The organism is Streptomyces sp. 12E (genome assembly GCF_055633275.1).
Genome location: NZ_JBVNCJ010000001.1, coordinates 6565941 through 6620308, shown reverse-complemented (window position 1 = coordinate 6620308; position 54368 = coordinate 6565941). Strand labels below are relative to the sequence as shown.

Genomic DNA, 54368 nt, shown 5'->3' with positions numbered 1-54368 from the left:
TCGCACCAGCGGCCACGACCCGGGGGCCGGGGCCCGGGTCCGGGTCGACCCGGGCCGTCCGGCCGCCCGCGCCGGCGCGGGACCCGCGACGACGGCGATCCGCGCCACGGGCCCGGACTCCCCTTCTTCGAGGGGAGGTTCGGCCCGTCCGGGCTTCAGCACACGTGACGCACACGCTCCCCCGCCCTCTTGATGCGACCCGCCACCCCGACCATATTGGTACGGACCATTGTCCTTGTTCCCGTGTGCCGCCCCGGGAGGCAGAGTCGTGCGTGGCGTTCCCCCAGCCGTGTCCCCGCGCCGCCTTCTCGCGCTCGGCGGGGCTCTCCTGCTGCTCGCCTCCTGCCGATGGGGAGAACCGGACGACGGCGCCGGTGACGAACGGCCGCCCGGAGCACCGACCGGTGTGACGGCCGAGGCGGGCAGCGCCACCAGCGTGCACGTCATGTGGAACACGGTCGCCGGCACCGAGGTGAGCCGCTATGAGGTGTACCGGGGCACCACAAGGGTGAAGGAAGTACCCGGTGCCGAACACATGGTGGACGTCACCGGACTCCGGCCCGCGACCACCCATGTGTTCACGGTGCGGGTCCGGGACACGGACGGACGGCTCGGGCCGCGCAGCCGGGAGGTCAGGGCGACGACGCCCGGGGCGACCACGGCCGACGACACCGCCCCCACCCGTCCGGCGGAACTTCACGGACGGGCTGCCGGGAGCCGCGCCGCCCAGTTGTCGTGGTCCGCCGCGAAGGACGACCGGGGTGTGGTGTCGTACGACGTCCACCAGGGCGGAACGAAGATCCACAGTGTGGGCGGGAACCAGACGGCCACCGTGGTGACGGGGCTGCGGCCGGGCACCCGCTACTCCTTCACGGTCCGGGCCCGGGACGCGGCCGGCAACCTCTCCCCCGCCGGCGCCGCCGTCCGCCTCACCACCGCGGGCGGCGCGGACGGCCCGGCCGGCGCTCCCACCGGTTTCCGGGCCACGAGTGAGTGGTCCGACGGCGCGCACCACATCGTCCTCCACTGGGTGCCGCCGCGCGTCGACGGGGTGGTCACCGAGTACGAGGTGCACCTGGACGGCCGTGTCGCCACCTCGCTCGTCCAGGGCGGTGACGCACCGCGCGACCGGGCGACGTACCGCTTCTACGCCGGCCGGGAGGCCGGGGTCGCCCACCGGGTGCGGATCCGGGCGATGCTGCCGGACGGGACCTGGGGCGGCTTCTCGGCGGAGCGCACGGTGACGACGGGCGCCGGACGCTGACCCGACGCCCGGGGTCGGCCGCCCGGAGGAAGCCGTCACCTGCCCGGATGCCGCCGGAGTGCGCGCCGGTCCGGCGGCCCGTTGGCTTGCCTCGTGGCAGCACGGGCGCTCCCCGACCCAGGCGGAACAAGGGATGTACCGCCGGCCGTGCCGCCGGAAGGCAGCCGACATGCGCAACTCGAAGCCACTGCTCCGTTCCGGTCCGACCGCGGCCGCCGCCGCCGTGCTCGCGCTGACCCTGGCCGGGCCGGCCGCCGCGGCCGGGATCTCCGTCAGCACCACCGGGTCGACGGTCTCGGTGAGCACCGGTGCGTGCACCCAGGTCAACGGCCACTGGGGCACCGCCTCGCTGCTCACCAGCAGCCAGACGAGCTTCTCGCAGGGCCGTCAGGTGGCGCTCGCGGGAAGCGCTTCGGGACAGTCCGCCGCCTGGTCCAACGTCGGTCCGGGCACCTACACGGTGATCGTGATCTGCTCGAACGGCAGCACTGCGGGCACGCAGTCCGTCGTCGTCTCCACGGCTCCCGCCCCGTCGGCCTCCCCGTCCCTCGGGGTGATGGGCGGCATCGGCGGCAGCTCGACGGACTACGGCACGCTCACGCTGGTGGCGGGCAGCGCACTGGTCGGCACGGGGATCGCCGCCACGGCCTGGTACCTGCGCCGCCGCAACGCCCCGCGCCACTTCTAGGGGTGCCGTCCGGATCGGGCCGGCGCCGGGCGGTGCCGGACCCCGCGCCCCCGGCCCGATCCGGACGACGCCCCCCTGGACCCGGCGCCGGCCGCGGGCACGCCCGAAGCGCCCCGGGCGGGCGGCCGGCGCCGACCCCTCGCGGTGTCACGCCTTCCGTACGGTGGGGTCCTCAGGTCCGCCGGCATCCGGCAGCCGGGCGAACTCCGCCAGCGCGTGGTCGAGCCACCGGGTCCAGAAGGTCTCCAGGTCGATGCCGGCGCGCAGCACCAGATGCCGCAGCCGGTCCTCCGGTCCGTCCCTGCCCGGCGGGAAGTCGCGCCGCTCGATCTCCCGGTACTCCGCCAGCTGACGCTCGTGCAGCTCCCGGTGGCGCCGCAGATCGGCCGCCAGGCCCGCGGTGCCGACCACGGCCGCCGCCCTCAGCCGCAGCAGCATCGCGTCGCGGTGCGGCTTGGGGTCCTGGGACGCGGAGGTCCAGCGGGCCAGTTCCGCGCGCCCCGCCGGCAGGACCTCGTACGCCTTCTTCTGCCCCCGGGCCGGCTGCTCGGAGGGGAGGACCCGGATCAGGCCCTCGGCCTCCAGCTTCCCCAGCTCGCGATAGATCTGCTGGTGCGTCGCGGACCAGAAGTAGCCGATCGACCGGTCGAACCGGCGGGTCAGCTCCAGCCCCGAGGACGGCTTCTCGAGCAGGGCGGTGAGGATCGCGTGCGGGAGTGACATGAGCTCATCCTAGGGACGGGCCGCGCCCGGCCTACAGCGCCGCCGCCAGCTCGGTGCCCTGCTTGATGGCGCGCTTGGCGTCCAGCTCGGCGGCCACGTCGGCGCCGCCGATCAGGTGGACGGGCCGTCCGGCGGCGACCAGTTCCTCGTACAGGTCGCGACGCGGCTCCTGGCCGGTGCACAGGACGACCGTGTCGACCTCCAGGACGGTGCTCTCGCCGTCGACGGTGACGTGCAGTCCGGCGTCGTCGATCCGGTCGTAGCGCACGCCCGGGACCATGGTGACGCCGCGGTGCTTGAGTTCGGTGCGGTGGATCCAGCCGGTGGTCCTGCCGAGGCCGGCGCCGACCTTGGAGGTCTTGCGCTGCAGCAGGTGGACGGTGCGCGGCGGGGCGGGGCGCTGGGGTGCGGCGAGGCCGCCGGGGGCGCGGTAGTCGAGGTCGACGCCCCACTGGCGGAAGTACGCCTCGGGGTTCTCGTGCGCCTTGTCGCCGCCGTCGGTGAGGAACTCGGCGACGTCGAAGCCGATGCCGCCCGCGCCGAGGATCGCGACCCGGTCTCCGACGGGGGCGCCGTCGCGGAGCACGTCGAGGTAGCCGAGGACGCTCCTGTGGTCGACGCCGGGGATGTCGGGGACGCGCGGGATGACACCGGTGGCGACGACGACCTCGTCGTGGCCGGCCACGTCGTCGGCGGTGGCGCGCGTGTCGAGGCGTACGTCGACGGCCAGTTCGGCGAGTCGGGTGCGGAAGTAGCGCAGGGTCTCGTCGAACTCCTGCTTGCCGGGGACCTTGCGGGCCACGTTGAGCTGGCCGCCGATCTCGCTCGCGGCGTCGAACAGGGTGACGTGGTGGCCGCGTTCGGCGGCGCTCACCGCGCAGGCGAGGCCGGCCGGGCCGGCGCCGACGACCGCGACGCGCTTGCGGCGGCGGGTCGGGGACAGCACGAGCTCGGTCTCGTGGCAGGCGCGCGGGTTGACCAGGCAGGAGGTGATCTGCCCGCTGAAGGTGTGGTCGAGACAGGCCTGGTTGCAGCCGATGCAGGTGTTGATCGCCTCGGGGCGGCCGTCGGCGGCCTTGGCGACGAAGTCGGGGTCGGCGAGCATCGGGCGGGCCATCGACACCATGTCCGCGCAGCCCTCCGCGAGCAACTGCTCGGCGAGTTCGGGGGTGTTGATGCGGTTGGTGGTGACCAGCGGGACCGTCACCTCGCCCATGAGGCGCCTGGTCACCCAGGTGTACGCGCCGCGGGGGACGGAGGTGGCGATGGTGGGGATGCGGGCCTCGTGCCAGCCGATGCCGGTGTTGATGATCGTCGCCCCGGCGGCCTCGACGGCCTTGGCGAGGGTGATCACCTCGTCCAGGGTGGAGCCGCCGGGCACCAGGTCGAGCATGGAGAGCCGGTAGACGACGATGAAGTCCTCGCCGACCGCCTCACGCACCCGGCGGACGATCTCGACGGGGAAGCGCATGCGGTTCTCGTAGGAGCCGCCCCAGCGGTCGGTGCGGTGGTTGGTCCGCGTGACGATGAACTCGTTGATCAGGTAGCCCTCGGAGCCCATGATCTCGACACCGTCGTAGCCGGCCCGCCGGGCGAGGCGGGCGGCGCGGGCGTAGTCGTCGACGGTGCGCTCGACCTCGGCGTCGGTCAGCTCGCGGGGCGGGAAGGGGCTGATCGGCGCCTGGACGGGGCTGGGGGCGACCAGGTCCCGGTGGTAGGCGTACCGGCCGAAGTGCAGGATCTGCATCGCGATGCGCCCGCCCTCGCGGTGCACCGCGTCGGTGACGGTCCGGTGCTGCTCGGCCTCGGCCTCGGTGGTGAGCTTCGCTCCGCCCTCGTAGGGCCGCCCCTCGTCGTTGGGGGCGATGCCGCCGGTGACGATGAGGCCGACCCCGCCGCGGGCGCGGGCGGCGTAGAACTCGGCCATGCGGGAGAAGCCGCCCTCGGCCTCCTCCAGGCCCACGTGCATGGAGCCCATGAGGACCCGGTTGGGCAGGGTGGTGAAGCCCAGGTCGAGGGGGGTCAGCAGGTGGGGGTAACGGCTCATCGGGCCCTCCGTGCGCGGTGTGGTGCCTGTAGTTGTAAGGCACGCGCACCGCCTTATGCAACTAGTTGCATAAGAGACGGAGGGCACACGGGGCCGGGGGCGTCACCGGCTTTCGATGCGTACGTGCAGCTCCTTCTCCTGGTCGCCGGGGACCGTGCTCAGGTCGTGCACCGTGAACAGGGAGCCCAGGGTCGTGCGGAACCGGTCGATCGCCCAGTAGCCGCCGTGCGCGTCGGCGTCGACCGACGAGGCCAGCCGGGCATCGGGCCGGGCGCCCTCGTGCGCGTCGGCGACGTCGAAGGTGCCGAGCCACACCGTCGGGCGGGTCTCGGAGAACTCCTCCGGTACGTCGTCGGAGCACCGGTCGGACGTGAAGCACGCGCACAGCGTGTCGAACACGATCCGGGCGTCGTCCTTGCTGCATCCGCTGATCTCGACCGAGACGGACTCCGGGTGCGGTCGCTCGCTGCCCATCGTGATCGCTCCTCTCGTGGCCCACGCCGTCCCCGCCCTCCACCCAGCAAAGCACCGCCCGTCGAAGAGCACTACTCGCGCGCCCTGCCGCGGTGACGGTTTCGCGGGGCGCTCGGCCCGAGAGTGGGAGAAGCTGGCACCGGACGGCAGGAGCGGCGGAAAATGGGCCTCGCGCGGTAGAACAAGGGGTGTCGGCGCGGTGCGGACGTGCCGTGGGAATCGGTGAAGGCGGGGCGTGCGATGAGTGCAGCGGGGTCACCCCCGGCCGACGGCGACGGGCCGGTGCGCCCCAGCGGGCTGCTCGACGTGCTGCGGGTGGCCTCGGTGGTGCTGGACACCGAGGGGCGGATCGTGCTGTGGAGCCCTCAGGCCGAGGAGTTGTTCGGGTACGGAGCCCAGGAGGCGCTGGGCCAGTACGCCGCCCGGATCATGGTGCACGAGCAGCACCTGGACCTCGTGGTGAAGCTGTTCGCCGACGTCATGCGCACCGGACGGAGCTGGGCCGGGGCCTTCCCCATCCGGCGCAAGGACGGCGCCACCCGGTTGGTGGAGTTCCGCAACATGCGGCTGCTGGACGACCGGGGGGACGTCTACGCCCTCGGTCTCGCGGTGGACCAGTCGACGGCGCGCCGGCTGGAGCAGGACGTGGCCCTGTCCACCCGGATCGTCGCCCAGTCCCCCCTGGGACTGGCCGTGCTGGACACCGGTCTGCGCTACGTCTCGGTGAATCCGGCGCTGGAGCGGATGAACGGCGTCCCGGCCGAGGAGCACCTGGGCCGCAGGGTCCGGGACGTGCTGCCGCTGGTCGGCACCGAGGCGCTCGAGGCCGCCGCGCGCGAGGTCCTCGACACCGGCCGGCCCGTCGTCGACCGGTCCATGACCGGCCGCACCCCGGCCGATCCGGACGAGGACCACATCTGGTCGTTCTCGCTGTACCGCCTGGAGAACGCGCTCGGCACGGTACTGGGCGTGGCCGTGTCGGTGGTGGACGTCACCGAGCAGTACCGGGCGAACGCCGAGGCCGAGACCGCGCGGCGGCGACTCGCCGTGATCGCCGACGCCACCACCCGGATCGGCACCACCCTGGACCTGGACCGTACGACCGGCGAGCTCGCCGACGTGGCCGTGCCGGAGCTGGCCGACGCGGCGGCGGTGGATCTGCTGGACGCGGTGGTGCGCGGCCGCCGCAGCACCCTCGGCCCCACCGAGCCGGCGGTGATCCGGGCGCTGGCGGTGCGCGGGGTGGACGCGGCCGAGGTACTGGCGGCGGCCGATCCGCCGGGCCGGGTGACCCGGTACGCGCCGGACCGAATGATCACCGAGTGCGTGCGCACCGGGCTGCCGGTGATGGTGCCGCGGGTGAAGGACGAGGACCTGGCGCGGATCGCCCGTTCCCCGGAGGCGGCCGCGCTGCTGGCCCGGGCGGGTGTCCACTCGTACCTGGCCGTGCCGCTGATCGCGCGCGGGGAGGTGCTGGGCGCCCTCGACCTCATGCGCATGCGCAATCCCGCGCCGTTCGACGAGGACGATCTGCTGCTCGCACGAGAGCTGGCCTCCCGCGCGGCCGTGCAGATCGACAACGCCCGCTGGTACCAGAACGCCCGCGACACCGCCCTCACCCTGCAGCGCAGCCTGCTGCCGAGCCATCCACCCGTCACGGGCGGCCTCGAGGTCGCCTCCCGCTACCAGCCGGCGGGCGCCACCAGCGAGGTCGGCGGCGACTGGTTCGACGTGATCCCGCTGGAGGACGGCAGGACGGCCCTCGTCGTGGGGGACGTGATGGGCAGCGGCATCCCCGCGGCGGCCGCCATGGGCCGGCTGCGCACGGCGACCCACACCCTCGCCTCCCTCGGCCTCGATCCGGCCGTCCTCCTGGAGCACCTGGACCGGATCACCGGCGGCCTGGACCAGGCGATCGCCACCTGTGTCTACGCCGTCCACGATCCCCACGAGCGGCGGTGCGCAATCGCCAACGCCGGGCACCTGCCGCCGGCGAGGGTACGGGCCGGTCACGCCCCCGAACTGCTCGACCTGCCCACCGGCGTGCCGCTGGGGGTGGGCGGGGTCGCCTTCTCCACGACCACCGTCGAACTGGAGCCGGACGACCTGCTGGTGCTCTACACCGACGGTCTCGTCGAGACGCGCCGGGATCCGCTGGACGAGCGCCTGGACCGGCTGCTGGCCCTGCTGGACCGTCCCGGCGACTCCCTGGAGGAGCTCTGCGACCTGCTCCTGCGCACCCTGCACGAGCCCGACAACTTCGACGACGTGGCCCTGCTCATCGCCCGTGCGACGGCGCCGGCCCGCTGAGCGGCCCTACGACGGCAGCGTCCCGATCACGACATGGGCGTACCACTCGTCGGAGGCGGCCAGGCGCGTCCGCAGGCCGGCGGCGGTGAAGGCGTCGACGGCGGCGGGGGCCTGCCGGCTGCTGGTCTCCACCAGCAGGCAGCCGCCCGGCGCGAGCCATCCGGACGCCCCGGCGGCGACCCTGCGCAGCACGTCGAGGCCGTCCGCGCCGCCGTCGAGCGCGACGAGGGGCTCGTGGTCGCGGGCCTCCGGGGGCAGCAGACCGATCTCGTCGCTGGGCACGTACGGCACATTGGCCGCGAGGACGTCGACGCGGCCCCGCAGCGCGCCGGGGAGCGCCTCGAACAGGTCGCCGGTGTGGACCCGTCCGCCGAGTGCGGCGACGTTGCGGCGGGCGCAGCGCACGGCGGCCGGGTCGATGTCGGCGGCGTGCAGTTCGACCGCGCCGAGCGCGGTGGCCAGGGCCGCGCCGACGGCGCCGGAGCCGCAGCACAGGTCCACGACGACGGACGCGTCCGGCGCCTGGGCGATCGCCTGTTCGACGAGGAACTCGGTGCGGCGGCGGGGCACGAAGACACCGGGTTCCACGCTGATGCGCCGGCCGTGGAACTCGGCCCAGCCGACGACGAGTTCGAGGGGCAGTCCGGCCGCCCGGCGCTCGACCATCGGGGCGATGTCCTGGGGGGTGGGCGCGGCGGCGAGAATCAACTCGGCCTCGTCCTCGGCGAAGACGCAACCGGCGGTGCGGAGGGCGGTCACGACGGCATCCCGGGACGGGGGCGGCGGGACGGCGGAGGAAGAGGGGGACGGGGACGGCGTGTGCGACAAGAGCCTGGGCCTTTCGGGAACCGAAGGGCGCTCTCGCGGCCACCTACTGCCGGTGGTCCGCGTCGCTTCGAGGTGAGAGCACCCGACCTGACACAGCGGTAATGGGTCTCACCTCCTGGATGTCCTACGGCTGGAGGGGTTCGCAGCCGGGAGGCCACATTACCCGACGATCACCGCCGCCGTACGGCGCTTTCGGGATCCGGGACCGCGCGGGAAAGCGCGCGGGCGAACGCGGCGGGGGCCGGGGACCGGCCGGCCCGGGACGACGGTCCTCACCCGCCGTGCCCGCGTGCCGGCCGGGCGTACCCACCCCGAGCCGGCGCCGGCGACGCGCACACCGCCCGGGCGGCCGGCGACGAACGGAGGCCGTCAGGCCGTCGCCCCGGTCGCCCACCGCGCGCCGGACGGGACGGCGGTAAGCCGCCGGGCGACCGGAGCACCGCAACGCGTGGTCCGGCTCCCGCGCGGACCGGCCCACGGGGGCCGTGACCGGCCCGGGACCGCGTCGGCTGCGGACACCACGTACGGTTGAGCACGGAAAAGCTCGAGCACCAGTCGCAACGGAATCGCCGATCACGTGAACATCACCCGAGGCTTCACCGGCCGCCCTCGCGTGCACGACCCCGGCCTGCCGCCGGGGCAGTACGACGCGGGCGACGAATGGCCAGTCCTGTCCGCCGAGGTCACGCCCGACCTCACGCCCGCCGACTGGACCTTCCGGATCGACGGGCTGGTGGCGGAGCCCCGCACCTGGGACTGGGAGCAGGCGCACGCGCTGCCGCCCTCGGCGTACGAGGGGGCCATCCACTGTGTGACGAGCTGGTCGAAGTTCGGGGTGCGGTTCGGCGGCGTCTCGCTGGACGCGTTCCTCCACATGGTCCGGCCCCGTGAATCAGCCACACACGTGGTCGCCTATGCGCACACCGGCTACACCACCAGCCTGCCGCTCGCGGACGTGACCGGCGGCCGGGCCTGGATCGCCTGGGAGTACGACGGGCGTCCGCTGCCTCCCGAGCACGGCGGTCCGGCGCGGCTGATCGTGCCGCACCTGTACTTCTGGAAGAGCGCCAAGTGGATCGCGGGACTGCGGCTCCTCGACCACGACGAGCCGGGTTTCTGGGAGGGCAACGGCTACCACGCGCGCGGCAATCCCTGGGAGGAGCAGCGGTACTCCGGTGACTGAGCGAACGACACCTGTGGCACGGACGTCACCGGACGCACCGGAGCGCTTCACCCCGCCGACGCGGTTCGCGGTGCCCGGACGGATCGGCGTGAGCGAACGGACCGCGTCCGTGTGGCGGACGGCGACCCTGACGGAGATCCGCCGCGAGACCCCGCGGGCGACGACCTTCCGGTTCGCGGTGCCCGGCTGGCCGGGCCATGTGCCCGGCCAGCATCTGCTGCTGCGGCTGACCGCCGAGGACGGTTACGTGGCCCAGCGCCACTACTCGATCGCGTCGGCGCCGGACGACTCCGGGCACATCGAGCTGACCCTGGACCGTGTCGAGGGCGGCGAGGTCTCGGGCTGGTTCCACACGGTGGCCCGCCCCGGCGACCGGGTCGAGCTGCGCGGCCCGCTCAGCGGTTTCTTCGCCTGGCCGGGCGACCGGCCCGCGCTGCTGGTGGGCGCCGGCTCCGGCGTGGTCCCGCTGATGTCGATGGTGCGGCACCACCGGGCCCGGGGCATGAGACTGCCGCTGCGCCTGCTGGTGTCGGCGCGCGGGCCCGAGGACCTGATCTACGCACGCGAGTACGGCGCGGAGACCACTCCGGTGTTCACGCGCAGCGCCCCGAAGGGGGTGCCCGTGGGACGTATGGCGGCCGCACATGTGGCGCCGCTCCTGGCGGAGCAGCCTCCTGGTGGGTGGGAGGCCTATGTGTGCGGTTCCAACTCCTTCGCGGAGCACGCCTCCAGGCTGCTGGTGGCGGCCGGTCAGCCCGTGGAGCGGATCCGCATCGAGCGCTTCGGCTGACCGGGGCGCCCCCGCTCGCCCGGTCCTGAACGCCGCCGGGCCGACGACGACCCGCCGCCCGGGCCCCGTCGTCGAGCGGTTTCGGGACCTGTCCGCCGACCGGCGCGAGCACGGCGTCCCGGACGAGGACGCCGCCCAGCCCTCCCCGCCGCCGAGCCCGACGGTCTCCGGGCCGCTACGGCTTCCTCGCCCCTGTCCCCGCGGACGGGGCCCCGCGCACCGCGCGCCCCGGAGACCGTCGGGCTCGGCGGCGGGGAAGGACGGAGGGCCGACCGCGGACGCTGAGGCGGCGGTCCCGGCCCGCCCGCGCCGCGGGTGAACCCCTCGCGGGGCGCGGGCCCGGCGGGCTCAGCCGGTCAGGGCGGCGAGGGTGGCGTCCAGATCGGCGGCCCCGGGCCGGTTGTGGGGGAGCTTGGCGAGAACCCTGGCCATGCCGCAGGTGTCGGTCAGGGCGGAGAGGACCAGGCCGCCGGCGACGCCTGCGGACAGCAGGCGCGCCGCGCTCCGGCGCCGTCCGGCCAGCAGCCCGGCCAGGACGAGGGATCCGGCGGTGAGGCGGACCTGACGGTCCATCGCCCAGGGGGTGCGGACGCCGGCCGGACGGTGGGTGTCGTGGCCGAGCCGGGTCCACTCGGTGGTGCCGCCGGTGAGGGTGGCGGCGTGAACGCCCTGCTCGGCCAGGCGTCGGCAGGCGGTGGCGGAGCGGGCGCCGGAGGCGCACACGACGAGCAGCTCGCCGCGGCCGGCGACGGTCCTCAGGGCGGGCAGGGCCGCGTCCAGGTGGTCGAGAGGGATGTTGTGGGCGCCGGGCAGGTGACCGGAGGCGTATTCGCCGGGGGTGCGGACGTCGATGACGGTCAGCTCGTCGAGGCGGGCGTCGGCCTGTTCGGCGGTGAGGGCCGTGAGGGTGGTGCTGGATACCACGGGGGACTTTCCTCTGCTCTGTTGGGGTCGTCCCTTCGGTAGGATACCGGGCGGGGTATACCGACGAGGGAGCGTGGGGTTGTGGAGCTGACGATGGCGGCCGAGGAACTGAAGACGGTGGTCAACCGGCTGCGCCGGGCACAGGGCCAGATCGCGGGGATCATCAAAATGATCGAGGAGGGACGGGACTGCGAGGACGTGGTCACGCAGCTGGCCGCGGCGTCCCGGGCCCTGGACAAGGCGGGTTTCGCGATCATCGCCACCGGGTTGCAGCACTGCCTGACCGACGCGGACATGGCCGCTTCCGGAGACCGGGAGCAGATGCGCGCCCGGCTGGAGAAGCTGTTCCTGTCGCTGGCCTGAGCGCCGCCCCCGGCCCGAGGAGCCGTCCCACGTCACCGCGTCGGCGAGCACGAGGGCGGCCACGGCCGGCAGGACGACGGCGAAGACGCGTTGCAGGCGGGGCCGGAGACCTCCGCGGCGAGGCGTTCGCCGTCCCAGGCGCCCAGCACGGCGGCGGCGACGAAGGGGCCGCCGCACCGCTCCCGTCCTCCTCCAGGACGTAGGAGGTGTGGGGCGGGGTGTGCCCGGGGGTGGCGAGCGCGCACAGCACCAGGCCCTCGTCCACCGTCACGGTGTCGCCGTCGGCGACCGGGGTGCGGGCGAAGGACAGGTGGGCCGCGGCCGGCACCAGGCAGGAGGCGCCGGCCACCCGGGCGAGCTCCAGGCCGCCGGTGACGTATGCCAGGGTGTCGACGAAGAACACGACTGCGACTCCTCTTGAACGGTGCACCCCCCGGGGTATGGAACACCCACCTTGACAGCAATACCCAGGGGGGTATTGCTGTCAAGGGAGGGCACCTGCCCGAGGCGTCGTCCGACGCTCCACGCCCCCGCGCCCCGCGGCCGCGCCGTCCACCCCCGCCCCACCGCCGGACGCGCTGCGGCGCCCGGGCCGGAGCTCCCTGCGGACGCCCTTGACAGCAATCGCTTTCCACGCTCGTCACCTGGGACTTTCCCCGAAACCCCTGGCGATGGCGCCGGTGATCCACGTACGGTGTCATCGCTTCGCACTGTCTCTTCACGAAGGCGGTCCCTGATGGCCCTGTTCGACCTCCCCCTCGACGAACTGCGCGCGTACCGCAGCGCGTCCACCGCGCCCGAGGATTTCGACGCGTTCTGGTCCAAGACGCTCGAGGAGGCACGCGCGTACGACCTGGACGCCCGTTTCGAGCCGGTCGACACGGGACTGTCCACGGTGCGGGTCCTCGACGTGACGTTCGCCGGGTTCGGCGGCCACCCCGTCAAGGGCTGGCTGACCCTGCCCGCCGACGCCGAGGCCCCGCTGCCGCTGGTGGTGGAGTTCATCGGGTACGGCGGTGGCCGCGGACTGCCGCACGAGCACCTGCTGTGGGCGTCCACGGGCCGGGCCCACTTCGTGATGGACACCCGGGGCCAGGGCAGTGCCTGGGGCGCCGGCGGCGGTACGGCGGACCCGGTGGGCGGCGCTCCCGCCTACCCCGGTTTCATGACGCGCGGCATCGACGCCCCCGAGAACTACTACTACCGCCGGGTGTTCACGGACGCCGTGCGCGCGGTGGAGGCGGCGCGATCGCACCCGCTGACCGACGCGAGCCGCACGGTCGCCGTGGGCGCCAGCCAGGGCGGGGGCATCACCATCGCGGTCGGCGGCCTGGTCCCGGACCTGGCCGGCATCGCGCCGGACGTGCCGTTCCTCTGCGACTTCCCCCGCGCGACCACGCTCACCGACCGGCAGCCGTACCGGGAGATCGGCTCCTACCTCAAGACGCACCGCGGCCGCTACGAGGACGCGCTGCGCACACTGTCCTACTTCGACGGCGTGCACTTCGCCGCCCGCGGCAACGCGCCCGCGCTGTTCTCGGCGGCCCTGGAGGACCAGACCTGCCCGCCCTCGACGGTGTTCGGGGCCTTCAACGCCTGGGCGCACGACGACAAGGCGATCGAGGTGTACGACTTCAACGACCACGAGGGCGGAGGCGCGTTCCAGGAGGCGGCCAAGCTGCGCTGGATGCGCTCGCACATCTGAGGGGACCGCACGGTTCCGGCCGAACCGCCGGACCCCTCTTCCCTGCTGGTGTAGACCAATGCTAGATGTGGTGGCGCAACGAGCCCGCACGGCCACGGACCGTCATCAACAGGAGGCGCGGCATGGCCCGCACCACCCCGCACGACCACCCTTCCACCGAAGGGGAGCCGCTCTACCGGAGGATCGCGACGGAGCTGCTCGGTGAACTGCGCGACAGAACGATTCCGCCGGGCGAACGCCTCCCCGGCGAGCGGCGGTTGGCCGAGCACTTCGAGGTCAGCAGGGAGACCGTACGGCAGGCGCTGCAACTGCTGCGCCGGGCCGGACTGGTCGTCACCGACCGGCGGGGCAGCCACGCCACGCTGCCCGGCCCGCCGGTGGAGACGCCGGCGTCGTCCGGCTTCCCGCTCGGCGCGCGGTGCTCCGGCCGGGGCGCGGCGGCCAGGGCCACCCTGGCCTGGGAGGCCCCGCCACCCGGGCACGCCGAGGTCCTGGGGGCGGCCCCCGCCCGGCCGACGCTGGTGCACCGCTACTGGTCCGCGTCGGCCGACGGGCGGGAACTGCGGGCGGTGACATCGTTTTCCGCGGTGGCGCTCGCGGAGGTCGAGGAACTGGGCCGCTACCGCGACCGGGCCGTCGGCGTCGGATCCGGCGCGGCGGAACTGGGGCGGGCCTACGACTGGATGCGCCGGGCGGGCCTGACCCTGCACCACCGCGACGCCATCACGCCGGTCGCGGGAAAGCCGTCGGTCCGGGTCACCCGTCGGGTGCACGACCAGTACGCCCGCCCGCTGGAGATCACCGAACTCGTCATGGAGGCCCAGGAGGGCGCCCTGGTCTACGAGTTCACGGTGCCGGCCGCCCTCTGACCGGCTCCGGGGCCGACCAGCCCCGTCCCGTAGGCGGCGACGACGGCCTGGACGCGGTCGGCTGTCCGGGGGAGACGTCCTTGAGGAGGAAGCCGCCGGCCCCGGCGGTCAGTGCCGCGCGGACGTGCCGGTCGAGGTCGAAGGCGGCCGGGACGATGACGCGCGGTTCGTCCGGGGCGCCCGTGCGGATGCGGCGGGTGGTCTCCAGGCCGTCCGTCCGGGGCGGCCGTCCGCCGGCCGTCCCCGGCCCGTCACGCCTCCGTCCGCTCGGCGACGACCAGCCGGACCTTCGGGCTGCCGTCCCGGCGCCGTCCGAACTCGGTCAGTGCCCACAGCTCCACCCGGAATCCGGCGCGGGTCAGTTCGCGCCGCGCGTCACCGAAGCGGAAGGTGCGGTAGTACATGACGAACGGCGGGCGCCGGACGGCGTTGCGCACCCGCATCACGGCGTCGAACCCCAGCAGCATCCCGTAGGTGAGGGAACCCGGCCGGGGCGGCGCGACCACGGGGAAGACGAAGCGTCCGCCCGGCCGCAGCACCGAGTGGACCTGCGCGAACAGCGTCGGCACCTCACGGGGCAGGAAGTGCCCGAACGCGCCGAAGCTGACCACGAGGTCGAACACCGGCCCGAACGGCAGCGCCCGCGCGTCCGCCCGCACCCAGCCCACCGGCGGCCCCGGCGGCCGGACGCGCTGCCGCGCGACGGAGAGCATGCCCGCGCTGAAGTCGACCCCGGTGACGCTCCCCCTGCACACCTGGCTCAGTACGTCGACGCCCGCGCCGGTGCCGCAGCACAGATCGAGGCCGGTGTCGAAGGGCCCCGTCCGCCGCAGTGCGGAGGCGGTGGCGTCGAGCACCGAGTCGGGCGTGCGGAAGGGGGTGTGGTCGAACTTCGGTGCGAGGAGGTCGTAGCCGCGCTCCACGGACGACAGCGCCTGGACGGCGAGTTCACGCAGGCGGGGGCCTTCGGGGCTGAACATCGGGTCAGCCTAGAGGAGACCCCGACCACACGGCGGCTCCGCACACCGTCCGCCGGGTGGTGCAGTGCGATCAGCACATCCAGCAGGGCCTCTTTCGGGCGTCGGCGCCCTTTCCTCCCCGCGTTTCGCGTTCTCCTCGGCTCGCCGATCCGCCCGTCGTGTCCGACCGGCGCACGGCGTTCCCGCACCACCTCGCCGACGGGGTCCGGCGGCCGCGCCCTCCGCGAGGAACCGCCGCTCGCTCCGGACGAGTCGACGGCCGCCCGGGGACTGCGGCGCGTGCCGCGGTCGCGGGAGGGGCCGGCCGATCCGGAGACGCTGCCGCGCCGGATGCGCGAGCCCCCGGCGACACGACGTTCCCGCGGCGCGTCCGGCCGGGCGGCCGGCACGGCGCCGGCGTGCGGCATCCGGGTGCTCGCGGGCGGTCCCCGGCCGGGGCAGCGCGGTGTTCCGGGGAGGCCGTTCCTACGTTTGCGATATGACTATCGGATTTACTTCGCGGGCTGCCGTGTCGACCTGTGTGCTCTGCACGGCGCATCTGCTGGCGTCCGCACCCGCCGTGGCGATCGCCGGCGTGGATCCCGGCCCGCGGGCGGCGGCCGCGGCCGCGGCGCTGCTGTACCGGCCCGGCACGCACGTCCGCCCGCACCCCGGGGCTCCCGAGGTCCCGGACCCGTCCGCCCTCTCGTGGCTGGTCGCCGACGCCCGCACCGGCGACGTCCTGGCGGCGCACGACGCGCACCGCCGGCTGCCGCCGGCCAGCACGCTCAAGACGCTGTTCGCACTCACCGTGCTGCCGGTCCTGCCGGCCGGCATCCGGCACCGGGTCAGCGAGGAGGAGCTGGCGGGCATCGGCCCCGGCAGCAGCCTCGTCGGGGTCGCCGAGGACCGTGCGTACCGGGTGTCCGACCTGTGGAACGGGGTCTTCCTCAGCTCCGGCAACGACGCCGTGCGGGTCCTGGCCGCGCTCAGCGGGGGCTGGCGGGCCACGGCCGAGCGGATGCAGGCCAAGGCCCGCGCCCTGGGCGCCCGCGACACCCGGGTGAAGTCGCCCGACGGCTACGACGCACCCGGCCAGGTGTCGTCGGCGTACGACCTGGCGGTGTTCGGCCGCGCCGGGCTGCGCAACCGCGAGTTCGCGCGGTACTGCGCCAGACACGAGGCGCGGTTCCCGGCCCGCGACGGCGGTTCCTACGGGATCGTGAACACCAACCGGCTGCTCACCGGCGCGGACGGCGTCGCACCCTACCGAGGGCTGATCGGCGTCAAGAACGGCTACACCAGCAACGCCGGTCACACGCTCGTGGCCGCGGCGCGCCGGGACGGCCGCACCCTCGTGGTGACGGTCATGCACCCCCGGTCGGGCGGCGGCCTCGCGGTGTACGAGGAGGCCCGCGCACTGCTGGACTGGGGCTTCGAGGCGTCCGGGCACGTGACTCCGGTGGGCTCCCTGGACGCCCTGCGGCCCGCCCCGCCGCACGGCCCGGAAGCGGATGCCGCCCCCGTCCCGGCGGCCCGGGGGGAGGACGCCCCGGCCCGCTCCGTCCCCTGGACCGTCGCCGGCGCCGCCCTCCTGGGAGCCGCTGCGGTCTCCCTCTACCTGCGCCTGCGCTGGGGTCCGGTACCGACGGGCCGGCAGTGACGGGAGCTCCCCCGAAGGGCGCGGGACGGTGTCCGGCGTGCGGCCCCGCCGCATGGGCGCGACAGCCCCTGAGGGCCCGCGGCGGACCCCGGAGGGACGCGGGGAACCGCGCGCGTCACACCCGGGCCGGCACGGGCTCCGAGGACAGCGCGGGGACCGGCCGCACCTCCCCCACCGGCCGGCCGCCCCCGAGCAGCACCTCTCCCCCGAACCCCGCGAGCGACGACGGGTCCACTCCCGCCCGCGCGAGCGCCTCCGCGGCCACCGGGACACGCGCCCGCCCCGCTCCGTCGGCGATCTTCACGGCGACCGCCCGTCCGTCCGGCAGCGCGGCGACCTGCACGCCCTCGAACCCGTCCTTGGCGAGCAGCCCGGGGACCGCCCGCATCAGCGCGGCGACGTCCCGGCCGGATCCGGAGGCCAGCTCCGCGTGCTCCCGCATCGCGTCGGCGACGCGCGCCTCCGGCGTACCGGGCGCGGCGGTGGTGATCCGCGCGGCGGCGCGGGCGAGACCGTGCAGGGAGACCGCGAACAACGGCGCGCCGCAGCCGTCGACGGTGACCGTGGCGACGCGCTGCCCGGTGAGGTCCTCGACGATCTCGGCGATCGCCTGCTGGAGGGGGTGGGCGGGGTCGAGGTAGTCGTCGAGGGACCAGCCGTTCAGCCTGGCCGTGTACAGCATGGCGGCGTGCTTGCCGGAGCAGTTCTGGGCGAGCCGGGACGGCGGGCGGCCCTCGCGCACCCAGGTGTCCCGGACGACCGGGTCGAACGGCAGGTCGGGGACGTTGCGGAGGTCGTCCTCCGTCAGTCCGGCGAGTTCCAGGACGCGCCGGACGCCGGCGAGGTGGCGTTCCTCGCCGGAGTGGCTGGCCGCGGCGAGCGACAGCAGCCCGCCGTCGAGCGGGAGCCCCGCGCGGACCATCGCCACCGCCTGGACGGGCTTGAGCGCGGAGCGCGGATAGCAGGCGGCCTCGATGTCGCCGAGCCGGCACCGGACCTCGCCGTCGGGGCCGAGGACGACGACGGAGCCGTAGTGGACGCCTTCGACGACCCCGCCGCGTATCAGGTGGGCGACGGGGGCGTGGAGGGGTTCGCGGATCGGGGGTGCGTCCGCGGGGAGACTGCTGTACATCACACTGCCTGGGGGGAGTCGTGGGCGGGCGTGCGCGCGGAGCGCACGATGGCGGTGAGGGTCGTCTCGACGCGGTCGAGGTGGTGGGTCATGGCCTCGACGGCGTCGCGCTCGGAGCCGTCGATCAGAGCCCGGACGATCGCCCGGTGCTCGCGGTCGGACTGCTCACGGCGTCCGCCGAGTTCGTTCAGGAAGGCGGACTGGCGGGCCAGCGCGTCCCGGATCTCCTCGATGACCCGACGGAACACCGGATTCCGGGCCGCCTCGGCCACGGTGAGGTGGAAGAGGGTGTCCATCGCGGCCCATGCCGCCGTGTCGGTCTCCCGCTCCATCCGGTCCAGCAGACTGGTCAGCCGGTCCAGGTCGTCCGGGGTGCGGCGCCGGGCCGCGTAGCCGGCGACCGGGACCTCGACGTGCCGGCGCACCTCGAGCAGGTCGCCGGCCGCGTAGTCGCCGAAGGTGGGGTCCCCCACGGTGTCGGCGACGACGAAGGTGCCCTTGCCGGTCCTGGAGACGGTCAGACCCATGGTCTGCAGGGCCCGCAGCGCCTCGCGCAGCACGGGCCGGGAGACCTCGAGGGTGCGGCACAGCTCCGCCTCGGAGGGCAGCTTGCCGCCGATCGCGTACTCGCCGCGCTCGATGGCGCCGCGGAGGTGGGAGAGCACCGCTTCCATCGCGCTGACGCGCCGCGGGCCCGCTCCACCTGTCTGGCTGTCTGACAGGTTCACGGGGCCGATGGTGCGGGGGCGGCACGGACGCTGTCAAGCGGAGGGCCGGTGCGGGGAGGCGGGGCGGGCGTCCCGTACCGCCGGACGGGGCTGATCGTCTCGCCCCGTGAGGCCCTGCGCCGTCTCGGGCGGGTCGGGGAACCACTGCGCGGGAAGCGCTAACCCCACACGGCACGGGCGAGGGCCGTGCCCGCGAAGGCCGCACCCAGGCCGGCCGCCACGCTCGCCACGACGTTCACGGCGGCGTAGCCGCGGGCGCCGGCCTCGGCCAGGCGCAACGTCTCGTAGGAGAAGGTGGAGTAGGTGGTCAGGGCGCCGCACAGGCCCGTTCCGAGGAGCAGCTGGATGCGGGAGTCCGCCGCGCCCGCCACCGCCGCGCCGGTGAGCAGGCCGAGGACCAGGCTGCCGGTGACGTTGACCGTGAAGGTCCCCCAGGGGAACACCGAGTCGTGCCGGGACCGCACCGCGCGGTCGGTGAGGTGGCGCAGCGGGGCGCCGACCATGGCCCCCAGCACCACGTACAGCCAGTTCACCGCGGCTCCTCGGTGCCGGCCACGACGACCGCCGCCGGGAGGTCCTCGCTCGGGGACGGCAGCCGGGAGGCGGGGACGGCGGAGGAGGCGCCGAAGCCCTCGGCGCCGCGGAAGACGCTCGCTCCCGCGGGCCCGGCCGCACGGGCCCGGTGGACGATCCCCGAGGAGAGGGGCCGGCGGTGCCACGTGTCGTTCCCGCCGACGTACGCGGTCAGGCGGAGGAGGCTGCCGGTCGGCCGTGTCATGGCTGCCTCCCGGTCAGCGCGCGGCGGGTCGCCGCGGCGGCCGTCCACACGGCGGCGAGGGCCGCGAGCGGGGTCGCCGCGAGGTACCCGAGTGCGGCGCCCGCCCCGCCGCCGTCGAGCAGGTTCCGGACGTCGACGGCGTACGTCGAGAAGGTGGTGAAGCCGCCGAGGACGCCGGTGCCGAAGAACGGGCGGACGAGGGGGTGGGCGGTGCGGACCTCGGTGATGATCACCATGAACACGCCGATGACGGCGCAGCCGGCGACATTGACCCAGAGGATCGTCCAGGGGAACCCGTGCGCCGGTGTCGGCCACCGCAGGGACGCCGCGTACCGGGCCGCCGCCCCCGCTCCCCCGCCGAGCGCGACCGCGACGACGACGGGGACCTGGGTACGGAAGGCGGGGCGGACCCGCGGGCCCTCGGTCTCCGGGGCTGTCACCGTCGTACGTCTCCCACTCGCTCGGGACCAGCGTAACGTCCCGGAGCGCGGCGGCCTGCGTCGCGGTCCCGGTGGGCTACCAGTCCTTCTCGAACAGCTGCGCCACCTCGGCGATCCGCACCTCGTCGCGCCGGTAGCGCACGCACCCGGCGAAGCGGCCGGTCCGCGGCAGGCCGAGGGCCGTGAGCAGCCGCAGAGGGGTGAGCGCGACGGGGCGGGGCGGGGCAGGCCGATCCGTGCGGCGACGGCCTCCCCGGTCGGACCGCCGGCCGCCGCGCCCCGTTCCCTCAGCAGCGTCAGGATGCGCAGTCGCGTCCCGTCGACGGGGGTCCTCGGCATCTCGTACACCTCCGCTCCGGGCCTCGCGCTCCGGAGCCCTTCCGCTGTGCCGCGCGCGAGGGCTCCGTGTCCCGGGCCCGAGGCGCCCTGCCCGGGACCCGGCCGGCCCGGAAACGAGGACCGTCCGGCCCCGCGCCGCCGGCCGGCGGCGCGGGGCCGGCGGGCTCACCGGTGGCGGAACCAGGCCGTCGCGGGCAGCGCGCGGTCGTCGTAGCCGAACAGCGCCTGGTTCTCCCAGCCGTTGCCGGAGGACGGGTCGGCGGGGTCCCAGCCGTTGCCGCTGCGGGCGGTCCAGGTCGCCTCCCAGTAGAAGACGCCGAGGCCCCGGCCGTTCGGGACGGCCTCCACGATGCTCGCCACGTCGTTCATCCAGCGGGTCTGGCCGGTGGTGGTCGCCGGGTAGCCGGGGACGAGTTCACTCTCGAGGTCGATGATGTTCTCGAGTCCGTCCTCGCTGTCGAGCCGGAACGGGTAGGCCGTCTCGGCGACGAAGACGGGCTTGCCGTAGCGGCCGGCCGCGTCGTCCAGGGTCGTCTGGAAGTCGTGCAGCGTGCCGTGCCAGTAGCCGTAGTACGACAGGCCGATGGCGTCGAACTTCACTCCGTGGGAGACCGCGTTGTCGAACCACCAGCGGGTGCCCTCGAGGTCGCCGCCCTCGGCGAGGTGCAGGGCGGCCACCGTGGAGGGACTGACCGCCTTGACCGCGTCGTAGCCGGAGTTGAGCAGTCCGGCGAGCCGGGTCCAGTTGCCCGTGGAGCCCTCGTCCCAGAGCATGCCGCCGTTGATCTCGTTGCCCACCTGCACCATGTCGGCGGTGGTGCCCTGCTTCCTGAGGGCGTCGAGGACGTCGTACGTGTGGTCGTAGACGTCCTTCTTCAGCTGCCCGTAGCCGTGTCCGGCCCAGGCGGCGGGCTTGTACTGCTTGCCCGGGTCGGCCCAGGTGTCCGAGTAGTGGAAGTCGACCAGCAGCTTCATGCCCTGCGCCTTGATCCGCTTGGCCAGGGCGAGGACGTGCGCCTTGTCGTTGTAGCCGTCGGCCGGGTCCACCCAGACCTTCAGGCGGGCGTAGTTCATGCCGGCGGACTTCAGGATCGCGACCGGGTCGCCGGTGGCTCCGGACGCGGTCCGGTAGATTCCGCCGCTGGCCTCGCTCTTGGGCAGGGAGGAGATGTCGGCGCCCTTGACCGGCAGGCCCGAGGTGCCGCGGGTGAAGGTCAGGTCGTCGACGTTGATCCAGCTCCCGGCGCGTCCGTCGCTGTTGACGCTGATGGTGCACCGGTTGTTCGTCACCCTGACCGGCACGACGATCCGTATCCATCCGGAGTCGGAGACCGGCAGGTCGGTGCGCTGCTCGGCGCCGCCGCAGTTCCTCAGGGCGAGGTACGCGGCGTTCTGGCCGCCGCCGGAGCGGACCCAGGCGGTGAGCTTGTAGTCGCCGTTGGCCAGGCCCGACAGGTACTGGTACGTCTCCACCTTGTAGGCCGAGGACGACCAGTGGGACAGACGGTGACCGCCGTCGCGGCCGCCGGCCTCCGTGTACGAGGCGGCCGTGTCGCCGTGCTCGGACCAGCCGGCCGGGGTGGCGGCGCCCGAACCGCCGGTCTCGAAGCCGCCGTTGGCGAGGGTGCTCGCGGCCGTCGCGGTCTGGGCGGGCAGGGCGGTGAGGGCGAGCCCGGCCACGAGCGGCGGCAACAGGGCGCGGAGGGTGCGTCTGGGATGGAACATGGGCGTTCGTCGTCCCTTCGACGTGGGGAGGGGGGATGCCCCGCGCCCCGGAGGGCGCGGGTGAGGGCCCCCTCCGCCCGCGGCCGGTGTGCTCACGCGGGCGGAGGGGAGTCGTGGCTCAGCCGTCGAGCCGGACGACCCGGACGGCTCCGGCCGGGACCGCGAGGCGGCCTGCGGCGCGTTCACCGGTCAGCAGCTCGGTGCCGGGGGTGTCCAGCGGCACCTCGGCATCGGTGGCGGTGTGGTTGATCGCGAACAGGAAGGTGCCCGACTCGCCCGCGCGGCGCACCACTTCGACGTCGCGGGGCAGGTCGGCGCGCGGGGCGATGCGGGCGTCCTCGGCGGCCCGGCCGAGCAGGGCGGCGAGGCCATCGGCGCCGAGCCGGGTGGAGACGTACCAGGCGGTGCCCTCGCCGAGGCGGTGCCGGGTGACGGCCGGACGTCCCCCGGTCAGGCCGTCGGCGTAGGTCCACACCGTCTCGGCGCCCCGCGGCACCACGAACTCCGTCCAGACGTCGGCGTCGAGTTCCACGCCGTCGGGGCCGGTCAGACGGACCCGTTCGCCCTGGAGCAGGGGGGAGAACTCCTCGACGGTCAGGCCGAGGACGTCGCGCAGGGCGCCCGGGTAGGGGCCCTCGTGCACGGCGTCGTGCTCGTCGACGATGCCGGAGAAGTACGACACCACGAGGGTGCCGCCGTTCTCGACGTACTCCCTGAGGTTGTCCCCGGCCCGTTCCGTCATCAGGTACAGGGCCGGTACGACGACGAGGGGGTACCTCGACACGTCGGCTTCGGGGTGGGCGAAGTCGACGGTGAGGTGGTGGTCGTAGAGGGCCTCGTACCAGGCGTCGGCGCGTTCGCGGGCGTCGTGGTCCTCGCTGGGGCGCCAGTCGAGGTTCTGCGCCCACCAGGACTGCCAGTCCCACAGCACGGCGACGTCGGCCTCCGTGCGGGTGCCCCGGATCGGCGCCAACGACTGGACGCAGGCGCCGAGTTCGGTCACCTCGCGGAAGACACGGGTTTCGGTGCCGCCGTGCGGCAGCATCGCGGAGTGGAACTTCTCGGCGCCGCGGCGGGACTGGCGCCACTGGAAGAACATCGCGCCCTCGGAGCCGCGGGCCACGTGGGCGAGGGAGTTGCGTGCCATCTGGCCGGGGGCCTTGGCGGGGTTGCGGGGCTGCCAGTTGACGCCCGAGGTGGAGTGCTCGAGCAGCAGCCAGGGGGCGCCGCCGGCGACGGAGCGGGTGAGGTCGGCGGCCATGGCGAGGTTGACATGGGTGCGGCGGCCGTCGGTGATGAGGTAGTGGTCGTTGGTGACGAGGTCCACCTCGCGGCCCCAGGCCCAGTAGTCGACGGAGTCGCACTGGCTGAGGGCGGTCATGAAGTTGGTGGTGACCGGGACGCCGGGTGAGAGGCGGTGCAGGATGTCCCGCTCGGCGGTGAAGTTCTCGCGCATCGTGGCGTCGGCGAACCGCCGGTAGTCCAGCGCCTGGGCCGGGTTGCCGACCGTGGGGGCCGCGCGCGGCGGGTTGATCTCCTCAAGCGAGGCGTAGCGCTGTCCCCAGAAGGCCGTTCCCCAGGCCTCGTTGACGGCCTCGACGGTGCCGTACACCGTCGCCAGCCAGCGGCGGAAGTGCACGGCGCAGGAGTCGCAGTAGCAGGCGGAGACGGGGACGCCGTACTCGTTGTGGACGTGCCACATCGCGAGCGCGGGGTGGTCGCCGTAGCGCTCGGCGAGCCGGGTGGTGATGTTCGCGGCGGCCGCGCGGTAGTCGGCGTTGCTGTGGCAGATGGCGCCGCGGGAGCCGAACTCCAGGCGCACGCCGTCCGCGGTGACCGGCAGCGCGTCGGGGTGGGCGCGGTAGAACCAGGCGGGGGGCACCACGGTGGGCGTGCCGAGGTCGACGCGGACGCCGCCTTCGTGCAGCAGGTCCAGGTTGCGGTCGAGCCAGCCGAAGTCGTACACGCCGGGCGAGGGTTCCAGCAGGGCCCAGGAGAAGATCCCGACGCTCACCATGGTGACGCCGGCCTCCCGCATCAGCCGGACGTCCTCGTCCCAGACGCTTTCCGGCCACTGCTCGGGGTTGTAGTCCCCACCGAAGGCGAGCCCGGTGAGGCCCCTGGGGGTGGTCTCCGGCATGGATTCTCTCCCGATGTGTCGATCTTTTGGGAACGTGCACACACATTTTCGGCGGTGCTGGGCCAACATAACCGCACAGCAACAACCATTGACAAGTGTCCGGGATGTTTCTCTACTGTGAACGCTCACAGAAGCAGCGCGAGCGAACCGAAGGGCGAGCCGCGCACGGAGTGCAGCAGGTTCTCGCAACAGGCGAGGACCCGGGTCAGGGGAGAATTCCATGCCGTACACGAAGCACCGTCGCCTCGTGACTTCCGCCGTCGCCGTCGCGCTCGGCGCCACCGCGCTCACCGCCTGCGGCTCGTCGTCCGACGACGGCGAGGCGCAGGCGGGCCCGGTCTCACTGACGTACTGGACCTGGGCCCCCGGCATGGACAAGGTCGTGGACCTGTGGAACAAGGGGCCGGGCAAGAAGGAGCAGATCACCGTCACGGTGAAGAAGCAGGCGTCCGGCGACACGCTGGTCACCAAGATCCTCACCGCGCACAAGGCCGGCAAGGCGCCCGACCTGGTGCAGGCCGAGTACCAGGCGCTGCCCACACTGGTCAGCAATGACGCGCTCGCCGACATAGCGGACAGCGTGGACGACGCGAAGGGCAAGTTCGCCGAGGGCGTCTGGCAGCAGACCACGCTCGGCACGGACGCCGTCTACGCGGTCCCGCAGGACATCGGGCCGATGATGTTCTACTACCGCGAGGACCTGTTCAAGGAGTACGGGCTCTCCGTGCCGGCCACCTGGGAGGAGTTCGCCGAGACCGCGCGCAAGCTGAAGAAGGCGGCCCCCGACAAGGACCTGACCACCTTCTCCGCCAACGACTCCGGCCTGTTCGCGGGCCTCGCCCAGCAGGCCGGCGCGAAGTGGTGGACCACCTCCGGCGACAAGTGGAAGGTCGGCGTCAACGACGATGCGACCAGGAAGGTCGCCGAGTTCTGGGGCGGCCTGGTCGAGGAGGGCGCCGTCGACAACCAGCCGATGTACACCCCGTCCTGGAACAAGGCGCTCAACACCGGCAAGCAGATCGCGTGGGTGAGCGCCGTGTGGGCGCCGGGCACGCTGACCACGGCCGCGCCCGACACCAAGGGCAAGTGGGCGATGGCCCCGCTCCCCCAGTGGAACGAGGGCGAGAGCAGCACCGGCAGCTGGGGCGGCTCCTCCACCGCCGTGACCACGGACTCCGAGAACAAGGAGGCCGCCGCGAAGTTCGCCGCCTGGCTGAACACCGACGCCGACGCGCTGAACGCGCTGGCGAAGGAGAGCGGCATCTACCCGGCCTCCACCTCGGCCCAGCTCAGCGGCGCCTTCACCAGCCCGCCGGAGTACTTCTCCAACCAGCCCGACTTCTACGAGAAGGCCGCCCAGATCGCGAAGACCACCGCCCCGTCCGCCTGGGGCCCGAACGTCAACGTCGCCTACACGGCGTTCAAGGACGCCTTCGGCGCCGCCGCGAAGAACAAGTCGGACTTCACCGCCGCCCTGGACACCATGCAGCAGGAGACGGTCGCCGACCTGAAGAAGCAGGGCTTCGGGGTCGCGGAGTGAAGTCCCCGGCCCGCCGGACGTCGTACGGGGTCAAGGGAGCCCCGTACGCGTTCCTGATTCCCGCGACCTTCCTGTTCCTCCTGTTCTTCGCGCTGCCCATCGGGTACGCCGTCTGGCTCAGCTTCCGCAAGGTGCAGGTGTCCGGCCTCGGGCTGGGGGCCGGCGCCCGCGAGGAGGTCTGGGCCGGCCTGGAGAACTACACCGGCGCCCTGTCCGACAGCGAACTGCTGGACGGCGCGCTGCGCGTGCTCGGTTACGGCTGCATCGTGGTGCCGGTCATGCTGGGTCTCGCGCTGCTGTTCGCGCTGATGCTCGACTCCGAGAGGGTGCGGCTCGCTCCCTTCACCCGGCTCGCGATCTTCCTGCCGTACGCGGTCCCCGGTGTGGTGGCGGCCCTGCTGTGGGGCTTCCTGTACCTGCCGGACGTGAGCCCCTTCTACTTCGTGCTCGACCGGCTCGGTCTGCCGCAGCCGGACCTGCTGGACGGCGGTCCGCTGTACCTGGCGTTGTCGAACATCGCGGTCTGGGGCGGCACCGGCTTCAACATGATCGTCATCTACACCGCGCTGCGGGCCATCCCCGCCGAGGTGTACGAGGCGGCGAAGCTGGACGGCGCCACGCCGCTGCAGATCGCGCTGCGGATCAAGATCCCGATGGTGGCGCCCTCGCTGGTGCTGACCTTCTTCTTCTCCATCATCGCGACGCTCCAGGTGTTCAGCGAACCGACCACCCTCAAGCCCCTCACCAACTCCGTCTCCACCACCTGGAGTCCGCTGATGAAGGTGTACCAGGACGCCTTCGGCAACGGCGACATCCACGCGGCCGCCGCCCAGGCGACCCTCATCGCGCTCGCCACCCTGGCGCTGTCCTTCGGGTTCCTGCGGGCGACGAACCGGCGCGACAAGCAGGAGGCCGCACGATGAGCTCCCTCACCCTGCACAAGGCCGAGCCCGCGGCCGGCGCCGCCCGCGGTCCGGCGCGCCGCCGCCGGATCGCGCTGGTGCCGACCGTGACGCTGCTGCTCGGCGCGCTGTACTGCCTGCTGCCGGTCGCCTGGGTGGTCATCGCGTCCACCAAGTCCGGCTCGGAGCTGTTCTCCACCTTCACGTTCTGGCCGGGCACCGGCTTCGCCGACAACCTCTCCGACCTCAGCGCCTACCGCGACGGCGTCTACTGGCAGTGGATGGGCAACTCCGCCCTCTACGCCGGACTGGGCGCGCTGCTGTCGACGTGCGTGTCGGCGGTCAGCGGCTACGCGCTGGCGGTCTACCGCTTCCGGGGCCGCGAGACGCTGTTCAACGTGCTGCTCGCGGGTGTGCTGATGCCGCCGGTGATCCTCGCCGTCCCCCAGTACCTGCTGCTGGCGAAGGCGGACCTCACCGACTCCTACCTGTCGGTGCTGCTGCCGCAGATCCTCTCCCCGTACGGCGTCTACCTCGCGCGGATCTACGCCGCGGCGGCGGTGCCGGCCGATGTGGTGGAGGCCGGGCGGATGGACGGCGCGGGCGAGTGGCGGATCTTCACCAGGGTCGCGCTGCCGATGATGGTGCCCGGTCTGGTGACGGTCTTCCTGTTCCAGTTCGTGGCGGTCTGGAACAACTTCCTGCTGCCGTACATCATGCTCAGCGACGACGAGAAGTTCCCGATCACCCTCGGTCTGCACACGCTGCTCGAGCAGGGCGCCAACACCCCGGCGCTGTACACCCTGGTGATCACGGGCGCGTTCCTCGCGGTGTTCCCGCTGGTCGCGCTGTTCCTGGTCGTCCAGCGGTTCTGGAGCCTGGATCTGCTCTCCGGGGCCGTAAAGTCATGACCATGAGCAACACGGGGGGCAGGCGCAAGCCGCCGACGATCCACGACGTGGCGCGCGAGGCCGGTGTCTCGCGCGGCACCGTCTCACGGGTGCTCAACGGCGGCCACTACGTCAGCCCCGCCGCCGCGGACGCGGTCAACGCCGCGATACGCAAGACGGGTTACGTCGTCAACCGGCACGCCCGCTCGCTGATCACCGGCCGCTCCGACTCGGTGGGCTTCCTGCTCACGGAGCCCCAGGAGCGGTTCTTCGAGGACCCCAACTTCAACGTCCTGCTGCGTGGTTGCACCCAGGCGCTGGCCGCGCACGACGTGCCGCTGCTGCTGATGCTGGCCGGTACGGACGACGAACGGCGGCGCATCACGCGGTACATCACCGCCGGTCACGTCGACGGGGTGCTGCTGGTGTCCAACCACTCAGGCGACCCGGTGGCGGAGGAGCTGCGGGCGGCGGGCGTGCCGCTGGTCGCGTGCGGGAAGCCGATCGGGCTGGGCTCGAAGGTGAGTTACGTGGCCGCCGACGACCGGGACGGCGCGCGGGACATGGTGCGGCACCTGCTGGCGCTCGGCCGGCGCCGGATCGGCGTGGTGACCGGTCCGCTGGACACCCCGGGCGGTGTGGAGCGCCTGGCCGGCTACCGGGAGGTGCTCGCCGAGGCGGGTGTCGAGGCCGACGAGCGGCTGGTCGTCTCCGGTGACTACAGCCGGGCCAGCGGCGAGGCCGGCGCCGAGCGACTGCTCGCGCAGGCCCCGGACGTGGACGCGGTGTTCGTCGCCTCCGACCTGATGGCCCAGGGGGTGCTGACGGCGCTGCACCGTGCCGGGCGCCGGGTCCCGGAGGACGTCGCGGTCGGCGGTTTCGACGACTCCCCCGCGGCCGTCGCCGCGAGCCCCGGGCTCACCACGATCCGCCAGCCGTGGGACCGCATCAGCACCGAGATGGTGCGGGTGCTCCTGGCCCAGATCGGCGGCGAGGACCCGGCGGCGGTGATCCTGCCGACGGAGCTGGTGAAACGGGACTCGACGTAGGCCCTCCGGACGGGTCAGGTGGTCAGGATCGGAGAAGCCGTGCGCTCCTCCTCCGGCCTAGCGTGAGGGGACCGGCGCACCTCAGACGCCGGGCCCGCTGCGAGGAGGAGTACGTCATGATCGACGGCCTGAAGACGATCGTCTATCCCGTCAAGGACCTCGGCCCGGCGAAGGCGCTGTTCCGCGCCCTGCTCGGGGTGGAGCCGTACGCGGACGAGCCGTACTACGTCGGTTTCCGGACCGAGACGCACGAGATCGGCCTCGACCCGCACGGTCACGCCAAGGGCATGACCGGGCCGGTTCCCCACTGGAGGGTGGCCGACATCCGGGAGAGTCTCGCCGCTCTGCTGGAGGCCGGGGCGAAGCCCGTTCAGGACGTGCAGGACGTCGGCGGCGGGACGCTGATCGCGTCCGTGCAGGACCCGGACGGCAACCTCGTCGGCCTGTTCCAGGACGCGCCCGCCTGACCTGCCGTGAGGCGACGTCACTGCGCGTTCATTGAATGTCGAACAAGTGTTACCGTTCGAGTATGGCAGCGGAGACGGCCGGCACGAGGCTCGAGGAACGGTGGCGTGACATCCTCGCGGTGCACGCGCGCACCCTGGGCGAGATCGACCGCGCGCTGCACCCGTACGGTCTGGGCGCCTCCGACTTCGAGGTGCTCGATCTGCTGGCGACCGCCGCGCCCACGGACGGCGAGCAGTACCGGGTGCAGAACCTGGCGGACCGGGTCCACCTCAGCCAGAGCGCGCTGTCCCGCCTCATCGCCCGGCTGGAGAAGGACGGCCTGGTGGAGCGCTCCGTGTGCCTGGAGGACCGGCGCGGCGTGTACGTGCGGCTCACGCCGAAGGGGCGCGAGCGGCACGCGGAGGCGCTGCCGGTGCAGCGCGCCGCCCTGGCCCGCGCGCTGGGCGAGTAGCGCGGGGCCCGGCCGGCTCAGGGCCGGGCCAGCAGCGTGCGCACCCCTTCCGAGGTGAGCGTCAGACGGTGCTCGGAGCTGCCGTCGATGGTGAGCGACAGGTCCTCGGCCGGCCACTGGGCGGCGAGCGCGCCGAGCGGGACGAGCCGGTAGCGGGAGACGAACGGCAGCAGCCCGGCCATCTCCAGTTCGGACGTGAACACGGGCACCACCTGGGTGCCGCCCGGCTGCTCCAGCACCGGAAGGGCGACCGCGCCGGGGTCGGCGGCCTCCCCGTCGCCGGCGTCGTCCGGCACCGGGATCAGTACGTCGCTGTTCGCGAGGGCGTCCAGCGCCCTCGCGTCCTCGGTGTTCTCCGACAGTGTGTCCAGGGCCCGCTGCGCGGGCGTGGGGGCGTTGTTCTCGTGCGCGGGTGTTTCCATGACAGATCCCTGGTAGCGGCGGTCGTACGGCCCGTCCGGGACGAGATCCGGCCCGGGCACAGTGCTGCACGCGTACCCGTCCGCATGCCGCGCAACCCTGCGCGTCCCGGTGTGTCCGGGAGCCTTCCGGCACCCCCTCCGGACGCGACAACCCGCATGGCTATCATATGAGCACCCTCTAGCTCGAAAGATGGACCTGTGACTGTCAACGAAGACTCGTTCACCCATTGGAAGCACCGCGAGGAGATCGCGGAGTCGATGATCCCGATCATCGGGAAGCTGCACCGGGAGCGGGACGTGACCGTCCTGCTGCACAGCCGCTCCTTGGTGAACAAGTCGGTGGTCAGCATCCTCAAGACCCACCGCTTCGCCCGGCAGATCGCCGGCGAGGAGCTCTCGGTCACCGAGACGCTGCCCTTCCTGCAGGCGCTCACCGCACTCGACCTCGGCCCGTCCCAGATCGACATCGGTCTGCTCGCCGAGGCCTACCGCGCCGACGACCGGGGCCAGTCGGTGGCCGAGTTCACCGCCGAGGCCGTCGCCGGCGCGACCGGCGCCGACAAGATCGACCGCCGCGAACCGCGCGACGTCGTCCTCTACGGCTTCGGCCGCATCGGCCGCCTCCTGGCCCGGCTGCTCATCGAGAAGTCGGGGTCCGGCAACGGGCTGCGCCTGCGCGCGATCGTGGTCCGCCGGGGCGGCGAGCAGGACATCGTCAAGCGGGCCTCGCTGCTGCGCCGCGACTCCGTGCACGGCCAGTTCCAGGGCACCATCACCGTCGACGAGGCGAACAGCACGATCGTCGCCAACGGCAACACCATCAAGGTGATCTACGCGGGCGACCCGACGGAGATCGACTACACGGCGTACGGCGTCAAGAACGCCATCCTCATCGACAACACCGGCAAGTGGCGCGACCGCGAAGGGCTTTCGCTGCACCTGCGTCCCGGCATCGACAAGGTGGTGCTGACCGCTCCCGGCAAGGGCGACGTGCCCAACATCGTGCACGGCGTCAACCACGACACCCTCAAGCCGGACGAGCGGATCCTGTCCTGCGCGTCCTGCACCACCAACGCGATCGTGCCGCCGCTGAAGGCGATGGCGGACGAGTACGGCGTGCTGCGCGGACACGTGGAGACGGTGCACTCGTTCACCAACGACCAGAACCTGCTGGACAACTACCACAAGTCGGAGCGCCGCGGCCGTTCGGCGCCGCTGAACATGGTGATCACCGAGACGGGCGCCGCCTCGGCCGTCGCCAAGGCGCTGCCCGACCTCGACGCGACCATCACCGGCAGCTCGATCCGGGTCCCCGTGCCGGACGTCTCGATCGCGATCCTCAACCTCCAGCTGGGCCGCGCGACCGACCGCCAGGAGGTCCTGGACCACCTGCGCAACGTGTCGCTGACCTCGCCGCTCAAGCGCCAGATCGACTTCATCAGCGCCCCCGACGCGGTCTCCAGCGACTTCATCGGCTCGCGCCACGCCTCGATCGTCGACGCCGGCGCGCTGAAGGTCGAGGGCGACAACGCCATCCTCTACCTCTGGTACGACAACGAGTTCGGATACTCCTGCCAGGTCGTCCGGGTCGTCCAGTACGTCTCCGGGGTGGAGTACCCGACGTACCCGGCCCCGGCGGTCTGACCCGGGGAGCCGGCAAGCGGAAGGTACGCGACGACGGGGCGGGGCGGGCGGGATGCCCGGCCCCGCCGCGGTCTGCCCGCTGTACCGGCGGTAGGGGGCAGATCGGTAACGATCATCCCGTCCGGGTTGCCGGGGCCCGTGGAATTCCTAGTCTTCCGGCATGGCCCTCTTCAGCAGTCGTACCAGCAGACGCCCCCGTATCGTGCCCGCCCTGGACGACGCCGAACTGGCGCGCGTCCTGGGGCGGCTGAGCAAGCGGAACGGAGGCGGCAAGGCCGCGGACATCACCCTCGTCTCCTCCTTGCTGGAGGAGACCGGGGACGACTGGGACCGCCGCGGTCACCGGGTGTCCGTCCTGGCCGAGGCGACGGCCGACGCGGGGATCGCGGCGGCGTGGCTGGACAAGGAGCCGCAGAGCGCGGACGCCCTGGTCTTCCACTCCTGGTCCGCGCTGGCGCGCGGGCTGCGGGACGGGCGTCTGGAGGACGCCGGACAGCTGGTCTCCCGGTGCCACCAGGCCGCCGAGCGAAGGCCGGAGGACCCGCTGCCGTGGGTGGTCCTGCTCGGTGTGTCACGGATCGAGCGCTACGGCCAGAACGACGTCAACGCCATCTGGCGGGAGGCCACCGGACGCGACCGCTGGCACCGTGAGGCGTATCTGCAGATGCTCGCGTACCTGTCGCCGGAGGAGGGGGGGTCCAGCGCGGCCGTCCTCGACTTCGTCGACGTGGTGCGCACCCGCATCCCGGCCAACGCGCCGTGCGCGGCGGTCGAGCTGACCGCGGCCGTGCGGCAGTACCAGGGACTGCTGGCGCAGGGCGGGGTGCGGGCCATGACGGCCGGTCAGCTGTGGGAGGGCGGGCAGATCGCCGCCGCGCTGGAGCAGGCCGCCGCGTTGTGGGCGAAGCCGGGCTTCTTCCAGCACGCGGCGGCGCAGGCCGATCTGAACGTACTGGCGTACGCGCTGTGCGCGGCCGGACGCGCCGTCGACGCACATCACGTCTTCCAGGTGCTGCAGGGCGTGGTCACGCCCTGGCCGTGGAACACCGACGGACCCGCCGTCCAGCGGTTCGAGCAGCACCAGGCCAAGGCGGAGCGGGGACGGCAGGGCGGCGTCGGCGGAACGTGACGCCCGCCGGCCGCCCCTCCCCCGTCAGTCCCGCGCCAGGACGGCGGCGACGGCCTCCCGCAGCACCGCCGCCGGGTCCGGTACGGGCCCTTCGGAGCGCCAGGCGACGAAGCCGTCGGGACGGACCAGGACCGCACCGTCCGCGGTGATCCCGTGCGCCCGGGCCCAGTCGGCGCCGTCCTCGGGAGTCAGTTCCGCGTCGGGTCCCTCGCCCACCCGGTACGCGTCGAGCGGCACGGACAGGTCCTTCGCGGCCTTCGCCGCCGCGGTGTGCCAGTCGCAGGCGCCGTTCGCGGCGCTCAGCAGCACGCACGACCGCTCGTAGAGGTCGAGCGTGGAGATCCGGGTGCCGGAGCGGTCCAGCCACACGTGCGGGGCGCGGCTGCCGGGCTCGCCGGTCAGCATCACCCCGTCGGGGATGACCGGCGCCGTCGGGTCGGTGCCCAGGACCGCGCCGCGCGGATAGCGGTAGCAGAGCGCCACGTTGAGGATGCCGCCTCCCTTCATGCCGGGACCACCGGGACCACCGGGGCCACCGGGACCACCGGGACCACCGGGACCACCGGGGGCGGGGGCGCCGAGGGCGGGGGCGCCCGGGGCGGGCGTGTACCCGGGGTGGCTGTGCTCGCTCGAACGGGAGGAGGCACGGGAGCTGGTCGCCTCCGCGACGGGCCGGCGTTCGGCGTCGTAGGACTCCAGCAGGCCGGGCGCGGCCCAGCCGCCGAGCACGGCGGCCAGCTTCCAGGCGAGGTTGTGGGCGTCCTGGATGCCGGTGTTGGAGCCGAACGCCCCGGTGGGCGACATCTCGTGGGCGGAGTCGCCGGCCAGGAACACCCGGCCGTCCGCGTACCGTTCGGCGACCCGCTCGGCGGCGTGCCAGGCGGCCCGGCCGGTGATCTCCACGTCGAGGTCCGGCACGCCGACGGCCTCGCGGATGTGGGCGACGCACCGCTCGTCGGTGAACTCCTCGAGGGTTTCGCCGTGTTCGGGGTGCCAGGGGGCGTGGAACACCCAGTGCTCCCGGTTGTCGACCGGCAGCAGGGCTCCGTCGGCCTCCGGGTTGGTCAGGTAGCAGACGATGAACCGCCGGTCCCCGACGATGCCGGCGAGGTCGCGGGAGGTGAACGTGAGGCTCACGTTGTGGAACAGGTCGCCCGGGCCGTTCCGCCCGATGCCCAGCGCCTCGCGGACGGGGCTGCGCGGGCCGTCGGCGGCGACCAGGTAGTCCGCCCGGATCCTGGTGTGCTCGCCGGTCTCCCGGCTCTTGACCAGCACCGTCACCCCCTCGGCGTCCTGGTCGAAGGACATCATCTCCGTCCCGAAGCGCAGGTCCCCGCCGAGTTCGCGGGCCCCCTCGAGGAGCACCGGCTCCAGGTCGTTCTGGCTGCACAGGCACCACCCGCTGGGGCTGAAGCGGGCGATCCCGCCGCCGGGGTCGATCTCCTGGAGCAGCCACTCGCCCTCGTCGCCCACCAGGCTCGAGGTCTGCAGGATGCCGTGGTTGTCCGCCAGGACCGACGCGGCCCGGGCGATGCGCTGCTCGAGCCCGGCCGTCCGGAACAGCTCCATGGTGCGTACGTTGTTCCCCCGCCCGCGCGGGTGGATCGAGGTGCCCGCGTGGCGTTCGACGAGCGTGTGCGGCACGCCGAGGCGCCCCAGGAACAGCGACATGGACAGGCCCACCAGAGAGCCGCCGACGATGAGGACCGGCGTGCGGTGATCCGCCGCCCGGCCGGCCGTATCCGATCGATTCATTGAAACGCCTCCAGCGTCGCCCTCGACGGGCTGTGGATACAGGACGCACCTTTCATGCCCGGTGCGGGCCGGTCCGCGTCCCGGCGGCACCCGGATGACACGCGGTTCACCCGCCTGCCCCGCGTCGCTCGCGCACACCGGAAAGTCGCGGCAACGATCGACTCATGGCGACCCCGGCCCTTCGGACACGGCGGTCGTTCCCGACCTTCCGACGAAGAGGAGAGGTGCGCCGGATGACCATGTCGGCACGCGTATCGCAGTCGGCGTTCGACGGCTCGAGGCTGCGGGTGATCCTGCTGCTCGACCTGTACGAGGGGGCCCAGGAGCAGTTCCTCGACGCGTACGAGCACATGCGCAACAAGGTCGCGTCCGTTCCCGGCCACATCAGTGACCAACTGTGCCAGTCGATCGAGAACCCCTCGCAGTGGCTCATCACCAGCGAGTGGGAGAGCGCCCTGCCGTTCCTCGCGTGGGTGAACAGCGAGGAGCACATCGAGATCGTCCGGCCGATGCACAGCTGCGTCCGGGACACCCGGTCGATGCGCTACAGCGTCCTGCGCGAGACCCGCCCGGACCAGCCGCTCACCACCGAGGCCGCGCGGGCGAGCCTGCAGAAGGCGGCCCGCGTGGGCACCGGGGTGACCCGCCACGCCATCACCTTCACCGTGAAACCCGGTTCCGAGTCCAAGGTCGTGGACATCCTGGCCAACTACGAGGCGCCCGAGGCCCGGATCAACGACACCACGCGCCTGCACCGCACCTCGCTCTTCATGCACGGCAACCGCGTCGTACGGGCCGTGGAGGTGGAGGGCGACCTGCTGGCCACCCTGTGCCACGTGGCCGGTCAGCCCCAGGTGCAGGCCGTGGAAGAGGCCATCAACCCCTACCTGGAGCAGGACCGGAACCTGAGCGACTCCGAGTCCGCCCGGGTGTTCTTCACCCGGGCGGCCCTCCCCGCCATGCAGCACGTGGCGGCCGGCCGCCCGGAGCCCGGCCGTCTGCGGCGGCACATGCTGTACTACCCGGCCGTGGCGGGCCGCGGCCTGGAGCTGGCCCGGTTCCTCGCCCGTCAGGACGAGGCCGCGGCGAGCGACCCGGACAGCCCGGTGTACGCGAGCACCGTCTTCCAGCGCGACGACATCGTGACCCGCATGATCGACGTCACGGGCGAACTCGATCTCGACCCGCTCTCCGCCCTCGGCGTCAAGGGCCCGGGCAGGGCCGCCGAGCTGGAGCGTCTCCTGGACGGCGCCGCGATCGGCGTCGAGGGCTCCCTGGACTCGGAGCGCACCCTGCACCGGCTCCTGGCGCACGCCGACATGGTGCCCGTCACCGACCGCACCTGTGTGCATTCCTGAAGGCCGACCGCGGTGACGTCCACGGCGGTGCCCGCCCTGACGTCACCGGCACACCCGGAGGTAACACCCTATGTCCAAGCAGCATCCACGCATCGTGGACCTGAGCGAGACAGAACCCAACCGACGGCGCGGAGGTGATCTCAGGACCCTGCTCACACCGACCAGCGTGGGCTCCACCAGCGGCTTCATGGGCCTGGCGATCATCAAGCCGGGCGAGCGCATCGGCGAGCACTACCACCCGTACTCCGAGGAGTTCGTGTACGTGGTCAGCGGCGCGCTCGAAGTGGACCTGGACGGCGAGCCGTTCGCGCTCCGCGCCGAGCAGGGGCTGATGATCCCGATCGACATGCGGCACCGCTTCCGCAACGTCGGCGACCAGGAGGCCCGCATGGTGTTCCACCTGGGCCCGCTCGCCCCGCACCCGAGCCTCGGCCACGTCGACACCGAGGAGAACGAAAGCGCCGTCTCCGGGCCGCAGCTGAAGGTCGGCGGCCCCGAGCCCGCCCGGCCGGCCGAGCCGAGCGAGGCCATGAAATGACCCGCCGAGTGGCCGTGACCGGTATAGGCGTGGTCGCTCCCGGCGGCATCGGAGCGACGGCGTTCTGGGATCTTCTGGCGGCCGGCCGCACCGCGACCCGCGGCATCTCCCTGTTCGATCCGGCGGGCCTGCGCTCGCGCATAGCCGCCGAGTGCGACTTCGACCCGTTCGAGCACGGCCTGGACGCGGACCTGTGCCAGCACGCGGACCGCTACATCCAGTTCGCCGCGGTCGCCGCCGCCGAAGCCGTGCGTCACTCCGGGCTCGACGCCGGGGCCGCGGACCCCTGGCGCACCGCGGTCTCGCTGGGCAGCGCGGTCGGCGGCACCACCCGGCTGGAACACGACTACGTGCTGGTCAGCGAGGGCGGCCGGCGCTGGGACGTGGACCACCGGCGGGCGGAGCCGAAGCTGCACCTGGCCTTCTCGCCGAGCACGCTCGCCTCGGCCGTCGCCGAGCGGTTCGACGCCCGGGGCCCGGTGCAGACCGTCTCCACCGGCTGCACCTCCGGTCTCGACGCGGTCGGCTACGCCTTCCACACCATCGCCGAGGGCCGGGCCGACGTCTGCATCGCGGGGGCGTCGGACTCGCCGATCTCACCGATCACGATGGCCTGCTTCGACGCCATCAAGGCGACGTCGCCCAACAACGACGACCCCGAGCACGCCTCCCGGCCCTTCGACGCCCACCGCGACGGCTTCGTGATGGGCGAGGGCGCGGCCGTGCTCGTCCTCGAGGAGTACGAGCACGCACGGGCCCGCGACGCGGAGATCCTCTGCGAGATCAGCGGCTACGCCACCTACGGCAACGCCTACCACATGACCGGTCTGACCAGTGAGGGACTGGAGATGGCCCGGGCGATCGACACCACGCTCGACCAGGCCCGTATCGACCCCACGCTGATCGACTACGTCAACGCGCACGGCTCCGGCACCCGGCAGAACGACCGGCACGAGACGGCCGCCGTGAAGCGGTCCCTGGGCGCGCACGCGCGCGAGACGCCCATGAGCTCCATCAAGTCGATGGTGGGGCACTCGCTGGGCGCGATCGGCGCGATCGAGGTGGTCGCCTGCGTCCTGGCGCTGAAGCACCAGGTGGTGCCGCCCACGGCGAACTACGAGACCCCCGACCCCGAGTGCGACCTGGACTACGTACCGCGCACCGCCCGCCCGCGGAAGCTGAACCACGTGCTCTCCGTCGGCAGCGGATTCGGCGGCTTCCAGTCCGCGGTGCTGCTGTCCGGGACGGGTGGGAGGACACGATGAGCAATCGGCGCCCCGGGCGCGCGGCCGTCACCGGCATCGGTGTGATCGCGCCCAACGGACTGCGGACCGACGCCTACTGGAAGTCCGTCCGCGAAGGCCTCAGCGTGCTGGACCTGATCAGCCGCGAGGGCTGTGACCATCTGCCGCTCCGTGTGGCGGGCGAGGTCCGGGCCTTCGACCCGGCTGCCCTGATCGAGGACCGCTTCCTGGTGCAGACCGACCGGTTCAGCCACTTCGCGATGGCCGCCGCCGCCCTCGCCCTCGACGACGCCGGACTCGGCGGCGAACCCGCCGATCCGTTCTCCGTCGGCGTGGTCACCGCCGCCGGGTCGGGCGGCGGCGAGTTCGGCCAGCGCGAGCTGCAGAAACTGTGGGGGAAGGGATCCAAGTTCGTCGGCCCCTACCAGTCGATCGCCTGGTTCTACGCCGCGAGCACCGGCCAGATCTCCATCCGCGGCGGCCTCAAGGGGCCGTGCGGGGTGGTGGCGAGCGACGAGGCGGGCGGCCTGGACTGCCTCGCGCACGCGAGCCGGGCCGTGGGCCGCGGGACCGACGTCATGGTCGTGGGCGCCACGGAGGCGCCGCTGGCCCCGTACTCGATGGTGTGCCAGCTCGGCTACCCCGAGCTCAGCACCCTCGACGACCCCGCCCGCGCCTACCGCCCGTTCACCGAGAAGGCGTGCGGTTTCGTGCCCGCCGAGGGCGGCGCGCTGCTCGTCGTCGAGGACGAGGACCGGGCCCGCGAGCGCGGGGCGCCCGTCCGGGCCGTCGTGGCCGGCCACGCCGCCACGTTCACCGGGGCCTCCCGCTGGGCGGAGTCCCGGGAGGGTCTGGCCCGCGCGATCCGCGGCGCCCTCGACGAGGCGGGCTGCGCGCCGGAGGAGATCGACGTCGTGTTCGCCGACGCCCTGGGCGTCCCCGAGGCGGACCGCGCCGAGGCGCTGGCGATCGCCGACGCCCTGGGCGCGCACGGCACCCGCGTCCCGGTCACGGCGCCCAAGACGGGCATCGGCCGCGCCCACTGCGCGGCGCCCGTGCTGGACACGGTGGCCGCGGTGCTCGCCATGGAACACGGCTCGGTGCCCCCGACGCCCAACGTGTTCGACATCTGCCACGACCTCGACCTGGTGATGTCGCGCGCCCGCCCCGCCGAACTGCGCACCGCCCTGGTCCTCAGCAGGGGACTGATGGGCTCCAACGCGGCGCTGGTCGTGCGCCGCGGTGACGATGCCGCCCGTTAGGACCGGGCGGGAAAGGAGCAGGCACCCATGATCACCTCCGAAGTGACCTTCGACGAGCTGGCCTCGCTGATGAAGCAGGCGGCCGGCATCACCGTCGACCCCCAGGAACTGAAGCGGTCGGCCGAGTCCCCCTTCGACGTCTTCGGTCTCGACTCGCTCGGCCTGCTCGGCATCGTCGGCGAGCTGGAGAACCGGTACGGCACGCCGCTTCCCCCCGACTCGGAGCGCTGCCGGACGCCCCGGGAGTTCCTGAACCTCGTCAACAGCACCCTCACGGCTGGAGCCTGAAAGTGGCCGGACACACCGAGAACAGCATCACCATCGACGCTCCCTTCGACCTCGTGTGGGAGATGACCAACGACCTGGAGAACTGGCCGCGGCTGTTCAGCGAGTACGCGTCCGTGGAGATCCTCTCCCGTGAGGGGGCCACGACGAGGTTCCGGCTGACCATGCACCCGGACGAGAACGGCAAGGTGTGGAGCTGGGTGTCGGAGCGCACCCCGGACCGCGAGAAGCGGACCGTCCGCGCCCGCCGTGTCGAGACGGGCCCGTTCGCCCACATGGACATCGTGTGGGAGTACGCGGAACTGCCGGGCGGGGTGCAGATGCGCTGGACGCAGGACTTCGCGATGAAGCCCGACGCCCCGGTCGACGACGACTGGATGACGGACAACATCAACCGCAACTCCCGTACGCAGCTGGCCCTCATCCGGGACCGGATCGAGCAGGTCGCCCGCGACAGCGAGAGCGCGTCCGTCGCGTCCTCGCGCTGAACACCGGTCCAGGGAAGGAAACCCGATGCACCACGCCCTCATCGTCGCCCGGATGAAGCCCGGCTCGGCGCCGGACATCGCCGACGTGTTCGCCGACTCCGACCGGGGTGAACTCCCCCGTCTGGTCGGTGTCAGCCGGCGCAGCCTCTTCCAGTTCGGCGACGACGTGTACCTGCACCTCATCGAGTCGGAGCAGGACCCGGCCCCGGCGATCGCGAAGGTCGCCGGACACCCCGAGTTCCGCAGCGTCAGCGAGCGGCTGGAGGCGTACGTCAGCCCGTACGACCCGGCCACGTGGCGCAGCCCCAAGGACGCCATGGCGCAGTGCTTCTACCGCTGGGAGCGGAGCGCCGGCTCCTGAGCGAGCGGCGTCCGCCACCCGAGGCCGCCGACCCCGCGTCAGTCGCGGAGCCGGCGGCCTCGGGTGGCGGGCGCGCCTGCGGTCAGCCGGGGACGGTGCACTCGAAGGCGTGGAGGTAGGCGTTGACCGGGCTGACCCCGCCGATCACGAGGCCCGCGCCGGTCAGCCGGTCGACCATGCTCTGCCGGGTGTGCTTGGCCCCGCCGACGTTGAGGAGCAGCAGCAGGTCCATGGCGGTGGTGAACGGCATCGACGGGGTGTCGTCGACGAGGTTCTCGATGACGACGACCCGGGCCCCGGGCCGTGCCGCCGCGCGGACGTTGGCGAGCACCCGGCGGGTGCTGTCGTCGTCCCACTCCAGGACGTTCTTGATGATGTACACGTCGGCCCGGACGGGGACGTCCTCGCGGCAGTCCCGGGCCACGATCTCGGCCCGGCCGGCGAGTGCGCCGCCCTCGCACAGCCGGGGGTCGGCGTTCTCGACGACGCCCGGCAGGTCGAGCAGGGTGCCGCGGAGGTGGGGGTGCCTCTCCAGGAGGCCGGCCAGGACGCGCCCCTGGCCGCCCCCGATGTCCACGACGGAGGAGGCGTCGTCCAGGTCGAGCAGCCGGACCACGTCGCGCGCGGACTGCTCGCTGGAGGTCGTCATGGCCCGGTTGAACACATGGGCGGACTCGGGGGCGGACTCGTTGAGGTGGGTGAAGAACTCCTGGCCGTAGACGTGCTCGAAGACGCTCCCGCCCGAGCGCACCGCCTCGTCGAGCAGCGGCCAGACGTTCCAGGTCCACGGCTCGGTGCACCACAGGGCGATGTACCGCAGGCTGTGCGGGTCGTCCTCGCGCAGCAGCCGGGACATCTCGGTGTGCCCGAAGGTGCCGTCGGGGTTCTCGGCGAAGACGCCCTGACAGGTCAGGGCGCGCAGCAGCCGCCGCAGGGTGTGCGGCGGGGTCTTCACCTCCGTCGCCAGGTCGTCGACGCTCATGGGGGTGTCGTCCAGCGCGTCCGCCACGCCCAGGCGGACGGCCGCGCGTACGGAGGCGGCGCACGCCGCCCCGAAAACGAGCTCCCTCAGCCGCATGGGCGGCGGGGGAGCCGGATCAACGGTGGTCATCCGTTGCCTCGCTTCTGCTGTCGTGCGGTCGGTGGGGGGCGATGGGCGGGCCGGTCAGCACATGCCCGCGGGTTCGGAGAGCGTGCAGGTGTTGCGGCTGAACGTGCTGGTCCCTGCGGTGTCCCGATCGGCCAGATCGGCCGGGCTGTTGCCGGTCACCAGGTTGTCGCGGATGTCGTTGCGCTCGCCCGGGGCGCCGACGAGGCTCTTGAAGAGCACGATGCCGCCGGACAGCGGGGAGGTGCCCTTGTTGTCCTCGACCCGGTTGTAGGCGACCAGGGTCTGCTCGGTGCCGGTGAGGACGATGCCCGAACCCTGCAGGAAGGGCAGCCGGGGCGTCTTGGGACAGTGCTTGTTGTTGGCGTGGACGTAGTTGCGCGTCACGCTCAGGTCGCCGGCGCGCGGCTTGGTCTCGTCGCCCACCACGAACACGGCGGCGCAGTTGCCGGTGGCCTCGTTGCGGTCGACGGTCAGGTTCCGCAGTCGGCGCACGGTGACGCCGATCCGGTTGCCGGTCGTCCGGTTGTACCGGATCACGGTCCGCTCCGCGTCCCGGGCGCCCTCCTCGGTGTCGGCGGTGTTGGACACGAACAGTCCGGCGTCGCCGTTCTCACGGGCGAGGTTGTGGCTGAGCGTGCTGTGCACGGAGCGTTCCGCGGCGATGCCCCACCGGCCGTTCTTCTCCGCCGCCACCCGCGTGACCCTCAGCCCGTCGGTGCCGGTGGCCCACAGCCCGTTCCCGGCGAACCCCCGCACCGTCAGCGACCGTACGGTGACGCCCTGGAGCGGTCTCTTGTCGGCGCCGGTGACGCAGACGCCGTTGCCGGCCTCGGCGCAGGCGCTCTTGCTCCCGCTCCCGCCGGCGTCCGCGGCGGGCGTCAGCACGGTGCGGCCGGCGCCGTGGCCGCGCAGAGTCAGGTCCGGCACCTTGATGTCGACGCTCTGCCGGTAGGTGCCGGGCGCGAGGAGGACGACGTCCCCCGGCTCCGCGGCGTCCACGGCCTTCTGGATCGACTGGCCGGGCTGTACGCGGTGCACGGTCGGATGGTGCGCCGACGGGGCGGCCCCCAGCCCCGCGGCCACGGCGGCGGCGGTACAGGCGAGGGCGATGTGTCGTTTGTTCATGGCCCGAAGCTATGAGCGGGGGTCGGGCCCCGCCACCGGTGATCACCCAGGTGGGCCGCGGCCCGCGCCCGACGGGTGACCACCCGTCGGCCCGCCTCCCGTGGACGACGGCGACCTCCCCCCGGCGGCAGCACGGACCGTCCGCCGGCCTCCCGGTCGTGCAGCGGTTCGCGGCCCCGGGCCGGTACCCCGGCGGTGCGGCGGACGAGGAAGACGAGGAAGACGAGGAAGACGAGGAAGGGGAAGCGGCAGCCGCCGTCGGCGTGCTCCTTCCCCGCACGGGCCCCGAGCGTTCCGGGGGAAGGCGGGCGATGGGGGTCAAGCGGTACGGGGACGGGCCGCCCACCGTGCGGTGGGCGGCCCGTCCCCGTGGTGCGTGTCCCGCCGGTCCGGTCCCGGGTCAGGCGACCGGGGTCGTCCGCTCCCTGTCCGGCGCGGTGCCCGCGGCGGCGGCCTCCTCCGCGAGGCGTTCCATGCCGCTGGTGGTCTTCAGCGGCTTCTCCTTCAGGAACACGACGGCGACCAGGGCCAGCAGCGCGAACGGCGTGGCGATGAGGAACAGCTCGGCGGTGGCGACACCGTAGGCGTGCTCCACGATCTCCCGCATCGGGGCGGGCAGCGTGCTCATGTCCGGGACGCTGTGTCCGCCGCCCGAGCCGCCCTCGGCCCCTCCGGCGGCGCCCGCCTTCTCCAGTCCCTTGGCCGTCTCGTCGGCGACCCGGTTGGCGAGGATCGCGCCGAGGACGCTGGTGCCGATCGTGCCGCCCATGCTGCGGAAGAAGGACAGCACCGAGGTGGCGGCGCCCAGCTCGGCCGCGGGGACGTCGTTCTGCGCGGCGAGCACCAGGTTCTGCATCAGCATGCCCACGCCGACGCCGAGGATGGCCATGTACAGGCTGAGCAGTCCGAAGTGCGTGTCCGCGTCGATCAGGGAGAGCAGCGCGAGGCCGACGGTCATGATGACCGCGCCCGCCACCAGGTAGCCCTTCCACTTGCCGGTCCGGCTGATCAGCTGCCCCGCGACGGTGGACGACACCAGCAGGCCCAGGATCATCGGCAGGCTCATCAGACCGGCGACGGTCGGCGACTTGCCCAGGGACACCTGGAAGTACTGCGAGAGGAAGACGGTCCCGCCGAACATGGCGACACCGACCAGGAGGCTGGCCACCGTGGTCAGGGTGACCGTGCGGTTCCTGAAGATGTCGAGCGGGATGACCGGCTCGTCGGTACGGGCCTCGACGAGGACCGCCAGGACCAGCAGCAGCACGCCGCCGGTCACGAGCGCGGCGGTCTGCCACGACGCCCAGTCGAACCGGTTGCCCGCCAGCGAGACCCAGATGAGCAGCGCGCAGACACCGGCGACGATCAGGAAGGCGCCGAGCCAGTCGATCTTCACCTGGCGCTTGACGGTGGGCAGCTTCAGCGTGCGCTGCAACAGGGCGATGGCCAGCAGGGCGAACGGCACGCCAATGAAGAAGCACCAGCGCCAGCCCAGCCAGTCGGTGTCCACCAGCACGCCGCCGATCAGCGGTCCGGCCACGGTGCCGACGGCGAACACGGCGCCGAAGATGCCGGAGTACTTGCCCAGTTCCCGGGGCGGGATGACGGCGGCCATGACGACCTGCGCGAGCGCGGTCAGACCGCCCGCGCCGATGCCCTGCACGACCCGGCTGAAGATCAGCAGCGTCGTGTCGTGGGAGAAGCCCGCCAGCAGCGAACCGATCACGAACATCAGCAGGGAGAGCTGGAGCAGCAGCTTCTTGTTGAACAGGTCGGACAGCTTGCCCCACAGGGGGACCGTCGCGGTCATGGCCAGCAGCTCGGCGGTGACGACCCAGGTGTAGGAGGACTGGCTGGCCTCCAGGTCGGCGATGATCGTCGGCAGCGCGTTGGAGACGACGGTGCCCGCCAGGATGGCGACGAACATGCCGGCCATCAGGCCGGACATGGCCTGGAGTATCTGCCGTTGGGTCATGGAGGTGGGAGGCGCGTCGGCGGGCGCCGGGGGTGAGCTCACGGGATCTCTTTCGGACGATGGTCGAACGGTCACGCGCGGAGCGGGCGCCGGCGGGTGCCGGCGCGCTCGTGGGCGCGGAACGGACAGCGGGGGCGGCGGCCGCGGCGGGGGCCGGGCGGCCGGGCGTGGGGACTTACGCGGGAGGTGCCGGGAGACCGGCGGCCAGGAGGGCGAACACCTCCCGGAAGACGTCGGGGAAGGCGGCTTCCTCCTGGCGGGCGCACCAGTGCTCCACGCTGATGCGCATCGCGGTGCCCGCCACCGCGGCCAGCAGCCGCGGGTAGAGGTCGAGCGCAGCGCGCCGTTCCTCGTCGGTCGCGTGGGCGGGCGGGGGCACGGACGCCGTCGGCCCGCCGGCGCGGATGCGCGCGGCGATGACCTCGGCCAGTTCGGTCTCGTCCGCCATGTGCGCGCCGATCGTGCGGACCAGCAGGTGCGGCGAGGCGTGCACCACCCGGGCGTGCAGCCGCCACAGCTCGTGCTGCTGCTCGGCCTCGGCGAGTTCCGCCGCCATGGCCTCGCGCAGGGCCTGGAGCGGGGAGAGCTCGGCCGGCGCGTCGAGCACGGCCTGCCGCATCCGCGCGCCCGCCTCCGCGTCGATCACGACGAAGGCGTCGTCGCGGGTGTCGAAGTAGTTGAAGAAGGTCCGTACGGACACCCCGGCCGCCGCGCTGATCGCCTCGACGGTGACCTTCTCCGCACCGTGCTCGGCGGCCAGCCGCACGGCGGCCTCGGCGAGAGCGGCACGCGTCGCCCGCTTCTTCCGCTCCCGCAGCCCGCCCTGCGCGGCACTTTTCTCCGACATGCCGTGCATGCTATGCAAAGATGCACACTCTGCAAAATTGCCTCCGCACGGCCCTGTCGGGTGAGGCGGTCCTCGACGTCCGGGGCGTGGGCGGCTGCGGGCTCACCGCGCACGACGGCGCGGAGTCCGTCCCGGACGCCCTGCGCGAGGGGCCGGCCCCGATACCCGACACGGCGGCAGCCCGGCCGCCCGCGCGCCGCCGATGAGCGGGGAAGGACGGACGATGGCGAACTCACGGTCCGGGGAGACGGTCACCGAGCGGATCGTCCGCCTCCTCGAGACGTTCGACGCCGACCGGACCGTGCAGACGGCGGCGGAGATCGGACGGCGCGCGAGGCTGCCGTCGTCCACGGCGCACCGGCTCGTGGCCGATCTCGTGAGTGCGGGCTGCCGGAGCGGGACATCGTCGTCAACAGGGGCGGACCGGCGTCGGACTCCCTGCCGCCCCCTCGGCCGCCGAAGGAGACGACATGCCCGTACGCACCCGAGTCGCCGTCATCGGAGCAGGCCCCGCCGGTCTGCTGCTGTCCCATCTGCTCGGTCGCCACGGCCTCGAGTCGATCGTCGTCGACTCCCGCGGCCGCGAGGAGATCGAGACCACCATCCGGGCCGGCGTCCTGGAGCAGGGCACCGTCGAGATCCTCGGCGAGACGGGGGCCTCGGACCGGGTACTCACGGCCGGGCAGAAGCACGAGGGCATAGAGCTGCGCTTCGACGGCGAGGGCCACCGGATCGACTTCGCCGCGACCGTCGGCCGGGCGGTGTGGCTCTATCCGCAGCACGAGGTGCTGAAGGACCTGATCGCCGCGCGCCTCGCCGCCGGCCAGGACCTCCGCTTCGGGGTGACCGCCGAACGCGTGGAGGACGCGGAGACGAACCGGCCGCGCGTCGTGGCCAGGGACGCCGGGGGCGGCACCGTGGAGATCGAGGCCGACGTCGTCATCGGCGCGGACGGCTCCCGCAGCGTGGCCCGTGAGGCCGTCACGGGCACGTACGGCGGCTGCTTCCGGGAGTACCCGTTCGCCTGGTTCGGCATCCTGTGCGAGGCGCCGCCCAGCGCCGAGGAACTGATCTACAGCAACTCGCCGGACGGCTTCGCCCTCATCAGCCAACGCGGCCCCGGTGTGCAGCGCATGTACTTCCAGTGCGACCCGACGACGGATCCCGGGGCGTACAGCGAGGAACAGCTGTGGGAGATCCTGCGGTCGCGCGTCCCCGGCACCACCCTCAACGAGGGCCCCGTCTTCCAGCGGGACGTGCTCCGCTTCCGCAGCTTCGTCGCGCACGAGATGCGCCGGGGCCGGGTGGTGCTCGTCGGCGACGCGGCCCACACCGTGCCGCCCACCGGCGCCAAGGGCATGAACCTCGCCGTCGCCGACGTCACGGTCCTCGCCGAGGCGCTGCGCGCGCTGCTGCTCGACGGGGACGAGTCCCTGTTCGACGCCTTCCCCGACACCGCCCGGAAGCGCGTCTGGAAGGCGCAGCACTTCTCCTGGTGGATGACGAGCATGCTGCACCTGCAGCCGGGGGCGAGCGACTTCGACCGCATGCGCCAGATCGGCGAGCTGCGCTCGGTCGTCGAGTCGGAGGCCGGCCGCGCGTACCTCGCCGAGGGCTACACCGGCCGGCCGCTCGGGTGACCGCCGGGGCGGTCGGCGCGGGCGGGTGACGAGGACCCGCCGGCCGCCGGCGGCGGCCTGTTCCTCGCCCCGGACGCGGCGGGCGACGCCGACGGGGCGGTCCTGCCGGTGGACGACGGCCGGTCGGCGGTGTGACGCCGCGCCGGCCTACGCCTCCCCGGCCACCGCGCAAAGGGCGTCGAGGACCGGGCGGATCAGCGGGTGCTCCTCGGCGCCGCGGCGTACGGCGGCGAAGACGCGGCGGGTCGGGGCCACCCCGTCGACCGGGCGGACGACGACGCCCGTGAGGTCCGTGCCGCGCAGGGCCGAGCGGGGCACCAGGGCGACGCCGACGTCCGCCGAGGCGAGGGCGACCACCGCGCGGAAGTCGTCCGAGGAGTGCTCCATGCGGGGCTGGAACCCGGCGCTCTCACAGGCCAGTACGACCACGTCGTGGCACGGGTTGCCGGGGTACGGGCCGATCCACGCGTCCTTGGCCAGCTCGGCGAGCGGCACCTCGGCGGCGTCGGCCAGACGGTGGGTGACGGGGACGACCGCGTCGAAGGGCTCGGCGTACAGCGGTACGTGGGCCAGTCGCGGGTCGTCGGCGGGCGGCGCCCCGCGGTACTCGACCGCCACGGCGACGTCGACCTGCCGGTCGAGGACCATCGGCAGGCTGGCGTCCCCCTCGGCGTCCTGGACCCGGATGCGGATGCCGGGCGCCGACCCGGCGAGGCGGGCCACCGCGGGCGCGACGACCTGGGCGATCCCGGTGGCGAACGCGGCGACCGTGACCGTGCCGGCCTCCCCCGATCCGTAGGCGGCCAGCTCGGCCTCGGCCCGCTCCAGCTGGGCGAGGACGGCGTGGGTGTGACCGAGCAGGATCTCGCCGGCGGGGGTGAGCCGTACGCCCTTGGCGCCGCGCTCGACGAGGCGGTGGCCGGTCTCCTGCTCGAGGGCGGCGAGCTGCTGGGAGACGGCCGAGGGAGTCAGGTACAGCGCGGCGGCCGCCGCCGTGACCGTGCGGTGGTCCGCCACCGCACGGAGGATGTGGAGCCGCCGCGCTTCGATCATGGATGCGATTGTCTCAAACCGCTCGGTGTGCTCCGCTCAGGCGTCGAGCTCCGCCCGGGCCGCCACGAAGGCGTCCACCGCGCGGTCGACGTCCTCGGCGGAGTGCGCGGCGGACAACTGGACGCGGATGCGGGCCTGCCCCTGCGGGACGACGGGGTAGGAGAAGCCGATCACGTACACCCCGCGCTCCAGCAGCAGCTCCGCCATGCGGCCCGCCTTCGACGCGTCCCCGATCATCACCGGGGCGATGGCGTGGTCGCCGGGCAGGATGTCGAAGCCCTCCTCGGTCATCCGGCGGCGGAACAGGGCGGTGTTCCCGGCCAGCCGGACGCGCAGGTCGTCGGCCGACTCCAGCAGGTCCAGGACCTTCAGCGAGGCGGCGGCGATCACCGGGGCGAGCGTGTTGGAGAACAGGTACGGGCGGGAACGCTGGCGCAGCAGGGCGACGATCTCCGCGCGGGCGGCGACGTAGCCGCCGGAGGCGCCGCCGAGGGCCTTGCCGAGGGTGCCGGTGACGATGTCGACCCGGTCCATGACGCCGTGCAGCTCGGGGGTGCCGCGTCCGCCGGGGCCGACGAAGCCGACGGCGTGCGAGTCGTCGACCATGACCATGGCGCCGTGCCGGTCGGCGAGGTCGCAGATCTCGTCCAGCGGGGCGACGTAGCCGTCCATGGAGAAGACGCCGTCGGTGACGATCAGCGTGCGGCGCGCACCGCCCTCGGCGGCCTCCTTGAGCTGCCGCTCCAGGTCGGCCATGTCCCGGTTGGCGTAGCGGAATCGGCGGGCCTTGGAGAGCCGGATGCCGTCGATGATCGACGCGTGGTTCAGCGCGTCGGAGATCACCGCGTCCTCGGGGCCGAGCAGCGTCTCGAAGACACCGCCGTTGGCGTCGAAGCAGGAGGAGTAGAGGATGGTGTCCTCCTGGCCGAGGAACGCCGACAGCCGCGCCTCGAGCTCCTTGTGCACCTCCTGGGTGCCGCAGATGAAGCGTACGGACGCCATGCCGTAGCCCCAGCGGTCCAGGGCCTCGTGGGCGGCGGCGATCACCTCGGGGTGGTCGGCGAGGCCGAGGTAGTTGTTGGCGCAGAAGTTGAGGACCTCGCCGGGACGGCCGCCGGCGGTGACGTTCACGGTGGCGGACTGGGGGGTGCCGATGACGCGCTCGGGCTTGTGCAGTCCGGCGGCGCGGATCTCGTCGAGGGTGGTGCGCAGATCGTCACGGACGGATTCGAACATCGAGGCTCCTGGGGTGCGTGGTGGGCGAGTGAGCCGAAGGGGCGCGACTGCGTCGGGGCGGGTGGGGAGCGGGGAGACCCGAAGGGCCGAGCACGGCCGCCGCCCCGACACGGACTTCCGCGCCCCGGCGGTGGACCGCGCCATGATCAGTCGGTCCAGTCGAGGATGACCTTGCCGCCCTTGCCGCCGGCCGCGTCCTCGAAGGCGGCGTCGAAGTCGCGGTAGGAGTAACGGCCGGTGATCACCGGGGCGAGGTCCAGGCCGCCCTCCAGCAGCACCGACATGGCGTACCAGGTCTCGAACATCTCGCGGCCGTAGATGCCCTTGATGGTGATCATCGAGGTGACGACGCGGGCCCAGTCGACGGGGAACTCCTCGGCCGGCAGACCGAGCATCGCGATCCGGCCGCCGTGCGTCATGTTGGCGATCATGTCCCGCATCGCCTCGGGGCGGCCGGACATCTCCAGGCCGATGTCGAAGCCCTCGCGCAGGCCGAGGGCCTGCTGCCCGTCGGCGATGGTCGACTCGGCCACGTTCAGCGCCAGGGTGGCGCCGATCTTGCGGGCGAGTTCCAGGCGCTCCTCGCTGACGTCGGTGATCACGACGTTGCGCGCACCGGCGTGCCGGGCCACGGCGGCGGCCATCAGGCCGATCGGTCCCGCGCCGGTGATGAGGACGTCCTCGCCGACGAGCGGGAAGGAGAGCGCGGTGTGCACGGCGTTGCCGAACGGGTCGAAGATCGCGGCGATGTCGAGGTCGACGGGTACCCGGTGCACCCACACGTTGGTGGCGGGGAGCACGACGTACTCGGCGAATGCGCCGTCGCGTCCGACGCCGAGGCCGACCGTGGCCCGGCACAGGTGGCGGCGGCCGGCCAGACAGTTGCGGCACTTGCCGCACACCAGGTGGCCCTCGCCGCTGACCCGGTCACCGGTCCGGACGTCGGTGACGTCCCGGCCGGTCTCCACGACCTCGCCGACGAACTCGTGCCCGAGGACCAGCGGGGTGCTGATCGTCTGCCGCGCCCAGCCGTCCCAGGACCGGATGTGCAGGTCGGTGCCGCAGATACCGGTGCGCAGCACCTTGATCAGCACGTCGCCGGGTCCGACGGCGGGCTCCGGGACGTCCGCGAGCCACAGCCCGGGCTCCGCCTTCTCCTTGACCAGCGCCTTCAACGCTTTGGCTCCTGAGGGTGAGTCCCGGCCCCCGGGCACGCCGAAGCGGCCCCGGTCCGGGAGAAGGAGTGGAATCGCACTGCAATCTGCCGTACAACACCCTCACCGGTCCATCGAGGTTTTCTTAAGCGCGGCCACAGCTTTCCTTCACGCCGTCACCCGTCCGGCCCCGCGCCGCGCGACGTCACGGCGGCAGCCCGGCGTCCTCCCGGCGCTCCAGCCGCTCGACGAGATCCGCGGCCTGCGCCTTGATGGCGGCGAGCCCCGGCTGCCCCCAGGCACGTGGCCGGATGTCGGTGACCGACACGGTGCCGAGCACCATGCCGGTGCGGTCGATGAGCGGTGCGCCCAGGTAGGAGCGGATGCCGAACTCGTCCACCACCGGGTTGCCCGCGAACCGCGGGTAGTCGCTCACGTCCTCCAGGACCAGCGCCTTGCGGCGGGCCACCACATGGGGACAGAAGCCGTGGTCGCGGGGCAGCACCCGGCCCAGCAGGGCGCCGGTGCCGTCGCCCCGGACGACGGGTGCGACGGGCGGGGTGTGCAGGCCGGCGAAGAACTGTCCTTTCTCACCGGGCAGGTTGACCATGGCGTAGGGCGCTCCGGCGAGTTCGGCGAGGCCGTACGCGAAGGCGTCGAGCGCGGGCTCGGGGTGCTCCCCCAGTCCGAGCCGGCGCAGTCTGCGGGCACGCTCCGGCGCCTGGCCGTCCTCGGGGGTGAGCAGCAGACGACCTGCCGGGCGGGGCGGGTCGTAGCTCATGGGCGGGCTCCGGGGTGGTGGAGGAAGGGCATACAGGGACTCCGAGGGTGTGCGGGGGTCACATGTGGGCGCCGTGACCGGTCGCGGCGACCGGGGCGTGGGCGATGAGGTGGCGGACCAGGGTGAGCAGGGTCTGGACGCCGGAGCTGGAGATACGGGCGTCGCAGCGGACGACGGGGACCTCAGTGGGGAGGTCGAGGGCGGCGCGCACCTCCCCGGGGTCGTAGCGGAGGGCGCCGTCGAACTCGTTGACGGCGACGACGAATCCGAGACCGCGTTGTTCGAAGAAGTCGACCGCCGCGAAGCACTCCTCCAGGCGCCGGGTGTCGGCGAGGACGACCGCGCCGAGCGCGCCCTCGCAGAGCTCGTCCCACATGAACCAGAACCGTTCCTGGCCGGGAGTGCCGAACAGGTACAGCACGTGTTCCGCGTCGAGGGTGATGCGGCCGAAGTCCATGGCCACGGTCGTCTCGACCTTGTTCTCGATGCCGTCGAGGTTGTCGGTGGCGGCGCCGGCCGTGGTGAGGAGTTCCTCCGTGCTGAGGGGCGCGATCTCGCTGACCGCGCCGACGAAGGTCGTCTTGCCCACGCCGAACCCGCCCGCCACCAGGATCTTGAGTGCGGTGGGGAACGGGTCGTCGCCGCGGCCCGCGCCGTCGACGTGGTCAGAGCTGTCGTCGTAGTCCATCGAGCACTGCCTCCAGAAGGGCCCGGTCCGTCGGGTTGTGGTGGAACGCGGGGGGCTTGTCGGTCAGCGCCCCGCATTCGACGAGGTCCGCCAGCAGCACCTTGGTGACGGCCACCGGCAGCCTGAGATGGGCGGCGACCTCGGCGACCGGGACGGGGTCGCGGCACAGGTCGAGGGCCTGTGCGTGCTCGGGGCCGAGATGGCCCAGAGGGGTGGCGCCAGTGGCTCTGACCTGCGACATGAGGTCGAGGGCGACGGTGGGACGGGTGCGGCCGTTGCTGATCGTGAAGGGACGCACCAGCCGTCCGGCCGCGTCGTCGAGCCAGGGTCCGTCACCGGCCGCCGTCACGCTCAAGGCCTCATCGCCGACGGTTCGACGCCCTGCTGGCGGGGAGCGGTCACCAGGTACGGCCGTACGGACTTGACCAGCATCGCCATCTCGTAGCCGAGCACCGCCGCGTCGGCCTCGCGGCCGGCCATGACGGCGAGGCAGGTGCCGGAGCCGGCGGTGGTGACGAACAACAGGGTCGAGTCGAGCTCGACGACGACCTGCCGCACGTCACCGCCGTCGCCGAAGCGGACACCGGCGCTGCGGCCGAGGGAGTACAGGCCGGAGGCCAGGGCCGCCATGTGGTCGGCGGCGTCCGGGTCGAGGCCGTGCACGGACTTCACCAGCCCGTCGCAGGACAGCAGGACGGCGCTGTTGGTGTGCGGTACGCGTTGCACGAGGCCGCTCATCAGCCAGTCGAGGTCGGATACCTGGACGGTCGGCGCATCGCTCGCCATGGTGGATCGACTCCTTGGGGTACGAAGGTCTGCGGGAGCGCCGGGGGTGATGCCGGTCATCCTGTGGGGGCGCTCCCGTCATGCCGGGCGGGGTGGTCGGTGGGGGGTGCGGCGGGGGGATCCTGCCGGGACTCCGCGAGGCTGACGCCGCGCTGGAAGGCGGCCATCAGGCCGGGGTCGTGCCCGGCGGCGTACTCGGCGTCCTGGCGGGGCGCGGGGCCGTCGCGGAGCTGCGGGACGAGGTGCTCCTGGGCGCGGCGGCGGGGCAGCCGGGGTCTGTCCATGGTGCCGCGCACCGTGCCGCCGCGCGGGGTGAGGGGCGTGCTTCCGCGGTCCGCGAGGGCGCTCCGGTCGCCGGGTACGGCCTCGGTGGGACGGGGGTGCACCTCGTGGGCGCCGCGCAGGAGCAGCGGCGGGGCGGGCGCGTCGCCGGGCGGGGCCGGGGTGTGGGGGCGGAGCGGTGGGGGCGCGGGGGTGAGGGGTGCGACGGGTGCGGGCGGCGTGTCCGCGGGGGCCGGGACGGCGGGCGTGCGACGGACCGCCGGAACGACGCCGGCGCCGCGGTCGTACGGCTGCGGCACCGCGCCCGGTGCGCCGGCCCCGGGCTCCGTGCCGAGCAGTGCCTGCGGCACGACGAGCACGGCCTGGACCCCGCCGTAGATGTTGCTCCGGAGCCGGACGTGGATGCCGTGCCGCCTGGCGAGCTGGGAGACCACGAACAGGCCGATCCGGCCGTCGGCCAGCAGGCTGGCGACCTGCACCTGGTCGGGGTCGGTGAGCAGCGCGTTCATCCGGTCCTGCTCGTCGACGGGCATGCCGAGTCCGCGGTCCTCGACCTCGACGGCGAGCCCGGAGGTGACGAGGTCGGCCCGCAGCAGCACCTGGGTGTGCGGGGCGGAGAACACCGTGGCGTTCTCGACGAGTTCGGCGAGCAGGTGGATGACGTCGGCGACGGCGTGTCCGCGCAGGGTGCCGTCGATCGGCGGTACGAGCTTGACCCGTGAGTACTGTTCGACCTCGGCGATCGCCGAGCGCAGCACCTCGGTCATGGGGACGGGGTTGCTCCACTGCCGCCGGGAGACGGCCCCGCCGAGCACGGCGAGGTTCTCGGCGTGGCGGCGGATGCGGGTGGCGAGGTGGTCGACGTGAAAGAGCCCCTTGAGCAGGTCGGGGTCCTCCATCTCGTTCTCCAGCTCGTCGAGGAGGGAGATCTCGCGGTGCACCAGGGACTGCAGGCGCCGGGCGAGGTTGACGAACACCTCGAGCTTCTGTTCGCTGCCGGTCTGGCTGGAGAGCTGGGACGCCTGCACGACGGCGTGGACGGCTCCGTCGTGCGCGCGGGCGAGGTCGGCGGCGAGCAGGTCGAAGTCGGCGTCGTCGCCGGGGTCGCCGGGGTCGCCGGCCTGTTCGCCCCGCCGCCCGCGCGGGGGCGGGGCGTCGCCGCGGCGCAGCGCCTCGACGAGGGCGCGCAGGTCGGCCTCGCGCCGGGCGGTGCTCCGGCGCAGCGCGCCGATGCGCTCGTGCACGGACCGGGCGGCGCGGTCGGCGGCCACGGCGGCGATGACGACGCCGGCGCACGTCACCGAGGTGGCGCCGCCGAGGACGGCCCACAGGGTGAGGCTCGGCCGGACCCCGGTGGAGCGGACGGTGAAGAGCACGGCCGCGCAGGCGCTGAGGGCCACCGCCACGGGCGGGAGCACGGCGAGGCGCAGCAGTTGGGGCCGTAGCGGCGTCTCGGGCAGCGCGGGAGCGGTCCGCCCGGCCGGCCGGCCGTGCCGCCCGCCCTCGCGGCGGTCCGCCCGGCCCGCCGGACCGGTCCGGCGGGCCCGGGTGCCGGCGGAATGCGCGTCGGTGCGGTCCGGCTCGCGGGCCATGACCGTGGCGCCGACGTCGCTCCGCACCCCTGCCGCGCCCGGGGCGCCGACCGGGCCCGGGCGCCGGGGCTCCTCGCCCCGTCCGCTCCCTCGTCCGCCTTGTGGCTGCACGTACCGGTCCCCGCTCCCTGATCCGACTGCTGGACGCGGCCCTCCGACGCAGAAGCGCCCTACGGCGTGAGGTGCCGCGGTGCCGCCCGACCGACACTCACCGTAGTCACCACCGCATCATGTGTGGTG

The 54368-nt window shown here is 73.2% G+C and carries 52 protein-coding genes and 4 pseudogenes; 27 read left to right on the top strand and 29 right to left on the bottom strand.

Going from position 1 to position 54368, the window contains the following annotated elements:
• Positions 1 to 268 precede the first annotated feature (268 nt).
• Positions 269 to 1264, top strand: a complete 996-nt coding sequence (locus ACZ8ZB_RS30395) for a fibronectin type III domain-containing protein (protein ID WP_470740805.1) — start codon at positions 269 to 271, stop codon at positions 1262 to 1264.
• A 169-nt stretch (positions 1265 to 1433) separates the two neighbouring features.
• On the top strand, positions 1434 to 1952 hold the full coding sequence (locus ACZ8ZB_RS30390; protein ID WP_470740804.1) for a hypothetical protein: 519 nt from the start codon (positions 1434 to 1436) through the stop codon (positions 1950 to 1952).
• A 147-nt stretch (positions 1953 to 2099) separates the two neighbouring features.
• Here ACZ8ZB_RS30390 and ACZ8ZB_RS30385 read toward each other — a convergent pair whose 3' ends face one another.
• The 3 genes from ACZ8ZB_RS30385 to ACZ8ZB_RS30375 all read right to left on the bottom strand — a co-directional run bounded on the left by ACZ8ZB_RS30385 (position 2100) and on the right by ACZ8ZB_RS30375 (position 5196).
• Positions 2100 to 2675: a PadR family transcriptional regulator gene (locus ACZ8ZB_RS30385; protein WP_470740803.1), complete on the bottom strand. Its 576-nt coding sequence runs from the start codon at positions 2673 to 2675 to the stop codon at positions 2100 to 2102.
• A gap of 31 nt (positions 2676 to 2706) precedes the next feature.
• The gene (locus ACZ8ZB_RS30380; protein WP_470740802.1) at positions 2707 to 4722 is read right to left on the bottom strand and encodes an oxidoreductase; all 2016 of its coding nucleotides are present in this window, start codon (positions 4720 to 4722) and stop codon (positions 2707 to 2709) included.
• A gap of 102 nt (positions 4723 to 4824) precedes the next feature.
• Complete coding sequence (locus tag ACZ8ZB_RS30375; RefSeq protein ID WP_470740801.1) at positions 4825 to 5196, bottom strand: hypothetical protein; 372 nt, start codon at positions 5194 to 5196, stop codon at positions 4825 to 4827.
• 240 nt (positions 5197 to 5436) lie between these two features.
• On the opposite strand from ACZ8ZB_RS30375, the gene ACZ8ZB_RS30370 reads away from it, so the two are divergent.
• Positions 5437 to 7506 (top strand): SpoIIE family protein phosphatase, encoded by a 2070-nt coding sequence (locus ACZ8ZB_RS30370; protein WP_470740800.1) that lies wholly within the window; start codon positions 5437 to 5439, stop codon positions 7504 to 7506.
• Positions 7507 to 7512: 6 nt separating this feature from the next.
• Here the strand turns inward: ACZ8ZB_RS30370 and ACZ8ZB_RS30365 are convergent, their stop codons facing one another.
• Positions 7513 to 8265 carry a putative protein N(5)-glutamine methyltransferase gene (locus ACZ8ZB_RS30365; RefSeq protein ID WP_470740799.1) on the bottom strand — a complete coding sequence of 251 codons (753 nt, stop codon included), beginning with the start codon at positions 8263 to 8265 and terminating at the stop codon, positions 7513 to 7515.
• A 646-nt stretch (positions 8266 to 8911) separates the two neighbouring features.
• Between ACZ8ZB_RS30365 and ACZ8ZB_RS30360 the strand changes: the two genes are divergently transcribed.
• Positions 8912 to 9517 carry a sulfite oxidase-like oxidoreductase gene (locus ACZ8ZB_RS30360; RefSeq protein WP_470740798.1) on the top strand — a complete coding sequence of 202 codons (606 nt, stop codon included), beginning with the start codon at positions 8912 to 8914 and terminating at the stop codon, positions 9515 to 9517.
• 13 nt (positions 9518 to 9530) lie between these two features.
• Positions 9531 to 10307, top strand: coding sequence for a ferredoxin reductase (locus tag ACZ8ZB_RS30355; RefSeq protein ID WP_470741617.1), 777 nt, complete (start codon positions 9531 to 9533; stop codon positions 10305 to 10307).
• 348 nt (positions 10308 to 10655) lie between these two features.
• Here ACZ8ZB_RS30355 and ACZ8ZB_RS30350 read toward each other — a convergent pair whose 3' ends face one another.
• Positions 10656 to 11231, bottom strand: a complete 576-nt coding sequence (locus ACZ8ZB_RS30350) for a rhodanese-like domain-containing protein (protein WP_470740797.1) — start codon at positions 11229 to 11231, stop codon at positions 10656 to 10658.
• Positions 11232 to 11312: 81 nt separating this feature from the next.
• Here ACZ8ZB_RS30350 and ACZ8ZB_RS30345 point away from each other — a divergent pair, with 81 nt between their 5' ends.
• On the top strand, positions 11313 to 11594 hold the full coding sequence (locus ACZ8ZB_RS30345) for a metal-sensitive transcriptional regulator (protein WP_470740796.1): 282 nt from the start codon (positions 11313 to 11315) through the stop codon (positions 11592 to 11594).
• Between the two features lie 166 nt (positions 11595 to 11760).
• On the opposite strand, the pseudogene ACZ8ZB_RS30340 reads toward ACZ8ZB_RS30345, so the two are convergent.
• Positions 11761 to 11973, bottom strand: a pseudogene (locus tag ACZ8ZB_RS30340) (MBL fold metallo-hydrolase); the annotation flags it as partial.
• Between the two features lie 357 nt (positions 11974 to 12330).
• Here ACZ8ZB_RS30340 and ACZ8ZB_RS30335 point away from each other — a divergent pair.
• Both ACZ8ZB_RS30335 and ACZ8ZB_RS30330 read left to right on the top strand, forming a co-directional pair.
• On the top strand, positions 12331 to 13299 hold the full coding sequence (locus ACZ8ZB_RS30335; protein WP_470740795.1) for an acetylxylan esterase: 969 nt from the start codon (positions 12331 to 12333) through the stop codon (positions 13297 to 13299).
• Positions 13300 to 13421: 122 nt separating this feature from the next.
• The gene (locus ACZ8ZB_RS30330; RefSeq protein ID WP_470740794.1) at positions 13422 to 14168 is read left to right on the top strand and encodes a GntR family transcriptional regulator; all 747 of its coding nucleotides are present in this window, start codon (positions 13422 to 13424) and stop codon (positions 14166 to 14168) included.
• 67 nt (positions 14169 to 14235) lie between these two features.
• Here the strand turns inward: ACZ8ZB_RS30330 and ACZ8ZB_RS30325 are convergent.
• Positions 14236 to 14397 (bottom strand): annotated as a pseudogene (locus ACZ8ZB_RS30325) (response regulator); the annotation flags it as partial.
• Between the two features lie 22 nt (positions 14398 to 14419).
• Entirely contained in the window at positions 14420 to 15148 is a 729-nt protein-coding gene (locus tag ACZ8ZB_RS30320) for a class I SAM-dependent methyltransferase (RefSeq protein ID WP_470740793.1), read from the bottom strand.
• A 478-nt stretch (positions 15149 to 15626) separates the two neighbouring features.
• Here ACZ8ZB_RS30320 and ACZ8ZB_RS30315 point away from each other — a divergent pair, with 478 nt between their 5' ends.
• Entirely contained in the window at positions 15627 to 16790 is a 1164-nt protein-coding gene (locus tag ACZ8ZB_RS30315; RefSeq protein WP_470740792.1) for a D-alanyl-D-alanine carboxypeptidase family protein, read from the top strand.
• 115 nt (positions 16791 to 16905) lie between these two features.
• On the opposite strand, the gene ACZ8ZB_RS30310 is transcribed toward ACZ8ZB_RS30315, so the two are convergent.
• The 7 genes and pseudogenes from ACZ8ZB_RS30310 to ACZ8ZB_RS30280 form a co-directional block, all read right to left on the bottom strand.
• A complete protein-coding gene (locus tag ACZ8ZB_RS30310; protein ID WP_470740791.1) occupies positions 16906 to 17922 on the bottom strand; it encodes an asparaginase in 1017 nt (338 codons plus the stop codon).
• On the bottom strand, positions 17922 to 18650 hold the full coding sequence (locus tag ACZ8ZB_RS30305; RefSeq protein ID WP_470740790.1) for a FadR/GntR family transcriptional regulator: 729 nt from the start codon (positions 18648 to 18650) through the stop codon (positions 17922 to 17924). The genes ACZ8ZB_RS30310 and ACZ8ZB_RS30305 overlap by 1 nt, the downstream gene beginning before the upstream one ends.
• 158 nt (positions 18651 to 18808) lie before the next feature.
• Positions 18809 to 19183: a fluoride efflux transporter CrcB gene (gene crcB / locus ACZ8ZB_RS30300; protein WP_470740789.1), complete on the bottom strand. Its 375-nt coding sequence runs from the start codon at positions 19181 to 19183 to the stop codon at positions 18809 to 18811.
• A 5-nt stretch (positions 19184 to 19188) separates the two neighbouring features.
• A pseudogene (locus tag ACZ8ZB_RS30295) lies at positions 19189 to 19428 on the bottom strand (DUF190 domain-containing protein); the annotation flags it as partial.
• Complete coding sequence (gene crcB, locus ACZ8ZB_RS30290) at positions 19425 to 19868, bottom strand: fluoride efflux transporter CrcB (RefSeq protein ID WP_470740788.1); 444 nt, start codon at positions 19866 to 19868, stop codon at positions 19425 to 19427. The gene crcB (ACZ8ZB_RS30290) and the pseudogene ACZ8ZB_RS30295, both read right to left, overlap by 4 nt.
• A 504-nt stretch (positions 19869 to 20372) precedes the next feature.
• A complete protein-coding gene (locus ACZ8ZB_RS30285; protein WP_470740787.1) occupies positions 20373 to 21932 on the bottom strand; it encodes a glycoside hydrolase family 53 protein in 1560 nt (519 codons plus the stop codon).
• A gap of 118 nt (positions 21933 to 22050) precedes the next feature.
• Complete coding sequence (locus ACZ8ZB_RS30280) at positions 22051 to 24072, bottom strand: beta-galactosidase (RefSeq protein ID WP_470740786.1); 2022 nt, start codon at positions 24070 to 24072, stop codon at positions 22051 to 22053.
• Positions 24073 to 24292: 220 nt separating this feature from the next.
• On the opposite strand from ACZ8ZB_RS30280, the gene ACZ8ZB_RS30275 reads away from it, so the two are divergent.
• The 6 genes from ACZ8ZB_RS30275 to ACZ8ZB_RS30250 all read left to right on the top strand — a co-directional run bounded on the left by ACZ8ZB_RS30275 (position 24293) and on the right by ACZ8ZB_RS30250 (position 29372).
• On the top strand, positions 24293 to 25612 hold the full coding sequence (locus ACZ8ZB_RS30275) for an ABC transporter substrate-binding protein (RefSeq protein ID WP_470740785.1): 1320 nt from the start codon (positions 24293 to 24295) through the stop codon (positions 25610 to 25612).
• Complete coding sequence (locus ACZ8ZB_RS30270; RefSeq protein ID WP_470740784.1) at positions 25609 to 26535, top strand: carbohydrate ABC transporter permease; 927 nt, start codon at positions 25609 to 25611, stop codon at positions 26533 to 26535. Before ACZ8ZB_RS30275 ends, ACZ8ZB_RS30270 begins: the two co-directional genes overlap by 4 nt.
• Positions 26532 to 27425, top strand: coding sequence for a carbohydrate ABC transporter permease (locus ACZ8ZB_RS30265; protein ID WP_470740783.1), 894 nt, complete (start codon positions 26532 to 26534; stop codon positions 27423 to 27425). Before ACZ8ZB_RS30270 ends, ACZ8ZB_RS30265 begins: the two co-directional genes overlap by 4 nt.
• Complete coding sequence (locus ACZ8ZB_RS30260; RefSeq protein WP_470740782.1) at positions 27422 to 28453, top strand: LacI family DNA-binding transcriptional regulator; 1032 nt, start codon at positions 27422 to 27424, stop codon at positions 28451 to 28453. The genes ACZ8ZB_RS30265 and ACZ8ZB_RS30260 overlap by 4 nt, the downstream gene beginning before the upstream one ends.
• Before the next feature lie 116 nt (positions 28454 to 28569).
• Positions 28570 to 28920 carry a VOC family protein gene (locus ACZ8ZB_RS30255; protein ID WP_470740781.1) on the top strand — a complete coding sequence of 117 codons (351 nt, stop codon included), beginning with the start codon at positions 28570 to 28572 and terminating at the stop codon, positions 28918 to 28920.
• Positions 28921 to 28982: 62 nt separating this feature from the next.
• A complete protein-coding gene (locus ACZ8ZB_RS30250; RefSeq protein ID WP_470740780.1) occupies positions 28983 to 29372 on the top strand; it encodes a MarR family transcriptional regulator in 390 nt (129 codons plus the stop codon).
• Positions 29373 to 29389: 17 nt separating this feature from the next.
• Here ACZ8ZB_RS30250 and ACZ8ZB_RS30245 read toward each other — a convergent pair whose 3' ends face one another.
• Complete coding sequence (locus tag ACZ8ZB_RS30245) at positions 29390 to 29794, bottom strand: SseB family protein (protein ID WP_030830002.1); 405 nt, start codon at positions 29792 to 29794, stop codon at positions 29390 to 29392.
• A 198-nt stretch (positions 29795 to 29992) separates the two neighbouring features.
• On the opposite strand from ACZ8ZB_RS30245, the gene ACZ8ZB_RS30240 reads away from it, so the two are divergent.
• Together ACZ8ZB_RS30240 and ACZ8ZB_RS30235 are read left to right on the top strand one after the other, a co-directional pair.
• The gene (locus ACZ8ZB_RS30240; protein WP_470740779.1) at positions 29993 to 31438 is read left to right on the top strand and encodes a glyceraldehyde-3-phosphate dehydrogenase; all 1446 of its coding nucleotides are present in this window, start codon (positions 29993 to 29995) and stop codon (positions 31436 to 31438) included.
• A 160-nt stretch (positions 31439 to 31598) separates the two neighbouring features.
• Positions 31599 to 32567, top strand: a complete 969-nt coding sequence (locus ACZ8ZB_RS30235; RefSeq protein ID WP_470740778.1) for a hypothetical protein — start codon at positions 31599 to 31601, stop codon at positions 32565 to 32567.
• 24 nt (positions 32568 to 32591) lie between these two features.
• Here the strand turns inward: ACZ8ZB_RS30235 and ACZ8ZB_RS30230 are convergent, their stop codons facing one another.
• Positions 32592 to 34322 carry an FAD-dependent oxidoreductase gene (locus tag ACZ8ZB_RS30230; RefSeq protein ID WP_470740777.1) on the bottom strand — a complete coding sequence of 577 codons (1731 nt, stop codon included), beginning with the start codon at positions 34320 to 34322 and terminating at the stop codon, positions 32592 to 32594.
• Positions 34323 to 34555: 233 nt separating this feature from the next.
• On the opposite strand from ACZ8ZB_RS30230, the gene ACZ8ZB_RS30225 reads away from it, so the two are divergent.
• From ACZ8ZB_RS30225 to ACZ8ZB_RS30195, 7 genes are all read left to right on the top strand, one after another.
• Entirely contained in the window at positions 34556 to 35680 is a 1125-nt protein-coding gene (locus ACZ8ZB_RS30225; RefSeq protein WP_470740776.1) for a SchA/CurD-like domain-containing protein, read from the top strand.
• Between the two features lie 70 nt (positions 35681 to 35750).
• Positions 35751 to 36218, top strand: a complete 468-nt coding sequence (locus ACZ8ZB_RS30220; RefSeq protein WP_470740775.1) for a cupin domain-containing protein — start codon at positions 35751 to 35753, stop codon at positions 36216 to 36218.
• Positions 36215 to 37483: a beta-ketoacyl-[acyl-carrier-protein] synthase family protein gene (locus tag ACZ8ZB_RS30215; protein ID WP_470740774.1), complete on the top strand. Its 1269-nt coding sequence runs from the start codon at positions 36215 to 36217 to the stop codon at positions 37481 to 37483. The genes ACZ8ZB_RS30220 and ACZ8ZB_RS30215 overlap by 4 nt, the downstream gene beginning before the upstream one ends.
• Positions 37480 to 38724, top strand: a complete 1245-nt coding sequence (locus ACZ8ZB_RS30210) for a ketosynthase chain-length factor (protein WP_470740773.1) — start codon at positions 37480 to 37482, stop codon at positions 38722 to 38724. Before ACZ8ZB_RS30215 ends, ACZ8ZB_RS30210 begins: the two co-directional genes overlap by 4 nt.
• A 27-nt stretch (positions 38725 to 38751) precedes the next feature.
• Positions 38752 to 39012 (top strand): acyl carrier protein, encoded by a 261-nt coding sequence (locus tag ACZ8ZB_RS30205; RefSeq protein WP_470740772.1) that lies wholly within the window; start codon positions 38752 to 38754, stop codon positions 39010 to 39012.
• Between the two features lie 2 nt (positions 39013 to 39014).
• Complete coding sequence (locus ACZ8ZB_RS30200; RefSeq protein WP_470740771.1) at positions 39015 to 39497, top strand: SRPBCC family protein; 483 nt, start codon at positions 39015 to 39017, stop codon at positions 39495 to 39497.
• Positions 39498 to 39522: 25 nt separating this feature from the next.
• Positions 39523 to 39858: a TcmI family type II polyketide cyclase gene (locus tag ACZ8ZB_RS30195; protein ID WP_470740770.1), complete on the top strand. Its 336-nt coding sequence runs from the start codon at positions 39523 to 39525 to the stop codon at positions 39856 to 39858.
• Positions 39859 to 39940: 82 nt separating this feature from the next.
• On the opposite strand, the gene ACZ8ZB_RS30190 is transcribed toward ACZ8ZB_RS30195, so the two are convergent.
• From ACZ8ZB_RS30190 to ACZ8ZB_RS30175, 4 genes are all read right to left on the bottom strand, one after another.
• Entirely contained in the window at positions 39941 to 40969 is a 1029-nt protein-coding gene (locus ACZ8ZB_RS30190) for a methyltransferase (protein WP_470740769.1), read from the bottom strand.
• A gap of 54 nt (positions 40970 to 41023) precedes the next feature.
• The gene (locus ACZ8ZB_RS30185) at positions 41024 to 42094 is read right to left on the bottom strand and encodes a right-handed parallel beta-helix repeat-containing protein (protein WP_470740768.1); all 1071 of its coding nucleotides are present in this window, start codon (positions 42092 to 42094) and stop codon (positions 41024 to 41026) included.
• A 400-nt stretch (positions 42095 to 42494) separates the two neighbouring features.
• Positions 42495 to 44069, bottom strand: a complete 1575-nt coding sequence (locus ACZ8ZB_RS30180; RefSeq protein WP_470741616.1) for an MDR family MFS transporter — start codon at positions 44067 to 44069, stop codon at positions 42495 to 42497.
• A 175-nt stretch (positions 44070 to 44244) separates the two neighbouring features.
• The gene (locus tag ACZ8ZB_RS30175) at positions 44245 to 44925 is read right to left on the bottom strand and encodes a TetR/AcrR family transcriptional regulator (protein WP_470740767.1); all 681 of its coding nucleotides are present in this window, start codon (positions 44923 to 44925) and stop codon (positions 44245 to 44247) included.
• 11 nt (positions 44926 to 44936) lie between these two features.
• Between ACZ8ZB_RS30175 and ACZ8ZB_RS30170 the strand changes: the two genes are divergently transcribed.
• The 3 genes and pseudogenes from ACZ8ZB_RS30170 (at position 44937) to ACZ8ZB_RS30160 (ending at position 46556) form a co-directional block, all read left to right on the top strand.
• Positions 44937 to 45122 (top strand): hypothetical protein, encoded by a 186-nt coding sequence (locus ACZ8ZB_RS30170; protein ID WP_470740766.1) that lies wholly within the window; start codon positions 44937 to 44939, stop codon positions 45120 to 45122.
• A pseudogene (locus ACZ8ZB_RS30165) lies at positions 45119 to 45292 on the top strand (helix-turn-helix domain-containing protein); the annotation flags it as partial. The gene ACZ8ZB_RS30170 and the pseudogene ACZ8ZB_RS30165, both read left to right, overlap by 4 nt.
• Before the next feature lie 94 nt (positions 45293 to 45386).
• Positions 45387 to 46556 carry a 4-hydroxybenzoate 3-monooxygenase gene (locus tag ACZ8ZB_RS30160; RefSeq protein WP_470740765.1) on the top strand — a complete coding sequence of 390 codons (1170 nt, stop codon included), beginning with the start codon at positions 45387 to 45389 and terminating at the stop codon, positions 46554 to 46556.
• 147 nt (positions 46557 to 46703) lie between these two features.
• On the opposite strand, the gene ACZ8ZB_RS30155 is transcribed toward ACZ8ZB_RS30160, so the two are convergent.
• From ACZ8ZB_RS30155 to ACZ8ZB_RS30120, 8 genes are all read right to left on the bottom strand, one after another.
• Positions 46704 to 47609, bottom strand: coding sequence for a LysR family transcriptional regulator (locus tag ACZ8ZB_RS30155; RefSeq protein ID WP_470740764.1), 906 nt, complete (start codon positions 47607 to 47609; stop codon positions 46704 to 46706).
• Between the two features lie 36 nt (positions 47610 to 47645).
• Positions 47646 to 48845 carry a glycine C-acetyltransferase gene (locus ACZ8ZB_RS30150; protein ID WP_470740763.1) on the bottom strand — a complete coding sequence of 400 codons (1200 nt, stop codon included), beginning with the start codon at positions 48843 to 48845 and terminating at the stop codon, positions 47646 to 47648.
• 146 nt (positions 48846 to 48991) lie between these two features.
• Positions 48992 to 50020, bottom strand: coding sequence for an L-threonine 3-dehydrogenase (gene tdh / locus ACZ8ZB_RS30145; RefSeq protein WP_470740762.1), 1029 nt, complete (start codon positions 50018 to 50020; stop codon positions 48992 to 48994).
• 184 nt (positions 50021 to 50204) lie between these two features.
• A complete protein-coding gene (locus tag ACZ8ZB_RS30140; protein ID WP_470740761.1) occupies positions 50205 to 50780 on the bottom strand; it encodes a GAF domain-containing protein in 576 nt (191 codons plus the stop codon).
• Positions 50781 to 50838: 58 nt separating this feature from the next.
• Positions 50839 to 51468: a GTP-binding protein gene (locus ACZ8ZB_RS30135; RefSeq protein ID WP_470740760.1), complete on the bottom strand. Its 630-nt coding sequence runs from the start codon at positions 51466 to 51468 to the stop codon at positions 50839 to 50841.
• On the bottom strand, positions 51446 to 51817 hold the full coding sequence (locus ACZ8ZB_RS30130; protein WP_470741615.1) for a DUF742 domain-containing protein: 372 nt from the start codon (positions 51815 to 51817) through the stop codon (positions 51446 to 51448). The genes ACZ8ZB_RS30135 and ACZ8ZB_RS30130 overlap by 23 nt, the downstream gene beginning before the upstream one ends.
• A 2-nt stretch (positions 51818 to 51819) precedes the next feature.
• A complete protein-coding gene (locus ACZ8ZB_RS30125) occupies positions 51820 to 52254 on the bottom strand; it encodes a roadblock/LC7 domain-containing protein (protein WP_470740759.1) in 435 nt (144 codons plus the stop codon).
• Positions 52255 to 52310: 56 nt separating this feature from the next.
• Complete coding sequence (locus ACZ8ZB_RS30120) at positions 52311 to 54128, bottom strand: sensor histidine kinase (RefSeq protein WP_470741614.1); 1818 nt, start codon at positions 54126 to 54128, stop codon at positions 52311 to 52313.
• Between the last annotated feature and the right edge of the window lie 240 nt (positions 54129 to 54368).

Excerpts from the sequence above, each read along its gene's own strand:
- ACZ8ZB_RS30390 (WP_470740804.1), top strand. The coding sequence starts at position 1,434 with ATGCGCAACTCGAAGCCACTGCTCCGTTCCGGTCCGACCGCGGCCGCC.
- ACZ8ZB_RS30385 (WP_470740803.1), bottom strand. The coding sequence starts at position 2,675 with ATGTCACTCCCGCACGCGATCCTCACCGCCCTGCTCGAGAAGCCGTCC.
- ACZ8ZB_RS30380 (WP_470740802.1), bottom strand. The coding sequence starts at position 4,722 with ATGAGCCGTTACCCCCACCTGCTGACCCCCCTCGACCTGGGCTTCACC.
- ACZ8ZB_RS30375 (WP_470740801.1), bottom strand. The coding sequence starts at position 5,196 with ATGGGCAGCGAGCGACCGCACCCGGAGTCCGTCTCGGTCGAGATCAGC.
- ACZ8ZB_RS30370 (WP_470740800.1), top strand. The coding sequence starts at position 5,437 with ATGAGTGCAGCGGGGTCACCCCCGGCCGACGGCGACGGGCCGGTGCGC.
- ACZ8ZB_RS30335 (WP_470740795.1), top strand. The coding sequence starts at position 12,331 with ATGGCCCTGTTCGACCTCCCCCTCGACGAACTGCGCGCGTACCGCAGC.
- ACZ8ZB_RS30330 (WP_470740794.1), top strand. The coding sequence starts at position 13,422 with ATGGCCCGCACCACCCCGCACGACCACCCTTCCACCGAAGGGGAGCCG.
- ACZ8ZB_RS30320 (WP_470740793.1), bottom strand. The coding sequence starts at position 15,148 with ATGTTCAGCCCCGAAGGCCCCCGCCTGCGTGAACTCGCCGTCCAGGCG.
- ACZ8ZB_RS30315 (WP_470740792.1), top strand. The coding sequence starts at position 15,627 with ATGACTATCGGATTTACTTCGCGGGCTGCCGTGTCGACCTGTGTGCTC.
- ACZ8ZB_RS30310 (WP_470740791.1), bottom strand. The coding sequence starts at position 17,922 with ATGTACAGCAGTCTCCCCGCGGACGCACCCCCGATCCGCGAACCCCTC.
- ACZ8ZB_RS30285 (WP_470740787.1), bottom strand. The coding sequence starts at position 21,932 with ATGTTCCATCCCAGACGCACCCTCCGCGCCCTGTTGCCGCCGCTCGTG.
- ACZ8ZB_RS30280 (WP_470740786.1), bottom strand. The coding sequence starts at position 24,072 with ATGCCGGAGACCACCCCCAGGGGCCTCACCGGGCTCGCCTTCGGTGGG.
- ACZ8ZB_RS30275 (WP_470740785.1), top strand. The coding sequence starts at position 24,293 with ATGCCGTACACGAAGCACCGTCGCCTCGTGACTTCCGCCGTCGCCGTC.
- ACZ8ZB_RS30265 (WP_470740783.1), top strand. The coding sequence starts at position 26,532 with ATGAGCTCCCTCACCCTGCACAAGGCCGAGCCCGCGGCCGGCGCCGCC.
- ACZ8ZB_RS30260 (WP_470740782.1), top strand. The coding sequence starts at position 27,422 with ATGACCATGAGCAACACGGGGGGCAGGCGCAAGCCGCCGACGATCCAC.
- ACZ8ZB_RS30255 (WP_470740781.1), top strand. The coding sequence starts at position 28,570 with ATGATCGACGGCCTGAAGACGATCGTCTATCCCGTCAAGGACCTCGGC.
- ACZ8ZB_RS30250 (WP_470740780.1), top strand. The coding sequence starts at position 28,983 with ATGGCAGCGGAGACGGCCGGCACGAGGCTCGAGGAACGGTGGCGTGAC.
- ACZ8ZB_RS30245 (WP_030830002.1), bottom strand. The coding sequence starts at position 29,794 with ATGGAAACACCCGCGCACGAGAACAACGCCCCCACGCCCGCGCAGCGG.
- ACZ8ZB_RS30235 (WP_470740778.1), top strand. The coding sequence starts at position 31,599 with ATGGCCCTCTTCAGCAGTCGTACCAGCAGACGCCCCCGTATCGTGCCC.
- ACZ8ZB_RS30230 (WP_470740777.1), bottom strand. The coding sequence starts at position 34,322 with ATGAATCGATCGGATACGGCCGGCCGGGCGGCGGATCACCGCACGCCG.
- ACZ8ZB_RS30225 (WP_470740776.1), top strand. The coding sequence starts at position 34,556 with ATGACCATGTCGGCACGCGTATCGCAGTCGGCGTTCGACGGCTCGAGG.
- ACZ8ZB_RS30220 (WP_470740775.1), top strand. The coding sequence starts at position 35,751 with ATGTCCAAGCAGCATCCACGCATCGTGGACCTGAGCGAGACAGAACCC.
- ACZ8ZB_RS30215 (WP_470740774.1), top strand. The coding sequence starts at position 36,215 with ATGACCCGCCGAGTGGCCGTGACCGGTATAGGCGTGGTCGCTCCCGGC.
- ACZ8ZB_RS30210 (WP_470740773.1), top strand. The coding sequence starts at position 37,480 with ATGAGCAATCGGCGCCCCGGGCGCGCGGCCGTCACCGGCATCGGTGTG.
- ACZ8ZB_RS30205 (WP_470740772.1), top strand. The coding sequence starts at position 38,752 with ATGATCACCTCCGAAGTGACCTTCGACGAGCTGGCCTCGCTGATGAAG.
- ACZ8ZB_RS30195 (WP_470740770.1), top strand. The coding sequence starts at position 39,523 with ATGCACCACGCCCTCATCGTCGCCCGGATGAAGCCCGGCTCGGCGCCG.
- ACZ8ZB_RS30190 (WP_470740769.1), bottom strand. The coding sequence starts at position 40,969 with ATGACCACCGTTGATCCGGCTCCCCCGCCGCCCATGCGGCTGAGGGAG.
- ACZ8ZB_RS30185 (WP_470740768.1), bottom strand. The coding sequence starts at position 42,094 with ATGAACAAACGACACATCGCCCTCGCCTGTACCGCCGCCGCCGTGGCC.
- ACZ8ZB_RS30180 (WP_470741616.1), bottom strand. The coding sequence starts at position 44,069 with ATGACCCAACGGCAGATACTCCAGGCCATGTCCGGCCTGATGGCCGGC.
- ACZ8ZB_RS30175 (WP_470740767.1), bottom strand. The coding sequence starts at position 44,925 with ATGCACGGCATGTCGGAGAAAAGTGCCGCGCAGGGCGGGCTGCGGGAG.
- ACZ8ZB_RS30170 (WP_470740766.1), top strand. The coding sequence starts at position 44,937 with ATGCACACTCTGCAAAATTGCCTCCGCACGGCCCTGTCGGGTGAGGCG.
- ACZ8ZB_RS30160 (WP_470740765.1), top strand. The coding sequence starts at position 45,387 with ATGCCCGTACGCACCCGAGTCGCCGTCATCGGAGCAGGCCCCGCCGGT.
- ACZ8ZB_RS30155 (WP_470740764.1), bottom strand. The coding sequence starts at position 47,609 with ATGATCGAAGCGCGGCGGCTCCACATCCTCCGTGCGGTGGCGGACCAC.
- ACZ8ZB_RS30150 (WP_470740763.1), bottom strand. The coding sequence starts at position 48,845 with ATGTTCGAATCCGTCCGTGACGATCTGCGCACCACCCTCGACGAGATC.
- ACZ8ZB_RS30140 (WP_470740761.1), bottom strand. The coding sequence starts at position 50,780 with ATGAGCTACGACCCGCCCCGCCCGGCAGGTCGTCTGCTGCTCACCCCC.
- ACZ8ZB_RS30135 (WP_470740760.1), bottom strand. The coding sequence starts at position 51,468 with ATGGACTACGACGACAGCTCTGACCACGTCGACGGCGCGGGCCGCGGC.
- ACZ8ZB_RS30125 (WP_470740759.1), bottom strand. The coding sequence starts at position 52,254 with ATGGCGAGCGATGCGCCGACCGTCCAGGTATCCGACCTCGACTGGCTG.
- ACZ8ZB_RS30120 (WP_470741614.1), bottom strand. The coding sequence starts at position 54,128 with ATGGCCCGCGAGCCGGACCGCACCGACGCGCATTCCGCCGGCACCCGG.